The sequence below is a fragment of the Mycoplasma sp. 527 genome (genome assembly GCF_053851595.1).
Window position 1 is genome coordinate 57672 of the sequence record NZ_JBSQAY010000002.1, and the last position, 57671, is coordinate 115342.

Here is a 57671-nt window from a genome sequence, read left to right on the forward strand (position 1 = left end):
ACTCATTATTTCCTTGCTATCTTTTGAAGTTCAACCTAATAAAGATAAAAAGTTAAAAATTGCATGGCTGTTATATCCCTCATTCTTATAATCTTCAATAAATTGCTTCAAAGTTTTATCTCTTTTTGATAGTTTTTTGCCTTCCATATTAGTAATAATGGTTAAATGTCCGAATACAGGAGGAGTTCAATTTAAAGACTCATATATTGCTAATTGCTTAGGCGTATTTGTTATATGTTCTTCGCCTCTTAGAACATGGCTAATTTCCATTTGGTGATCATCGACGACAACGGCAAAGTTGTATGTCGGATAACCATCGCTCTTGATAATAACAAAATCACCAATATCATCGCTATTAACTTCTATTCAACCCCTAACTAAATCGTTTCATCCATAAATAGTATTTTTTTTCAATCTTAGCCTTATTGAATATTCATTATTCTCATCCCTGCGTTTCTTTTCTTCATCAGAAATTTTCAATCAATTAGGGTCATATCTAAATGAAGCAATTTTAGCTTCCTCTTGTTCTTTATGCTGTTGCTCTAATTCCTGTGAATTATCATATGCCTTATACGCGAAACCTTTGGCAATTAACTTATTAGCAATGTCTCTATAAATTGCTAATTTTTCAGATTGTCGATAGTTGCCGTATTTTTTATTAGGTTTTAGCGGGCTTTCATCTGGTATTATACCCAGTCAAGCAAGGTTTTCAAGCTGACTCTCTTCCCCACCCTCGACATTTCTAGCAACATCAGTATCTTCTAATCTAAAAATAAAAGTTCCATTAAAATGTTTTGCAAATAAATAATTAAATAGAGCGGTTCTAGCACCGCCAATATGTAAATAACCTGTTGGACTTGGGGCATATCTTGTTCTTATTGTTTTCATAATTATTCCTCTTCAAAAAGTAAAACTAATGGTTCAGTAACATCTTGTCAAAAACCTTTTAACGAAGGTGAAGTATTTCTAACGAAAGCTCATGGTGCTTCTTCGATTTCAGGGCGAGATTCTGGAAATCGAGATTTTGATGGACTAATAACATCATTAATAAAATTAGGTGCTGCTTCAACATTTTTTCTAATTCAATATAACATAATAAAAACTGCCTTAGGGTTATGTTTATATTGAGAATATTTGGGAATAGCAGCGCCAGGAATGTTTGCGACTAATTCATCATATCTAAATGAAAAAAGGCGATAATCATATTGACCGGATAAATTACCAAATTTTAAAAACTGAAAATCAGGTTTAATCTTATAAACATGAGATGTATCATGTGTATTATTTAATTTCCTATCATTTGTGAATAGCCTATATTTATCATCAAACTGGCTAATTGGATTGAATAAACGTTTTGAATTTAATTCATAAAATGAACTAGCACTACGTTTTTTAATTATTTTTTCTCCTTTTTCATTTATGCTAACAAAATTTGGATCATCAACAATTGATATGACCGGTAAATCAAACGTGCAAGCTGCTGATAAAACAGAGGGAGCTAAGATCGCGCCCAATGATCCTAATAAAGAAAAAATTAACATTTTTCTTTTAATTTTAGATTTTTTCATAATTATTAATTTTACTAAAATTTAAAATTTTAATGTTGTTAAGTAATTAGAATTTCTCTTTTTTTTCTTTATTTAGACATAGTTAAAATTAAATAATGAAACAATTGAATATATGAAAATTCGGTTCCAAGAAGATATTAAAGATTGTGGACTTTATGTATTACAATCATTACACAAATTTTATTGAAAAAAATGAGTTGATATAAATTTTTTAAAATATGAATCAACCTATTCTGAGGATGGGATTAATATTACCAATCTTTGTTTGTTGGCTAGTAAAATTGGCCTCCATACAGAAGCATTTAAAATTGAATGAGAAGAAATACTAAAACTCAAAACTTCTTTTCCATTAATTGCTATTTCAAAGATAGACAATTTTCTACATTATGTAATTATTGAAAACATAAGTGATAATTTTGTATTTACTTTAGATTCAACAAAAGGAAAAAGAAAAATAGAGATTAAGCAATTTAAAAAACAATTTACTGGTCTAATTATAATAGTTAAAAAACAGCAAGAATGTAATCAAAAAAATATTTATGAAAAGTTTTTTTCTTTTAAATTTAAACTTAATTTAAAGTCATTAGTCATTGGCATCCTATTTAGTTTCATTACTATCTTTTTAAATTTTTTACTTTCATTTATTAATAAAAATATATTTGCAAGTATTCAACAAATAAAAATATCAGAAGGACAAAAAACAATAATGTTTTTCTTTTGAATTTCAATGGTTTTGCTTGTTGTTTCCTTATTAAATAATTTTTTATTAACAAAATTAAAAAATTTAATATCAGCAACAATAAAAGAACAATTTATAAATAGCATTGAGGGAGCGGAATACAAACAAATTTTAAAAATTAGCAAGAATGAAATTCTCTTAAGATATCTATCGATTGAATCAATAGCCGGTTTTTTATCGTTTATGATTTCTTTTATCTCTTCCTTTTTATTTTCTATTATCTTAGTTATACCTTTATTATTTTTTGTAAAAATAAAATTCATATTAATAGTAATACTTGTTAATATAATCAAGACCTTGGTTAGCTATTTTATAAACAATAAAATTAGCCTTTTATCAAAAAAGCTAACACAGAAAAGCGTTGAAGAAATAAATAAACTTTCGTTTATAGTAAAAAATGAAGATTCTTATGGACTAATGCTGTGAGAAAATCTTGAAAAACAAAGTTTTTTAAACAATATAAAAAGTTATAGAAATGATGATCTTAATATCAATAAATTAAGTTCAATAAAAAATTTAATTTTAAGGTTTTTAAATTTGATGGCAACAATAATAATTTATTGCTTTTTTTTATTACAAAAAACATCTAACCTAGGCCAATTATTTTTCATATTGCAAATACAAACAATTATTTCTGAACCAAGCAATAATCTTCAAGAATTTTTTATAGGATGAAAAATTTTTAAGAACGGTTCAACTAGATTAAATTTTATAATCAATATTCCACAATCAAGATTAAGAAATTCTATTAATAATATAATAGATTTAAAAACAATTAAATTCAAAGGGCTTTGCTTTGGATTTGAACGTCGCAATATAATTAATGATTTAAATTTTATTATTGATAAAGGTGCGAAATTGCAAGGCCCAAACGGTTCAGGAAAAAGTACTTTGTTTAAATTATTAAGTGGTTTTTATTTAAATTACAAAGGGTCAATTATTTTTAATAATATTGAAATCAAAGAGATAAATAAGTCTTGATTTAAGAAAAAAATTTATTTTTCAGGTAATGAATTTAATATGCCAAACATAGATTTATATACATATTTATTTTCAGATGTTAATAATAAGGAAAAAGAAAAAATATTAAAAGATACAGATTTCATCAGTGTTATAAATTCGCTAAATATAAATATATTTTCTAATCTACTTTTAAACTCAAATAAGTTTTCTATGGGACAAAAACAAATTATAAAATTATTGCCTCTATTAATAAAAAAATATCAATTGGTTTTGCTTGATGAAAGTTTTGAATTTTTATCACAGCAAATGTTTGAACTTATATCTAGATTAATATGTAAAAAACAAGAAAATTCTATTATTATTGAAACAAGCCATAATAAAAGATTTTTACTAAAAAATTCCCCAACTATTTTTCTAAAAAAATAAAATTCAATTTTTTTCATTTTTTTTGTGTTAATTTATAATTATTTTTATGAATAAATTAACCATTAAAAATAACAGTTTTAGCACGTTTAAATTTGAGAAAGATTTTTGCAATATACTCAATGAAGCAAAGGTAGAGTTTAATAGTACAAAAGATTTGTCTGTTGACCTTCTTTTTGTTAATAGATTCAAAATGAAAAAACTTAATAATTTGCATAGAAACAAAAACTATACAACTGATATTTTAAGCTTCCCACTAGAAGCAGCTAATGAGTTAGATTTTCTTGAAAATTTAGAGCTTGGTCAAATAATTATTTCGCCATGAAAAATTAAAAAACAAGCAAAAAAATTTAATCATAGTTTAAAAAGAGAATATTGCTATATTTTTGCCCATGGAGTTGCACACCTTTTTGGTTTTGACCACCAAACAGAAGCAGAAACTTTAGTTATGAATACACATGTAGAAAACATTATGAAACGTTTAAACATCACTAGATATTAATAAAATTTTTATGAGGTTTATAAATGAAAAAAATTTGTTATGTTGGTTTAGTAGGAAGACCAAATGTAGGAAAAAGTACGCTAATAAATAACATTTTAGATTTTGAGTTAGCAATAGTTTCAAATGTTGCCCAAACAACAAGAGATAATATTAAAGGTATATACAATGATGATGAAGTCCAAATAATTTTTATTGATACCCCTGGAGTCCATAAGGCAGAATTCTTATTATCAGAAAAGCTAAATCAAAAAAGTTATGAGACAATGAAGGCTGTTGATATTGTCTTATTTTTAACGCCAGCTAATGAAGAAATAGGAAAAGGCGATAAATTTATTATTAACAAAATTAAGGAAACAACAGATAGCGAAATAATAGCAATAATAACTAAAATTGATTTAATTGATAACAAAATAAAATTAGATGAAAAAGCTCATGAATTAAAAAGTTTGGGAATTAATACCGTTTTGGGTATTGGCAAAGATTATAAACAATCCTATATTGATTTAATTGATGAAATTAAAAAATATTCTTATGAAGATGATTTGCCTTTTGAGGAAGATCAATTAAGCGATGTCTCTCTTAGATTTATAGCTAAAGAAATTATTAGAGAATATGCAATTAAAAATTTATATCATGAAGTGCCGCATTCAATCGCTGTGCTAATTGATGAATTTAAAGAAAATGATAGCGAAACAATTCCGTATACAATTTCAGCTACTATTTATGTAAAAAGCGAATCACAAAAAGGTATTGTAATTGGTAAAGGGGCACAAAAAATAAAAACAATTTCAATGTCTTCAAGAGAAAAAATCGCCAGTGTTTTAAAACATCCTATTAATTTGTTTTTAAGAGTTAAAGTTGACGAGGATTGAGTGGATAAAGAGGAAAAAATTAAGAAAGCTGGATATTAAAATGAAAATTCAAATAACTCATAAATTAAAGCTTTCACTCCTCTTTATTTTAATCAGCATTATTTTTGTAGTTTTTATTATTATACTTTTTTTAAAAATAAGCAACCCTTATAAAATAAGTATTTATAACTATGAATCATACCTTAATAAAAATACTATTAACAAGATCAAAAAAAACTATTCATATCATACATTTAAGAATCTTGATGAATTTACAAGAGCAATAAAAAATAAAAAAGCTGTAGCAGGGGTAAATTCTGATTATCAAATAGCTCAACTTATCGTTGAAAACAAATTAAAAAAGATTAATTTTAAAAAAGTTTTTGATGTTAATTATGATGCAAAAAATAAAAAAGAGATCATATTAAATCTTTATACTAATGACGTAAAAAAACAATTTGATTTTTTTGATAGTTGAATAATAAAGGAAATAAAGAGAATTAATCCAAATAATAAAATTGACAAGTTAAACTTTAAACCTTTTCTTTATTATAAAGATAAGGAGGTTATTGGCTTTGAAGCAGATAATAAAGAAGGTATGGACCATTTTTATGAATTTTTAATTCCTTATTTTACTCTTGACAAAGGTATAGCCTATAATCCTGAAAATTCAGAAATTTCAAAATCTACAAGAAATAATATTAAGGAAAATGCCGATTTCAGTGATATTAAAGACGGAAAAAATTGATTTGATCTAATAAATTCATTATCAAAAAAATATAAAAATCCAAAATTTTACTGAACTGATTGATTTCTTGACAATGCCATGATTGGTCAATTTTATAAAAATCTAATTGACAATGGAAGCCAAAAAAACTCATTCGGAAAATGAAAAGATTTAAACAAAGAGAACTACAAAAATATTATTGATCACTTTGCAAAATTTGTCAATGTTTCAACTGGCAACAATATAAAAGACACAAAAAGAAATAAACTTATAACTGATGGACAGGAAATTGTATCGGGCATAATTGAGCCAGCACGTGGAAAAGCTGATGTTGCAATAATGTATAATGGCGATGCACTTGATGCTTATTATGGAAAGGATAACTTTGCAAATTTAAATCAAAGTAATAATATATCGTTTGTTCGGCCTAAAAATACATATAAAAATATTGATGCATGAATCATTTCACAAGACACAGATGATAAAGAATCAGACGCTCTTCTAGAAACACTAAAAAACCTTGTTTTTGGGGATGTTAGTTTAAGCTACCAACAAATATATAATAAATACATAAATAATGTTTATAAAGAAATTAAAAATAGTGGGATTTCAGAAGAAGAAATAGAAAAAAATCTTTTTAACAAAAAAGATAAAAATAAAATTGCCAAATCATTAAAAGACATTGATTTATCATTTTATAAAAAATACTATAGATTTTTTAGAAATGCCTTTTCAAACGAAAATTTACAAAATGTTGCAAACTTTGATGTAATAAATTACACACCTAGTTTTAAGACTATAAAGTTATTTTTATTAAAAACTTATTTCATTGATAGCAATAAAATTCAAGATCAAAAAGCAATTTCTATTTTTGATATAAAAGAAAACAAAGACATAAATTTTAGACCGTATCAGCCGCTCAATCCTGAATTGAGAACAAAAATGATTGATTACTATTATCAAATAACCAAATCATAATGGTGAAAGGAATAATTATGGAAAAAAAGAAAGTTAAAAAGACAAACTCAGCAATCATTGAACTTGTTGATGTTGTTAAAGAGTTTGAAGACAAACTAGTTTTAGACAATGTCAATCTTAGTATCGAAAAAGGTGAATTTATTACTCTTTTGGGACCTTCTGGATCTGGCAAAACTACTATTTTAAGAATTATTGGTGGTTTTGAATGGGTTACTCGTGGAGAAGTTAAACTTCATGGCAAAGATATTAAGGATCTTTCCCCACATAAAAGGGATGTTTCTACTATATTCCAAGACTATGCCCTATTTCCGCACTTAAATGTTGAAAACAATATTAAATATGGTCTAAGACTTAAGAGAATTAACAAAGAAAATCTTCCAAAATCATTTCATAATAAATTAACACTACAAAGAAGAAAATGAAGAAAATTTGCCGATCAAAAAATGAAAAATCTCGACAAAGAATTCGAATTATATGAAAGAGAATTAAATAATAATTCATCGCTTTCAAAAAGAAAGAAACAAAAATACCAGCAATGAATTGATGATATGGATTTTAAATATTCATATTGGGAAAACTATGTTGACTTAAAAACTGAGGCATTTGAAAAAAGATACCTAACTAGAAAAATTACTAATGAAGAAATGGATAAAGAAGTTAAACAAATTATGGATCTCGTTGGCTTAAGCGGCAACGAAAAGAAAAACGTTAACTTTTTATCAGGTGGTATGAAACAAAGAGTAGCACTCGCAAGATCACTAGTTATTGAACCTGAAATTCTCTTATTAGACGAACCATTAAGTGCTCTTGATGCTAAAATAAGAGAAAAAATGCAAACTCTTTTAAGGGACATTCAACAAAAGCTGAAACTTACTTTTATTTTTGTAACTCATGACCGAAATGAAGCACTGCAACTGAGCGATAGAATTGCTGTTATTCGCGATGGAAAAGTAGAACAATTTACCACTCCGAAGGAACTTTATGATTTTCCAGTTAATAAATGAGTAGCAAACTTTATTGGAGATTCAAACTTTTTTAACGCTACTTTCATAAAAGCAAACAAGGTAAAATTTATGTCAAAGACTTTTGACACTATTCATGATGAATTTGAGCCCGGAGAAAGTTTGGATGCCCTTATAAGACCAGAAGATATTATTATAACAAGAGTAAAATCAAAAGCTAAACTAACGGGAGAAATTATAAAATCAACCTATGGAGGCAGCTACTATAATTATGAGGTTCAATGTAAGGATAAAATTATTTATGTAGAAACTTCTTCAAAATACGCTGTCGGCAAAGAGGTATTTTTAGATTGGGATATTGATGCTATCCACCTAATGAAGAAAGATAAAAAACTTGAATTATTAGAAAATGAATTAGGTCAAACAAATGAAGTCTAGTACAAGAAATGTAAAAAAAATCAAAAAACTTTCTTCACCGATGTCAAAATTGCAATTTACATTTATAGTTCCATATGTTATTTTTGCGGTTTTATTTATTATCCTACCTATGGTGTTTGTATGCATTTATGCATTTAAACCGTTAGAAGGGCAAACAAAACTAGAAAATTGAGAAATTGCTCTAAAACCTTCAACATGGGTAATAATAGGAAGGTCTCTGCTGACTGGATTATTTGCTGCAACTGTATCGCTAATAATCGGTTTCCCGTATGCATATATTGTTTCAAGATCTAAATATAAGATTATTAAAATATTGGGTTTAACTCTAATTCTTAGTCCCTTAGCTATTTTTACAATATCAAAAGCTTTAGCAGTTAGAGGTTTATTCTCGGCAATTTTCGATGAAAATCAGTTAAATAACAATTTCTTTATTGTTTTTGGTATGGTTTATCTTTATCTACCATTCATGGTTCTACCATTGTACCAGGTTATTAAAGATATGCCAAATAACATTTTGGAAGCCTCGGAGGATTTAGGGTATTCAAAATTTAAAACAGTTTTTAAAGTTATAATTCCTTACACATCCAAAGCAATATTAAGTGGTTTCGGAATTGTTTTAATGATATCTGCAACCTCTATTATTATTTCAGACAAACTCTTACCAAATGGCAGTCAAAAACAACTAATTGGTAACCTAATAAACCAGTTTGCCAACACAGCCAACCCGTTTGATTTAGCAAATTCTTCAACATTAGTTATTATCACTCTTGCAGTCCTATTATCAATATATGCAATCATTTATGGAATACCATTCTTAATTAGAAAAAAAAGACAAGGAGGAAATTATGACTAAATTTAAAAACTTTTTAAAATATTCATATGTTTTTGTGATTCTTGCTTTTCTTTATATACCAATAATTTTTGGAACGATTTACAGTTTTAATTCACCTTCAGATAAAGGAATTTTTTCAGTAACAACTTGAAATAGAACTTCTTTTGATGCATACAAGGAACTGTTTTCTAAATCACATAGTCTAGCATTTGTTAACTCATTTCTTCTTGGGATCGCAACTTCTGTCCTTGTTATTAGTATCTCCTTACTAACTGTTTTTGCTCTATGAAGACACAAGAATAAAGGGGCAAGATCTTTTGTGCAAGCAACCTCAAATGTGCCTATGATAAATCCTGATGTTATTACCGGATTGACACTTGCTATTGTTCTAAACTTCTTATTTTTTGGAACCCTAAAAGCAACGAGTGAAGGTTTTTTTAGATCTATTATTGGACATACTGTTATGTGTCTTCCATACGGAATTTTAATAATGCTACCTAAAAGCGATAAATTTTCCAAAAATATTTTTGAAGCAAGTCAGGATTTAGGATATTCAAAATTTAGAACATGATTTAAAACATATTTTATTTATATGCTAGGATCTATAATTTTTACATTTGTTATGACTATGACTTTGTCATTTGATGATTTTATTATTACAAGAATTGTTTCTAATACGGAAACGTTAGGAACACAATTGTATGAAGGTCAATTTCAGGCATGATCGCTGGCTATTGGTGCAATATCGCTTCTAATAGTAATATTTATAAATACACTATATATTATTTTTAAAGGAACACAAAATAAATTAGCTAAAAAATCCCTAGTTTTAAGTAAAAAACAAGCACAAAAGGATTTTTATAAGGAGGTCTTATAAATTGAACAAAAGAATTTTTAAGGTCTTAATATTTATACTTTCCTTTTTTGTTATAACCATAATTTTTATTTTTGCAATCTCAATTAAACTTTCAAATAAGTACCGGCCAAGTATTTATAATTACGAATCTTATTTAGCGCCTTCTATAAAAGAAAAACTAAAAAAAGACTACAACTATAAAGAATTCAAGGAAATCAACGAATTTACCCAAGCATTAACCCAAGACAAAGCGATTGCTGGTGTTGGAAGTGATTTTCAAACAGCACAACTCATTATAGAAAAAAAAGTCAGAAAAGTTGATTTTGCTAGATTATACGGAAAAAGTGATGCCAATGACTGAAATGTTAGAAAGTTTTTTTACACAGAAAATGTTAGAAAACACCTTGAAAACTTTGATAATCTAATATACAATAAGCTAGTAAACCTACCTAAACGCGAATTAGATTCAAAAGGTTTTATTTTAGACAAAAATAAAAAACTTTGAAAAAGTAATACTAGCACCCAATGAGAACATTTTTATGACTTCTTTATACCGTATTATGCGCAAGACAAAGGAGTTGCATATAATGTTAATAAAAATAGTAGACCTAATTTAACACTAAACAATTCCTCAATTCAAGAATTAGAAAACAAATCAATGCAACTCGATTGAAATCAAATTTTTGATACCCTAAAAGAAAATAAATATCAACACATTGGTTGAACTAATGCGTTTGTTGATAACTTAATGATTGGGGCCATTAATTATAAATCGCGAGACAACAAAAATTGAAAACAATTATTCACCTTCAATGGAGAAGGAAAACTCTTTGACTTTAACGAGAATAATTACAAGCTAGCAATTGATTCTTTCGTAGAATTTGTCAAAAATTCTTCTGGTTATGATATTAAAAACACAGCATATAATCACCTAAGTGGCGATGGATTAGAATTGCTTAACTACCTTATTGAACCAAAACAAGGACGCTCAGATTCATCAGTTATTTATAATGGCGATGCCTTAGACGCTTATTATTCAGAAGATAATTTTGCTTCAGTTGAAGAAGGAACAATTAGATTTGTGCGCCCTAAAAACAATTATTACCTTGTCGATGGTTGAATTATATCCCATAAGCTAAGCGATGAAGACACTTCCAAATTTTTAGATAGCATTAGCTCTTTGATATATAATAACAACAACGTTATTATCAGATCGGCCGAGAGCATTGAAAAAAGATTGAAATTACTAGAAAAGCGTTTCTTTGAAACATTAAAAAAATTCCTGACCAATGAAGACCTAAATAGTTCCATCGATACTTTAACGTTAATTTTCAACAGTGATAGCAGACAAGAAATTATCAAACTTCTTTCAAAATCACAAAAATTAAAAAGCATTGATTGAAACAATCTGGAAAATTGAAAAAAATTCTTAAGAAGTTTTAAAAGTGAAATTACTGAGGATAATATTGAATTTTTACGAATTATAAGAAATAATTCTGATAAGGGAACAGATATTTTTTCAGATAGTTTTGAAGAAGTTTTTACTAAAAGCGACTTAGGTGAACTAATAAACTTTGAATATATTTCATATACACCAACAGATCTTTTAACATATAAATTTTTAGATGAATGGTATTTTGGAAATGATGAAATTGCCAAATCTATTTTCAAGCAACCCTCGACAAATGAAAATTACCATTTATTCACATATCCAATTATCGAAAACAACCTGCGAACAAAGATTGCAGCCTACTATTTCGAAGCAACAAAATCATAAATAGGTTAATCCTATTTTTTCTTTTAAATTTAAGAATAAAAACATTTAAACATTTAATAATGTTATCAAAAATTAAATAGTAACAAAATTTAAGTATAATTATAAATTATAAATTAGATTAAAAGAATTGGTTAGGAGCAATGTTATGACAATTAAAAAGTTATTACAAAACATTGAAACAATAAGAGAAAATGAAAAGTTTGAGGTTAAAGGTTGATTAGTTTCTAATAGAGGAAATGAAAAAATTAGATTCTTAACTGTTAATGATGGGAGTACTGTTGCAACATTACAAATAGTAGTTAAAGGGGAAATGATTCAAAAACTCAATGTCGCGCAAATTTCACTAGGAACCTCATTAATTGCTAGAGGAATTATTCACCTCACACCAGATGCCCAACAACCGCTTGAACTTATTTTAGAAACATTAATTGTTATCAATCAAGTTGACAACGATTTTCCTATACAAAAAAAAGAAACTTCACTTGATTTTTTAAGAGAAATTCCTCACTTAAGAAATAGAACAAGCTTATTCAAAAGTATAATGTTAATAAGAAATACTCTTTCTTTTGAAATCCACAAATATTTTCAAGAACACGAATTTCTTTACATGGCATCACCAATTATCACTTCAAATGATGGTGAAGGAGCTGGCGAAACTTTGTTGGTTGATGATGAAACAAAAGAGTACTTTTTCAAGCAAAAAGCATTCCTAGGAGTTACGGGGCAACTTCATGCTGAAGCATATGCGGCTAGTTTTAAGAAGGTTTATACCTTTGGGCCTACATTTCGAGCCGAAAATTCGCACACATCACGCCATTTAGCTGAGTTTTGAATGATTGAACCTGAGGTTGCTTTTTATGAATTAAAGGATATTATTAACCTTGCAGATGATTTATTAAAAACTGTCATTAAAAACACTATAAGCAAACATTTAGATGAAATGAAGGTATTGCAATCTTACAATCCTGATCTACTGGAAACATTAAATAGATTTCTTGATAACAAACTAACAGTTATTGATTATAAAGATGTGGTTGAAAAACTTAAACCTTTTAGCGACCAATTTGAAGAAAAAAACATTTTTTTTGGTATGGATCTAGCTTCAGAACATGAAAAATTCCTTTCTGAAAAAATTGTAAATGGGCCAGTCGCTGTTACAAATTATCCAAAAGATATTAAAGCTTTTTATATGTACCAAAATGATGACAACAAAACTGTTGCAGCTTTTGATTTATTAGTTCCAGGGATAGGGGAATTAATTGGCGGTAGTCAAAGAGAATCAAGATATAGCAAACTTGTTCAAAGAATGCATGACTTAAAAATTTCACAAGAACCCTTACAATGATACATAGACTTGCGTAGATTTGGATATGCACCATCAAGTGGTTTTGGCATTGGTTTTGAAAGACTAGTGATGTATGTGACAGGTATTGCTAACATTAAGGATGTCATCCCCTTCCCAAGAGTTGCTGGACAAATTAAAATGTAACAAGGATATTAATGAAAAAAAATCTAACTATAATTATTCCTATTTACAACGTAAAAATACCTCTAAATGAAATTTTTTACAATATCTATAAACAAAAATCACAAAATTTTAATATCATTTTGACCTTTGATAGACCGAAAGAAAAGGATTATATAGAAATTGATAAACTACAATCAAAGCTAGGCGAAAGATTAAAAATTATCTTTAATTCGGGGCATCAACATTTCGATGTTGTAATAAAACAAGCTTTAGATCTTATTGAAACCCCTTATACGTTCATTCTTTACTCATATGCCAATTTAAAAAATGAGTTTATTCAAAGATTTGATAATTTTATTAAATCTTCGCCCAAAAAAGCAGATTTCATACAAGTTCCCGGATATAACCAAGTAATAAACAAATTATTATTCAAGTCAGCCCACTTATCAATGTTAAGTTTAGTCAATTTAGAAACCAATAAACTACCTTTTATATTAACTAGCCCTTTTATGTTCAATTCAATTGTTAAGACAAATATTTTAAAGAAAGTTTTTTTCTTACCTAAAACAAAGGATCTCAATCTAGAATATTCACCCAATCCTGTTTTTCAAAGCCTTCTTTATTCAAAAACATATGCTTTTTTCGAAGACACATGAATCATTAATAATAATGATAATCCATTAATTTTTAACCCTAAATCCTTGACTCGCAATTGAAATAATATATTCAATTCCTTTAATACAATAGATATTGAAACTAAAAATGCTCTCGAATTGGCTAAATGTCTAAATTATTGCTATTATATTGCTGCAATTGTCGGCTCATTAAAACATAATAAGAATCCATTGGATGAAAAAACACTAATTAGCATCAAAAACTCTCTTATTCAAGAAATTTCAATACTAAGACCTTTTTGAGTAGAGCAACTCCAAGCAAATCATTTTTTTAAAGAATTTAATATTCAAAAACTTTATGATTTAACGTCTGGTTTTAGTAAAAAATGAGACCACATTATTAAAAAATTTATATGACCATAAAGCAAAATGTTAAGGCTAATTTTTGAATAAGATTATTAGCTACATTAATTGATCTTCTTATTTTCATAGTTTTAATTGTAGCGACTTCTTTTATAATATTCAATTACAAAAAAGCTGAATTTCGCACACAAAGTACCACACTAAAAGAAATATACTTTCGCCTTTGGTTATTATTGATGATTTTTTTATGTATATTTGAATACATTGTTATTCCAACAATACTAAAAGGCCAAACAATTGGAATGTTAATATGTAAAATCAAAATTCTTTCCGATGAAGAAAAAAGAAGAACTTCTAAATTTATTTTTGATCGGCAAAGACTATTTGCATTCTTATGAATTTTTGTTTTTATGAGTTTCATGTTAATGTCTACTGATGCATTTTTAAAAGCTGCTCGCGGCGGAAAATTAAACAATGTTGAAAAGCTTGTTGTTATATTACCAACAGCACTAGCTACGATTTCTATAAATCTTCAAATACTGCTAATTATTTCTGGTATTTCATCAACAAGACTGAGTTGAAATGATAAATTATCGCGAACAAAAACCGTTTGAAAAAATAGATATGAAGATATTATTGAAGATGAAAATTTAATGTTTAAAATTAAACCAAAAAAACGTGAACTTCCTAAAATCAATATCACAAAATAGCCAAAAATTAAGGCTATTTTTTATTACTAAATATTAATAGGTTTAATTAGGTTATAATTATAAAGTATATTTAATTATAAGGGGTGAAGATGATAGAACTAGAAAAACTAAATAAACAACAACGAGAAGCAGTAGAATACAATGACGGACCACTTCGTATAATTGCTGGTGCTGGTTCAGGAAAAACAAGAGTTTTAACATATAAAATATCTTATTTAATTGATGAATTGGGAATAAAACCTTCACGCGTTTTAGCTCTAACTTTTTCAAACAAAGCAGCTAATGAAATGAAACAGCGCGTTATCACAATGGTGAATAATCCTGAACAACTTCCTGTCATAAGTACTTTCCATGCTATTTGTGCAAAAATATTAAGATATGAAATTCATTTGCTAGGTTATGAAAACGATTTCCAAATTATTGATGAAATAGACCAAAAAGCAATCCTTAAATCAGTCTATAATGAATTGGAAATATCTAATAATGAATTCAGTTATAGTTCAATCATTTCATTCATTCAAAACAAAAAGAATTCATTATTTGAATTTTTAAATATTGAAAACGAAAATATTGATACATCTTTATCTCTACAAGAAAGAAAAGCTATCGAAACAAAGGAATTGATTTACAAGCATTATCAAGAAAGATTGCAACGATCAAAAGCGCTTGATTTTGATGACTTACTAGTTTTTGTTTACAAACTTTTTTATGACCCAAAATATGAGCATATAGCCAACAAATGGGCTAAACGATATGACTATTTATTAATTGATGAATTTCAAGACACAAGCATTATTCAATACAAAATACTACAAAAACTTTGTTCAACAAATAAATTAACAATTGTAGGAGATCCCGACCAAACAATCTATAGTTGAAGAAATGCTGATATCAATATAATTATTAATTTTCACAAGGATTATCCAGATGCTATCACAATTAAACTTGAAGAAAATTATCGATCAACTAAAAAAATTCTTTATTACGCAAATAAATTAATCATTAAAAATAAATTAAGACTAGAAAAAAACCTATATACAGAAAATGAAGAAGGAGAAGATGTTGAATTTTACTGTGGCCATAGCGAAGAAGCTGAAGCCCGGTGAATAGCACGAAAAATTTCAGAATTAAAACGTTCGAGAGTGCAATTAAAAAATATTGCTATTTTATTTAGAACCAATAGCTACTCAAGAGCAATTGAAGAAGCTTTGATTAGAGAAAGTACAATATATAAGCTTTTTGGCTCAATCAAATTTTATCAACGTGAAGAAATTAAAGATGCTTTAGCATACTTAAGAGTTATTCATGATGGTAGTGAAATTATGCTTCTACGTATCATAAATAAACCTTCAAGAAAAATTGGAGAGGTAACCGTTGATAAGTTAATTGAATTTGCAAGAAATAAAGGTACAACATTATTCAATGCAATTGAAACGCATATTGATGAGCTGCAAGAAACTTTAAGTATTTCAACAACTACACTTCAAAAATTAGCTTCACTAATTAATGATATTCGGTGAGCAAGAGCAGCCTTAAAAACTAATTCAATAAGCAGCACGCTCAAAGAGTTTATGTATAAAAAAATAAACTATTTTGATACATTTAAAATTTCCGAAGAAGATTATGAATCAAAACAAGAAAATTTTCAAAGTTTAATAAATGCTATTGAGTTATGGGAAAAAAACAATTCCCATGGTACTATAGATGAATATCTACAAGAAATTACACTAATAACAGATAGAGACGTCGAAAACGATGCAACAAGTTTTGTTTCATTGATGACAGTGCACAATGCTAAGGGATTAGAATTTGATTATGTTTTTATTTGTGGGCTTGCTGAAGGTTTATTCCCTCTAAAAAGAGCAATTTCTATTTCACCAAGTAAAGATTTTACATTTTTAACTAATTCAAATACACATAAAGAAAATATTGAAGGTCTTGAAGAAGAAAGACGGCTTGCATATGTTGCAATTACAAGAGCTAAGAAAAAGCTTTTCCTTTCATTTGCAATTAATAGATCTGGTTTTACTAAACGTAGCAGATTTTTAGGAGAGGCAGGTATAAAAGAACAAAATGGTTCTGTAACACTTGCAAATGATTTTTCTATTGCTGAAGAAAATCACCAAAACAATAGCCATTTAGTTGTCGGAGATTATATAATGCATAAAATCTATGGACGCGGCGAAATTATTGATATGGTTGACTCAATAATTACTGTAACCTTTCCACAACAAAAAACCACAAAACAATTTGAAAAATCGCATCACTCAATTAAAAAATGAGATGGTGACCTTAATGACTAAGGAGTTAATTTAATTTGCTAATCTGAATTATTGCATTCTCTTCCATAATATTCATTTTTTCTTTTTGATTTATTTTATTTTTAATAAGAACACAAAATAATATTAAAAACGAAAGTGGTTTCCTCTGTTTAGAAATTGATTTGAAACAAAATAGAATTAAACATCTGAATGGTATTCCCAACATTTCAAATGAACCCACATTTATAAAAAAATTAAACCTTCTAAATAATAAATGAAGAAAATTAGATGACTTATGTGAGATTTTAGAAAAAAAATATAAACTTCTTTTTTTAAGTGCTTTAAAAAATAAAGAAAATACGATTATTAGTTTCGAAACAACACATAACAAGCATTCAACATTCAAAACAAAGGTTAGTTTTGAAATAAATTTCATAAATGATCAAAAAGCTTTTATGACAGTTAATTGAAACAGAAATGATACTATTAAAAATGAAGTTTTCGAAGCTTTAAACACCAACATTTCTTACCTTTTTTCGCCAAACAGCAAATATATAGCATGTGGTTTTATTTTAAACATAAAAAATATTAATAGTATTAATAACTTTATAAAACTTTTCCAAGATAGTTGCGTTTATAATCAAATAAAAGGCGTCAAAGTTTTTCTTGATTGAAATAAGATCTTTTTCGTCTTTCCCTCTGATAGATTTCAAAGTGGCCATTCTTACTATGCAACTAAAATCTTTGCAAACACTGCTACTCTTTACAAAAATCTTTACTCTACCTTTTTTTCATTTAACAATGAGCTTTTAACCAACAAAAATCAATTGTATTATGAAACGGTCTTTGACTTTGTCAAAACACTTACACCTATGGTTGATTATTGAATTCCGAATAACATAGAAGATAACAAAGATTTTAAAATTTTTAAAGAAAAATATGAATATACACTTGATGAAATAAAACAAAGTAATAATATTGATTTTAAAACTGTGTCTATAAATAATTTTGGCGATGAAAACACTAAACTCAATTTATTATTAATTAAAAGAAAATTTGAAATTTTAAATATAAAAGATGAGAATATCATAGCTTCCTTAGACATTTATAAAAATTTTTTTATGCAAATATATGAAAACATCAAATCACAAGATATTCATGGAAAAGTTTTAAATATACAAGATTTTATTTTTAATTATATTGATAATAAAAGTATTGAAAATTCTATTAAAATTGATCGTTCCTTTGTTCAATTAGTTTCACTTAATTCAAAAAAAAGTATGTTAAGAGTTAAGAAAAAAATAGAACAAATTAAAGAAAACTATCCAAAAGCGGCTATAGGAATAAAATTAACCGAAATCAATAATGATATTATTTCACTAATTGGTAAATGAGTGGGAATTATATGATTTGATAAGTCGCTTACCAAAATGCTTAATAACCCAGAAACAATGTTATATATTGGTCTTATACTCAAAAAGGCAGAGCATTTAAAAATCTCAATTGTTTTTGAGAATTTAGATTTCAAAAACTATAAAAAAGTTTTATTTAACAAAAAAATTAAAATGTTTTACTCAAGCGAAAGAAAAAAATAACATTAAATTTGAAAGGTAAATTATGAATAAAGCTAAGATTAAAGAAAATTTTTTTGAGGCAATTAATGGAGAATGATTAAATAAGCATAAAATTGCTGATAACAAAACTTCAGTCGGCACGTTTGAAAGATTAGATGAAAGTTTAACAAGATTAAAAACTAAACTTATAACAAAATGATCAATTGACTCATCCGAAATAACTGAAAATAAAATTCTTCTAGAAATGGTTAAATTTTATAATTTAGTTAATAATTGAAACGATAGAAAAAAACACTCAATAAAGCCTATTATTCCAATACTAAAAGAAATAGAGTCATATCAATCATGAAATGATATTGAAAATAACTACACTAGCTTATGCTTAAGAAATTTTGAAGTTCCTATTCCTTTTTTTATACACACAGATTTTAAAAACCACGAAAAACAAACCCTTTTTGTTTCGACCCCTTCTGTTATCCTTCCAGAAAAAAGTTATTATAATGATGAAGAAAAAAAGAACTCATTTTATAGAATTTGAGTTAATATGGTTAAAAAAATGCTGTTAAAAGTAAATAATGATGAAAAATGAGCAAATGATTTAGTTAACAAAGCTCTCCTATGAGATAACGAGGCATCAAAATATATTCTTTCAGCACAAGAATGAGCAATTATAACTAACATTTATCACCCTAGAAAAGTTGATGATTTCAATAAAAAAATAAAAGAAATAAATTTATCTAATATTTTGAATTCATTAATCAATGATAGCATTAGTGAAGTTATTTGCGTTTCGAAAGATTTAGTTGACAATTATTCGAAATTATTAACAAAAGAAAATTTTGAACTTTATAAAGCTTTTCTATACATTTCATTATTAATTGAATTATCTCGCTTATTAGATTATGAAAGCTTAGTAATTTCCGGGGAATTTTCAAGAGCTTTAAGTGGTCAAAGAAAACCTTTTAGCAAGAAAAAAATAGCCGTAAAATTTGTTGTTGATAACGTTTTTTCTATGCCTTTTGGTAAATATTACGGTGAAACATATTTTGGTCCTCAAAACAAAAAGAATGTCGAGCAAATGATTCATAAAATGGTCAAAATATACGAGGACCGCCTAAAAGAAAACACCTGACTATCAAAACAAACAAAAGACAAAGCTATATTAAAACTTTCTAAAATCGGCGTTTATGTAGGCTACCCAGAAATTATTGAAGATTTTTATAAGGAATTTATTGTTCAAAAGTATAATGGCTATGATGATCTAATAACAAATGCCCTTAATTTCACAATGGCTGTTCAAAAAGCCAAATTTGCTGAATATGGTAAAAAGAAAGATATTAATCTTTGGTCAATGTCTCCGGCTATAATTAATGCTTATTATAACCCTTCAAGTAATAAAATAGTTTTCCCAGCAGGCATTTTACAATCTCCATTTTATAGTTCAAAACAATCCTCTTCTTCAAACTACGGTGGTATAGGGGCAGTTATTGCTCATGAAATATCACATGCCTTTGATAATAATGGGGCTAACTTTGATGAAGTAGGTAATATGGTAAATTGGTGAACCGAAGATGATAAAAAAGAATTTAACAAAAGAGCTGAAAAAATGGTTAAATTATTTGATAATAAAAAAACAGAAGTTGGTAAATGTGACGGAAGACTAACAGTATCCGAAAACATCGCAGATGCAGGTGGGTTATCATGTGCCCTTGAAGCAGCAAAAAGCGAAAAAGATTACAACCCAAAACATTTTTACATAAACTATGCTATCACCTGAAGATCTAAACAAAGACCTGAACTTCAAAAATTACTATTAGCTTCTGATGTTCATGCTCCTGCTATATTGAGAACAAACATTCAGGTACAAAACTCTGACGATTTTTATAAGACTTTTAAAATATCAGAGTCTGACCAAATGTTCCTAAGCCCGAAAAAAAGAGTAAAAATTTGATAATCAAAACCTCCTTCTTGTATTTTAAAAAAGAAGGAGGTTTTTTTAATGTAACAAAACAGATTGTTTTCTCTTTCGTTTTAAAAATAAAATTAATTGTAAAAAAATAAAAAGAGAAATTCAAAAAATAATTACTGATGCTATAAAAATAGCACTGTTCTTAAAAAAAGTAGAAGGTAAAATTTTAATAATTTCATCTTTTGAAGGTTCAAATATTCAATTTGTTTTACCAGCAAAAAATAATTCATGAAACTTACGGAAAGCAACATCATAATTACTAATTACCAACCCTATAACAATAATCAGCACCCCTAGTAAAATTGTCGAAGCAATAAAACAAGATTTAATAATTTTTATTCTTATTTTTGTAAATTTTGATATTAAAAAAACTAAAAGAATTGTAAATAAAGAAAAACCCAAAATAATAAAATCTATTAAAATCAGTCTTTTCACATCTGCGAAATGCGCCATCCCTAAAGATGAATAATCTAATTTCCCAGTTCCAAATTTCTTAAATAAAACTAAATAATCAAAAAGTTCGTTATATGCTAATTTAAGTTGATCATAATTTAGTTCGCCATTATTAAATTTGATATTTTTGTAATCCAGATTAGATAAATGATAATAGTAAAAAGGTTTAATAACTATTGGCAACATAATCGAAAAACTTAAGATAAATAGCATAATACTTATTATTAAAAAAACATACAAAAAATATTTACATTTTTTTCACATTGCTTATATTAGTATAGCATTAATTAACAAAATGCTTTTTAAAAAAATAATTCTGTTTTTTGTAAAAAAGTACCAAAGAATAAAAATGTTATTAAATAGTAAATAAAAAACAAAACAATTGACACTAAAAAAACTTTTTTTCTTTTAAAATTAAGGTTTTTTTATTTTTTTCGACTTATCGACATTTATTATTTTTATTATTAATTAAACAAAAGAATAAACATATATTTTTTTATTTTAAATTATTTTCTGATAATTTTAATATAATTAAAATTCTATGAATATTAATTATTATAATGATACTATAGCGGCTATTTCTTCTGGCAATATTAATCAAGCCATATCAATTATAAGAATATCAGGACCTGAAGCAATAAATATAATTAAAAAAATTTATACAGGAAAAATCGGGAAAGATAAAACAATAACTTATGGATTTATAATAGATCCAATAACTAACAAAAAAATAGATGAAGTATTAGTTAGTTTTTTTATCGGTAATAAAAACTATGTAGGAGAAGATACAATAGAAATAAATGCTCATGGTGGGATAATTGTTACGAATAAAATTTTAAATTTAATAATTTCAAATGGAGCAAGATTAGCAACTCGTGGTGAGTTTACAAGACGAGCATTCATAAATGGGAAAATTAGTCTTGAAAAAGCAGAAGCTATAAATTCTCTTATACATGCAAAAACTAATATACAAGCAGAAATTGCTATTAATCAATTTGAAGATAAAGATAATGAATTAATTAATAAATTAGAAGAGCAACTAATTAATATTATTTCAATTATAGAAATAAACATTGACTACTCAGAATATAATGATATTGAGCAAATGGATAAAACAAAACTTTTAAAGTTAATAACAAATTTAAAACAATATATTGAAATAATAATAAAAAAATCAGAATTTGCAACTGATGTATATAATGGAATAAAAGTGGCTATCGTCGGAAGACCTAATACCGGAAAATCTTCAATTTTAAATTTATTATTAAATAAAGAAAAAGCAATTGTTACAGATATCGAAGGAACAACAAGAGATATTATTGAAGGCGATTATGAAATAAATGGAATTCCTTTTAAAATAATAGATACTGCAGGAATTAGAAAAACTCAAGATAAAATAGAATCAATCGGAATAGATCGTTCATTAAATGCAATTAAAGAAGCAAAAATTATTGTCCATTTATTTAACCCGGGTCAAAAAGAAAACAAAGAAGATGAATTAATAAAAGAAATGTCAAAAGGAAAAATATATATTCCAGTATTGAATAAAAGTGATTTATTAAATGATAAAGTTTCATCTGATTATATATTAACATCAGCAAAAAATAAAAATATTTGAGAATTAAAGAATAGTTTGGTAAAAAACTATTTAAATCTTGATTATAATGACAGGGAATTAATTTATAATACTAGAAGATTAGGTTTGTTAAAGCAGTGTTATATTGAATTAAATAATGCGATTTTAAGCATGAATAAAGGTTTTGGCCCTGAGATTGTAATACTCGATATTAATAAAGCATGGTCACTACTTAGAGAAATTTTAAACAAAGAGCATGATAACGAATCTCTATTGGATAATATGTTTAATAAATTTTGTTTAGGAAAGTAAAAAAGGTGAAAAATGGGTTATAGTAGAAAAGTCGAACTAAAAGAAGGCCAAATATTGAAATGGGTTAAAAATGAATCAAAACCCTTTTATTTAGACCTTTCGTATGAAGGTTTAGGAATAATAAGAGATTTTAAAGTTCCTATATTTGTTTATAATTTACTGCCTGATGAAGAAGTCGATATCGAAATAACATATTGCTCTAAAAAATGTTGTTTTGCAAAAGTAAAAAAATATAGAACTTGTTCATTATTGAGAGAAAAAATGGAACCTTCAAGAGTTTTATTGTATGAAACAGGTTCTACTCCACTAGCTGGGATTAATTATGAAAACCAGTTAAAATTTAAGCAATATATTATTAAGAATTTATTTGAAAGAAATTTAAATTACACAAAAGTTTTACCTATACTTGAATCAAATTGCCAATGGTTTTACCGCAATAAAATTTCGTTGCAAATAAAATATGATGAAAAAGGTCCAAAAATAGGTTTTTTTAAAAAATATAGTCATGATCTAGTTGAGCAAACAGAAATGGAACTTGCGGTTGTTGCAATTAGGGAATTTTATAAAAAAGTGCTAATTAGTCCAAAAACAGATTTTGAAAAAGATTTTAAAAATCTTATATTTCAGGTTAAACCATTTAAAATTACTTTAAGATCGCCAAAAAGCTCATTTTGTTGTATTGAAATAATTCTTCATATTAAGGAAGATTTAAGTCCTGAAAATATAAAATTATTTGAAGCCTTATTAAAGGACAATCTAAGCTATAAAGTAACTTTCTTTAATACAACTTCTAATAAGTGGATTAATTTGCTAAATCATAATGGTATAAAATATGAACTTGGAAAATTAGTGTTTAATGTTGTTAATGATACTTTTTATCAAATAAACGAAACGGTTATGAATAATATATATAAAAAGATAAGTGATTGAATACCTAGTAATGAATTGAACGTTTTGGATGCGTTTGGTGGAGTTGGTACAATCGCTTGCTTTATTGCGCATAAATGTCGTAAGGTTTATTCGGTTGAGATAAACAAAAAATCATCATTAATGGCTATTGAAAATATTAAAGAAAATAAAATTTCTAATATCGAAGTAATAAATGATGATGCAAATAAGTGGCTTATTTTAAATAAAGAAAAAATTGATCTAGTGATTTTCGATCCGCCTCGAGAAGGTTTAGATTCAGAAACTATTAAATCAATTAAGGATTCTGATATTAAGAAAATAATATATTTAAGCTGTGAGCCTAAAACATTAGTTCGGGATCTACAGAATATAACAAGTTTCGGATATGAATTAATAGAAGTACAGCCTTACGATATGTTTCCACAAACCCAACATATTGAAACTCTAGTTTTACTAGAAAAGAAATCTTAATAAAATTTAAATTTAAAAAAGTAAGTCAAAAACTTACTTTTCATCAATTATATATTCAGTAAAGTTTGATAAGTCTTCCATTTTAAAAACATGAAGCGAAACTAGTGATTTTTTAAATCAAGGAATAGTTTTTATATGTTGTAAGGCTTTTGTAATTTGTAATAAATTATTTATTGAACGCGAGAAATAAAAGCTGTTTGACAATCAGTGAAAACCATAGTGTCTTAAAATATCCCTTATTTCTTCATATGCTTGTTTATAATTTTCTTCGCCGACTCCATATTCTCTAATTAATAATTCTTTTTTTAGATAAAAAACAAGACCGTACATATATACCTCTATAATGTAAAAAATATATATTTAATTATACCACCATTACCCTTAAAAATATACCCTTAAAAAAGTAGTTACTTCTTATTAAATTTAAAAATTAATAAGAAAATTAAAAACCCTGAAGAAACAAAAGGCTTGAAAGTTTTATTGAAATTCAAGTCTTTTTTATTTTTATTAATTTTTAAAAAAATATTAACTCAAAGTAAATCATAGAAATAGCTTCAATAAATATTGGTTTTTGTTACAAAAATATAGATAAGAATATATTTTTAATAATTGATTATTGACTTTAAAATCTTTTTAAAAAATGAATTGTTTTTATTTGTTATGTCTTACGTATCAAAATTGCATAAAAATGCAACATATATATATATATATATATATGTATAATATTACAATAAATATTTTTTATATTAAGGAGTAATAAGATGACAAAAAAATCTAAACTTTTTCTTTTAGGAACTTCATCTGCATTATTAGTTCCTATTATGACAATATCTTGCGCTACAAAAAAAGAACCAAATAAACCAAATAACCCATCAAATCCAGTTAATCCGCAAGATTCTCAAAAACCAAAAAAAGACACCCAAACACCTTCATCAATTGAACTGTTAGGTTTTGGTAAAGAAGAATTAAATAAGCCTTCTATCGATAAATCGATTACAGAAGAAGATTTTAATAGACAAATAGGAAAACAAAATTCACAAAAACAAACGAATCCTTCAACAGATGATAAAAAACCTCATAAACCATCTATAAAGTTAGACGAGAATGCTTTCAAAAACATTGCTCCAGATATTATTTTTGATTATAATGAGCCTTCAAATGAACAAATTCAAAAGATAGTTAATAATTATTATAATCAATATCTATATCAAAAATACGACCCCTCAAAAGAGGGAAAAGGAATTAGATTTTCTTTTTCATTAGAAGAAGAAAATAAAAATCCATTAAATACTGATAAGATTATTTTTAATAAAGACATCATTATCGATGGTAAAAAACAAAAGCAAAAACAACAAGAATATTTAAAACAATTATCCAAAATCATTGTTTCCGATTTAAAAAATAACACACAAGCCTCTTTAAATGGTAACAATAACAATATAACATTATCTTTATTCGAAAAAGAACAACAAGAAGAAATTTTAAATACCTTTGAAGAACATATTACAAGTAAATGAAATGATATAACAAAATCTTTTGTTTATGATGAATCATTGTTTACTTCTAACAATCTTAGTGTTGAAAGTTTTAAAAACAGTATAAGTGAATATTACAAAGCAGCTGATCCTACAACGAGAACCATTAAACAACTATTGCAAGACAAAGCAGTTGTTGATAGATATTTTAATATGCTAAAACCTTTGTTGGGCGGGTTTGTAGATTTAAAGGAATTTGGGGATAAGTTTGTATTATTTAACCAAAATAAATTTATTACCCAAGAAGAAATAAAACGCAAAAAAATTACCCACGGAGATTTTAATAAATTAATTCAATATCGTAAAGATGCAATTCGAGAATTAAGTGAAAAAATTACCTATAAAACTTGATTAAAAAATAAAAATGATGAATATTACACTTTATTAAGAAACCCAAAAATTCATAAAATGCACAATTACAATATTGCACTAACACAATTGTGAACGCTTATCGCAGAATTAAATAGAGGTTCAAATTTAATAAAAATAGATAAAGAAAAATTAGACCCTGCCTTGCATACTCAAGCCGAAGTTATTGCAATGTTAAAAAATCCTGAAACTAAAAAGAAAACAGAAAATGCATTTTATGCACAATATATGGATAAAATTTTTACAAACATTTTTAACGCAGGTGAAAAAGAAACAAGATGAGACAAAAATCAAAATTACGTTTTAGAATATAAAACACAGACACATCATTATAAAAAAGAGGAAAAATCTGAGAAAATATATCTTTTGACTAGATTGGTTTTTGATAATAAAGAAACAGATGAATTTTTGATTAAATATACATTCCGTTGAAGAAAAAATGCAGATCACCTTCATTTTAAAGAATCAAAGCCAGCACTTAAAGCAAACCGGTAGTGTAGTAAATTTTGTGTAAATTTATCTCTTGCTTACTTTTTGAGTAAGAGATTTGAGAATAGAAATTACACAAATCTAAATTTATTTTAATTATTTATAGTGCCTAAAAAAAGTAGACACCTCATAGGAGGAATGTCTACTTTTTTATCTTGCTATTTTTGTACATAACAAACCTATATTGCATCTTTTTTAATTGCTTAATTTAATTCTTTTCAATTAATCTTGATGCTTCGGCTAGGTTTACGCTAAAGAAAGTTGTAACACCTCTTTTCTGCATTGTTGCACCATAAAGTTTATCAACCCTTTCCATTGTGCCTTGACGATGGGTGATAACGATAAATTGTGTTTTTTCTTTAAGATTTTGTAAGAATTCTGCAAAACGGATTACATTTGCTTCATCAAGTGCAGCTTCTACTTCATCTAATATACATAATGGCAATGGCTTTGCTTTTAATAGGGAGAATAATAGTGAAATTGCAATAAGTGCTTTCTCACCCCCAGAAAAAAGTTTTAAATTTTTGATAGATTTGCCAGGTGGCTGTGCCACAACATCAATTCCACTATCTAGAAGATTCTCTGGATCTGTGTATCTAATTTCTGCCATTCCACCACCGAACATTTTTGAGAAAACAAACTTTATTTCCTTATTTGCAAGATCAACGGTGTTAGTTATTCTTTCGATTATTATCTTATCCATTTCACTAATAACTTCTTCAATTGTTGTTTTTGCTTCAACAATATCTTTTTCTTGCTTTTTGACTTCATCGTATCTATCCTCTGTTTCTTTAAGTTGTTCGATTGAGTCTAAACTTACATGGCCAAGATCTTTTATATCATTTTTTAAATCAGAAACAATTTTTCTTGCTATTTCAAAATCTAAATCTGCTATATAAAACTCTTTTGCTGTCTCAAAAAGCATATTATATTGTTCTGAAAGTCTTTGTTTTGCATAATTAATAGCTGCTTCTGATTTTGCTTTTTCTGCTATTTGCATAGCATTTTCACTAATGAGTTTATTTAAATCATTATTAGCCGCGCTTTGTTTTGCGTTTGCTTCTGCAAACTCTTTTTTAGCAACTTGTAATAATTCATTTTGAGAAGTTTTGTTTGTTAAAAGATGGCTTCTTTCAAGTACTAGTTTTTGAATTTCATATGCAATGTTAACAGTCTCTAGCTCTTCTATTTTTTCTTTTGATATATTTTCATATTGAATTCTTAATTCATCAAATTTTGCCAAATCATCGTTTTGTATAAGCTCTTGTTTTGACAAATTAAGGCTTAAGTTTGAGAATAAACTAAGTAATTTTTGAATTTCTTGTTCTAGATCATTTAATTTTGTTTGTCGTTCAGAAATTATTTTTAACAGTTCTGGTTTCAGTGATTCAATCTTTTTTATTTGCTCATCAAGGCCAAATGCTGATATGTTGTCGCTTTTTTGCCCCCCACTTAAAACACCACCAACTCTAATTATGTCTCCTTCGAGAGTGACAACCATATAGCGTTTTTCAAGCAGCTGTGATAATCTATTAGCATTTTCAATATTATCCGCAATCAAGATATTGCCTAATAAAAATTTTCTTAAAATATCAAACTCACGTTCAGTATAAACCAACTCTGATGCAATACCTAAAAATCCTTTTTGAGTTTGGGCTACAACAATATGGTGTTCCGAAACGTATTTAGGATTTATGGATGCTAATGGAATAAAAGTTGCTCTACCACCATTATTTTCTTTTAGGAATTCAATAGCCTTAACGGCTGTTTCAGAATTATCAACAACTATATGTTGTAAGGCTCCTGCTAGAATTGTTTCAATAGCAAGGCCAAATTTAGCATCAACGCTTATAATTTCTGAAACTAGAGCCTTATATCCTTTAAATAAATGCGAGTTTTCAACAATATTTTTTGTCCCTTTTTGTAAATTACTTTTGCTTTGCTTTACTTCATGAATATAATCTAATTTTGAATTTATTTTTTGTAGCTTTTCTTTGTCGTTATCCAGTTCTCTTTTAAGGTCATTTTTTTGAGCTGAAATATTTAAGATAGATTGATTAATGGTGTTGATTTTTTCTTTTTGTTGTTTAATAAAATTTTTAGAAAGTGAAATTTTTGTGTTTAGGCTACTTAATTCGTCTTTTAGGGCTTCTCTTTTTTGCTCTACGTTTGCTTCAATACTTCCACTAATAAGCATTTCACGTTGTTTTGATTCCCTAGCAGATCTTATTTCTAAATCATTAATTTCTCTACTTATTTCATCAATGCGAGAAGTTAGATTAATAATCGCAGCATCGAGTTCGACCATGAGATCGTTTTTTTGCTTTGTTATATCATTGTAAAGTTTGATTTTTATTTCAAGATCCTCTTTTTTTTGACTATAAATCATTGAATTAGCGTTTAGTTCATCTAACTTTTCTGAATGAGCCATAAAATCGTGAACTAACAATGAGACTTCAACTTCTTTAAGTTGTTCGCTCATTATTTTATATTTCTTTGCTTTCTCAGCCTGTTTTTGCAAAGGTTTTATTTGTTTTTCTAATTCCTGTACAACAATTGCTATTTGATCTAAGGCTTCTTGCGTTCTTTCTAATTTGCGCAATGCTTCTTGTTTTTTTGAGCGATACATCGATGTTCCAGATGCTTCCTCAAAAATTTCTCTTCTTCTTTCAGGTGTTGCCTCAGCAATATCAGAAATAGTTCCTTGCCCTATAATTGCTAATGATGATTTTGAAATGCCACTTTGCATGGCAATTTCTTTAATGTCCTTTTGTCTTGCTACTTCACCATTTATATAGTACTCATTGGCGCCCTTTCCTCTATTTAAGACACGAGAAATTGTAAAAAAATCATGGGGAATATTAGCGGCACGATCACGATTATCAAAAGTAAGTATGACTTCTGCGCGATTCATTTCCTTTTCTGTTTTTGACCCCGCAAAAATTACGTCCTCCATATTGTCACCACGTAAAACTTTTGAACTAGTTTCACCTAAAACTCATCTGATAGCATCATTAATGTTTGATTTACCTGAGCCATTTGGTCCAATAATTGCAACAACACCGCCGTCGAATTTTAATGTAACCTTATCAGCAAAGGATTTAAAACCATGTGATTCAACTTGAATTAATTTCATTATTTTCCTTTCCGTTTTTCAATGAAGACTTAAAAATAATAATATAAATTATTATAATAACTATTTTTAAAAAGGCTTAGCAAAAAACATTTTTTTCAATGTTGTTGTTATAAAAGCCATTTTTTATAATAAATTTATAATGAATTAATAAATTGTTTTCATTTTATTTTAAGCAAGATTATTCATTTTACAATACAAGTATTTGTTAGTGATTTTTATTAAAATCTTAAGAGTAAAAATAAGAATAAAAATTAATTCTTAAAACATATAAAATAACTTTTTAAAAGAAGTGTAAGTTTATTGTAAAAAGCCTTATAGTTAAATATTTTTTTAATTTTGATAAAATTAATAAAAATAAAGCTTTATTAGTATTGAGGTACCAATATGTCCAATAATAAAAAATGAAAAAATAAAAAAATTAACATTAATAACTATAGAACACTTGAGGTTCAAAAGCAAAGAAAAGCATTATCTAGCTCTTGAAAGATAGCTTTAACTGGTTTATTCCTAGTAGCAATTCCTTCATTTATTTTATTTATTTTGCTCGGCCGAGACGGATGGGCATTTGAAATAACAAAAAAAATGGAAAGATGGTCTATGCTCTTGCCTATTGCTATTGGTATTGTTATTATTCAAACTGCAGTTGTTTCTTTAATAGTTTTTAAATTTAAGGTTTATAGCAGTAGTTCATTTGTTTTTTTAGTTCCATTCGCAATTGCTATGGCTTCGTTCTTAGTTTCATCAGGCGTTGAAGAGTGGCCTTACAGAGTCATGCCAGCTGTTGGTCTTGCGTTTTTATCGTTACCAATATTGCTTGTGTTTAAACATATTGAAAAAAAGAAAAAAGAAAAACAAAAATTACAGTTTGAACAAGAAGAAAGAGCAAAAAGAACATTACTAGACTAAATAAGTTTAGTTTTTTATTTTATATCTAAATTAGTTTTAAATTAAGCCAAAATAAAATATTTACTTTCCAAGGAGATTATATGTATAAAAAAATTTCGCTAATTGATAAAGAAGTTGCAGAAATAATCAATAATGAGTCAAAGAGACAAACTGACCATATTGAATTAATCGCCTCAGAAAATTACGTTTCTGAGCAAGTACTAAATGCTGTTGGATCGTGTTTGACAAATAAATATGGTGAAGGATACCCTAATAAAAGATACTATGGAGGCTGTGAATTTATTGACCAAATTGAAACATTAGCACAGGAAAGGGCAAAAAAACTCTTTGGTACTAAATTTGCAAATGTTCAACCATATTCAGGATCAGTTGCTAACGCTGCTGTTTATATGGCCTTGTTAAAACCAGGCGATAGAGTATTAGGTCTTTCTCTTGATTCAGGAGGTCATTTGACTCATGGTTACAAAATCTCTTTTAGCGGAATTTTTTATGAATCATATACTTATTCAGTTGACGAAAACGGAGTAATAGACTTTAATGAAGTCTTAAAAATAGCTAAAAAGGTTAAACCTAAGATGATTATATGCGGATACTCAGCCTATTCGCAAATTGTAGAATTTGATAGATTTCGAGATATTGCAGATGAAGTAGGTGCATATTTATTTGCAGACATATCGCATATCTCGGGGTTAGTGATAGCAAAATTGCATCCATCACCAGTAGGTTATGCCGATGTGATTATGACAACAACTCATAAAACACTAAGAGGGACAAGAGGTGCAATTATTCTAACAAATGATGAAGAATTGGCTAAAAAGATTGATAAGGCAGTTTTTCCTGGTTGCCAAGGGGGAGCCTTGTTTCATCAAATTGCTGGTAAGGCTGTTTCTTTTTATGAAGCGCTTCAACCTGAATTTATTGATTATCAAAAACAGTTATTGATTAATTCAAAAGTTTTTTGTCAAACTTTTATGAATAAAGGAGCGAAAGTTATTTCTGGTTTAACAGCAAATCATCTTTTTATGATTGATGTTAAAAGTACATATGGTTTAACTGGTAAAGAAGCATCAAGAGTATTACAAGAATGCAATATCACCGTTAATAAGAATTCAATACCGAACGATACAGAAACACCATTAGTATCTAGTGGCATTAGATTAGGATCAGCCGCCATGACTTCTCGTGGTTTTGGCGAAGATGAATTTATCATTTTAGCTAACCTAATGGATAAGTTGTTAAGAGATCCAAATAATGAGAATTTAAAAACAGTTATTAAAAAAGAAGTAGCTAAACTAACTAATATGTTTCCAATAAAAAGAAGTTACATCAAAAATTAATGTTAGAGGTTTCAATGTTAGAAAAATTAGAAACAGATATTAAGAACTGAATCGGTTCAATTGCTGGCGTAGTTGATTTTAAGGCTTTGGATGAAACAAATATGGTTAATTTTGCTAATACGGGAATAGTTGTGGAAAAGATGCCGAAACAAAAAAACGGAATTTCTGTAACTATTGGATTAATAATTTTGATAAACTTAAATGCAAAAAACCTAGTGGAAGAAATATACCAAATCTTAACCTACAAACTAAAAAGCGAAAATATAAAATTATCAAAACTTTGTGTTTTTATAAAAGGAATAAGTAATGAAAAAAATTAACGGAAAACAATGGCTGGGCGCTATTTTGTCTGGTGCTTATAATTTAAGTAACAAACAAAATCTTATTAATGCATTGAATGTTTTCCCTGTGCCTGATGGTGATACAGGGTCGAATATGACGTCAACAATTATTGCAGTTGAAAATATTAAGGCAGATGAATTTAGCAATATTTCTGATATTTCCAGTCAAATAGGTCAATCATTATTATTTTCCGCCAGAGGTAACTCTGGGGTAATTTTAAGCCAAATTTTTAAAGGTTTCGCAGTTGCTTTCAAGGATAAAAAAGAGATAAATTCTTATGATTTGGTAAAAGGGTTTGAGGAAGCTTATAAATACGCTTACAAAGCTGTTTTAAAACCTGTTGAGGGGACAATATTAACTGTTATTAGACAAACATCAGAAGGGTTGAAAGAAAAAATTCTTATTGATAGTGATATTACTGACGTTTCACGTGTTGCCGTGGAACTTGCTAGAATAAGTTGCGATCATACACCTGATCTATTACCGGTTTTAAAAGAAGTTGAGGTTACTGATTCAGGCGGTGAAGGTTTGTATGCTATTCTTGAGGGAATGCATTTATACTTTCAAGGTCAACCTATTACGCTTTTGGAAAAACAAACTGAGGTAAATAAATTTATATCTGATAATGAAGTTTTTGATGGTGAGTTTGGTTATTGCACCGAGTTTATTGTCGAATTAAAAAATAAGAAAAAATTCAAAAAGGATTTATTAATTTCGAAATTAGAGAAACATGGTAGTTCAATGGTTCTTGTGCAGGATGACTCATTTTTAAAGGTTCATATTCATGTCACTAGACCTGGTGATGTTTTAAATATTGCCAACAGCTTGGGACAATTTATAAAAATTAAGATTGAAAATATGACCTTACAGGCTAATGATAGTAAAAGAAATAAAAATGATAATAATAGTAATGATCAATGTTGTGACGATAATCAACATGATTGCGGTTCAATAAAAAAGACTGCTGTAATCTCATGCAATTCTGGAACTGGCATTATTGATCTTTTGAAAGAAAATGGTGTTTCGTATATTGTTGAAGGTGGGCAAACTAATAACCCATCAATAAATGACATTGTATCCGCTATTAACGCCGTAAGAGCTGAAACTATTTTTATTCTTCCAAATAATAAAAATATTATCCTCTCAGCCCAACAAGCCTCAACTATCGTGCAAGATAAAGAAATTATAGTAATTCCAACAAAATCACAGGCCCAAACGCTAAGTATTTTATTTAACTATAGTGAGGAAAATAGTGTTTCTGATAATCAACAACTAATGAATGATGCTCTTTTAAATATTCATTATGGCGAGGTTTCTCCTTCAATTAAAACCACTAAACTCAACGGTATTAAGGTTAAAGCCGGTGATTTTATGGCTATAAAGGAAGGGAGATTGAAAGATACAGATCCAACATTTAATGGTGCAGCAATAAAATTACTTCATGAATTAATTACTCCCGAAACGCAATTAGTTAACATTTTTTATGGCCAAGATGTTACTGAGTCAGATATAGATGAATTACAAAATTATATTGAAATAAATTTTGATGTAGATATCGAAATACACAATGGCGGTCAAAGTATTTATCCTTATTTAATTTCAGCGGAATAGGAGAATTGAAATGAAAAAAATAGTTTTCGATGTAATGAATAATGATAATGGCTATAAAGAAGCAATCCAAGGCGCATTGGCCTTTATGAGTAAAAATAAGGATTATCAAATTGCCTTAGTTGGCGATAAAAAACTTATTGAAAAAGAAATTAAAAACAATACTTATTTAATAAAAAAAGAAGATTTTATAATTATTGATTCACCCAATTTAGCAACCATCAATTCTTCGATAAGAGACGTTTTAAAAAAGCCATCATCAATGTTGGATGCTTTTAATTATTTAAATGAGAATGATTTTGATGCAATCTTGAGCAGTGGTGATAGCGGGTCTTTTATTTCATTAGCAACCCTAAAAACAAAAAGATTACCAAACGTTTTTAGACCTGCTTTTATGCCCATATTGCCTACAATGTCTGACCATTTTTCCCTGTTATTAGATGCCGGCGCAAATATTGATACACCAGCTCAATATATTAACAACTGAGCTATTGTAGCTAGTAAATATTTTGAATTAATTTTTAAAAAATTTAACCCAAGTATTGGATTGTTAAATGTTGGCACCGAGGAATATAAGGGTAGCCAAAATATCAAAAACGCTTACACGCTATTAAAGGAAAATAAGAAAATTAATTTTTATGGATTTATTGAGCCTAACGATGCTATTGCCGGAAAGGTTGATATTATTTTAGCTGAAGGACAACAAGGAAATATATTTCTAAAAACTCTTGAATCTTCATTTATTAATTTTGGGAAACTTCTCAAGAAAATAATTTATAAAAATATAAAAACAAAGATAGCGGGTCTTTTTTTGAAAAATGATTTGAAAAAATTTAAAGAAAAATTTGACTACCGAAATATTGGCGGTGCATATATAATTGGTTTAGAAAAAATTGTTGTTAAAGCTCACGGCGGTTCTGATGAATTAGCATTTGAAAACGCATTAAACCAAATTAAGCTTTTGCTAGAAAAGGAAGATTTTATAAAGAACCTTTCAAAGCAATTGGGGGATATTGAAAATAATGAAATTTAATGGTAGTGATTTAAAAATCCTAGATAATGTCTTGCCCTTTTTAAAACAATTGGGAGTAAAAACAAAAGAATTAAGTGATGAACATTTGTTTATTTTAATAACTGCATTTACACATAAATCTTTTACGAATGAACATAAGACAAGACCTCATAATGAATATCTTGAATTCATTGGAGATGGTGTATTACAATTTGTTGTAACAAGTTGAATTGCCAATAAATTTCCGCAATATGAGGCAGGTTTAGCAAGTAAATTAAGAAGTAGTATAGTAGATAAAAATAACCTTGCCAAAATTGTTGAAAAGTACTCATTATTTAAATGATTAAGATATGGTAATTCTGCATTTTCTAATGGAACTAATATCAAAACGAAATCTAATCTTTATGAAGCATTTATAGGTGCTATATATTTGGTTTATGGTATTGAGGGGGTAAAGAAAATTACTGACCTAACATTATGAGAATCATTTAATTTGCAATGTAACAAAACCCATGTGCATCCTAAAAGCGAGTTGCAAGAATTATTACAACAATTTAGTCATTCTAGAATTGAGTATGTTACTGAAATGCTTCCTAACAATGAATTCGGTTCTATTGTATTGCATGAATCTCAAAGATATGGCGAGGGTTATGGTAAATCTAAAAAAGAAGCCGAAACTAATGCTGCAATTAATGCGCTGAAAAAATTAAGAAGAAAATAAATAAAAACGTCTTTTATGTTGAATACATACAAGACGTTTTTTAATTATAATTAAGGTTATTTTGTTAAAATAATTCAACTTGATTTGTATCATTTAAATTATCTAATATACCTAGTTTTTTTAGTTCGGAACAAATCTTAGAATTTACTTTTCCTCTCTGGCAAAGATCTTCGATAGATAAAAATTCTTGCTGATTTCGAGCATTAACTATTTGTTCTGCAACGGTATCACCTAGTCCATCAACAACAATAAATGGCGGTATTAAGGATTTGGTTTTTTCATCAACAATTCAATCTTTGGAATGAGATATTGATAAAGAAACGTTTTGAATTTTAAACCCTCGAGCATACATTTCCTTTGTTATTTCAAATGTGGTAATTAATGCTGACTCTTTTGTTGAAAGCGCATTACTTATATCGTTCTTTCTCTTTTTTAAATTCATTAGTTTTATATCAACGCTAGTATACCCTTTTGACATTGTTTCAATATCAATTGCATCTGGTCTTATTGAAAAATATGAAGCGTAAAATTGTAGAGGATAATAAAGTTTATACCAAGCAATTCTTCAGGCCATAATAACATAAGCCGTTGCATGAGCCTTAGGAAACATATATTCAATTTTTTTTAGTGAATTAATGTATCAGTCTGGAACATTATTTTTTATTAATAGTTCCTCTTGCTCTGCGGATAAGCCTTTACCCTTACGGACTTTTTCCATTATTTCAAAGGCTTTTAATGGCTCGATATTTTTTCTTATTAATTCTTGCATAATATCATCACGACAACATACACAATCTTTTAATTTAAACCCTTTTTTGACTAACTCTTCAGCATTTCCGGCCCACACATTCGTTCCGTGACTTAGACCACTTAATAAGATTAAATCATTAAATGTGCGTGGTTGCGCTTCTCTTAACATGTTTCTAACAAAACCCGTTCCAAACTCTGGCAAACCATAAGCACCTGTAGTTTCACCATCAATCATTTTTGGATCGATTTTTAGCGATTCAGTTGTATAGAATAACTTCATAACTTCTGGATCAGATTTTGGTATGTCTTTGGCATTTGTTTTTGTTAAATCTTCAAGCATTTTTATTGTTGTTGGATCATCATGACCTAGTAAATCAAGTTTTAAAACATTATCATGAATGGATTCAAAATTAAGGTGTGTAGTTTTTCATGAACTATTAACATCATTTGCGGGATAATTAACAGGTGTAAAGTCCTCAACATCAAATTCCTTGGGAATAATAATAATTCCTCCCGGGTGTTGCCCTGTTGTTCTTTTAACCCCGGCCGATTTATTTGCTAAGAAATCAAGAAAAGTTCTTGATCACGGTGTTTCACTTAATCGCACTTCTTCCATATATTTTCGGCAAAAACCATATGCGGTTTTTAAGGCAATTTTAGATATAGTTCCGGCCCTGAATGAATGATTTTCACCAAATAATTCCTTAACTAAATTGTGAATTTTTGGTTGATAATCACCACTGAAATTTAAATCAATGTCCGGAACTTTGTTAGCTTCAAAACCTAAAAAGGTTTCGAAAGGTATATTATGCCCATCTTTTGAGAGTTTTTTATTGCAATTTGGACAATTCTTATTAGGGAGATCCCACCCTGAATATATATTGGGATCATTATTTCATTCAAAATATTTGCATTCCAAACATAAATAATGTGGTTCAAGTGGATTAACTTCTGATATTTCTGATAGGTTAGCTACTATCGAGGAACCTACTGAGCCACGACTGCCCACTTGATAACCATCTTCATTTGAACGTTTAACTAATTTATGGCTAATTCAATAAATTACTGAGTAACCATACTTAATAATAGGGTTTAACTCTTTTTCTATTCTTTCAATGATTATTGGATCAGGACTTTTTCCATATTTTTTATAAAGATTTTCATATACTAAATTACGCAATTTAGTTGGTGAATCATCAAAGGTCGGAACATACAATTTATCTTTAATAACTTGTATGTTCTCAATTTGATTAGCAATTTTTTTGGGGTTATAAATAACAATATCTTTAATTAATTTTTCATCGCCTAAAAAAGCGAACTCATCTAACATTTGTCTAGTTGTTAGATATTGCAACTTTGGTTGTGTTTTTCTTTTTAATCAATGCACCCCACCACCAAGCGAAGGAGCGTTAATGTAAATGGCATGAATAGTTTTTTGAAAATCATAAACATATCTTGAATCAGATGTTGCAACACACATTTTGTTAAGCTTTTTGCATTTTTCGATTAAGTCATGATATGCGAATTTAAGATTTTCTCATGAGATAAGTTCCTCACCCTCTACTAAATACACAAAAGATGAAATCGGTGGCAATTCAATATAATCAAAGTTAATGATTTCTTTTTCTATTGATTCATTTGTACCCAGGATTATTTTGTCCCATAATTTTGAGCGATGTGTCCCTGAACCAAACAAAATATTATTGTATTTTATTTTATCCTCAATGTAAAACTTTGGACCGTCATTATAATTTTTTGTTAGTGATGAAGATAGAATATTGAATAACTCTTTAAGGCCTCTTTGGTTTTTTGCTAATACTCTTATTTCGGAAGACATTATTCTGTTTGATCATTGTGTAGCATCAACATTTAACAGCTCGGATGCACTAAAGATGTTTTTTTCAATGGCTAATCTTGTGATCATTTTTAATCATACTTGAGCCAAAGCATGAGCATCATAATCAGCCCTATGAGCGTCGCTAAATGTATAAATAACATTATGTCTCTTACATACATAATTCATTTTATGCCTTGCTTCACTTTTATCTAAAAAATATGAAACCCACAAGGAGTCAACACAAATTAGATTGCTTGTATCAAGACCTAATTGTCTAAATTTTTCCATACACATATTTATATCAAACGCAGCATTGTGCGCTACACCAATGCGCCCGTTTAAAATAGAATGGATTTTTTTAATTCCCTCTTCAGGGGATAGCCCCCCTTCTAAAAGTTGTTCATTTATTTTGGTTAGTTCTTTGATTTTTTGGCTTAGTGTCTTTTTTGTTTTGATAAAAAACTGAATTTTTTCTACTATTATGCCATTTTTAATTATTGTAGCTCCAAACTCAATAATATCGTCAAAGCGGCATGATAGTCCTGTAGTTTCGAGGTCAAAAACAACGTACTCAGCTTCTTTTAAATCAAAATCCTTAAATTTTTCATATCCTTTAAAAATTAAATTTTTCTTTGAAATTGTAGATAGTGTTGCTCCGTATATAGGTTTAATTCTTTTTTCTTTTTTTAAGGCATTATAGAAAGATGGGAAACTTTGCACATTATCTAAATCCGTAATTGCGATAAATTCATGGCCATATTTTATGGCAGCTTTTATATATTCATTAGGGGAAGAAATTCCGTCTTGAACACTCATGTGTGTTCTTGTGGCTAAATCTATTCTTTTTTCAACCTCATTATCTTCGGCTAATGAAGTTATTGGCTCTGTTTTGGTAAACGCTTGCGCACCGTATGCCATTATAACCTTAGCTTGTGTAAATTTGTCATCAGTTAGCATACCTGTTACATAAATAGTATCACCTTCATTGATAGAAGGTTTTTCTTCTGATTCGTTTTGAATAAAATTGACAGAAATAGCTTCGTTATAATCTGAAATTTTTAATGTTAAAAGGCGTTTGTTATTTTTTAACGATTTTCATTCTAAAAAATAAATTTCCCCCTTTACAATAACTCTTAGTTCTTCAAATGTTGTTAAGGCGGTAGCAATATCCATTTCAACTAATTTAGCCTTAGGTTTTGCGTAATATTTTTGACCGCTACTATTTGTTGTATTTTTATCTGGATTTTTTTGCGAAAAACTTAATTCCTCTTTTTGCTGAATTGAGTAGGAGTTTATTAAATTGTTTATGGTTTTTTTCTTACTATTATTTGAATTATCAGCTAATTTATAAATAGGTTTAAGAAATTCAAATCCTATTTTTTCTAGTCCTTGAACAATTAGGTTATTATTTTGTTTGAATTTTTCATATGCAGTTTTTAATGGAATAAGAAAATTTATTTCATTGTCAGTCACTTCTATATGAGCCGAATTTATAAAACCAGAAATGTCATTCAATGAAGGAAAACTTTTATCAATAACATATTTTAGATAGTCAGCAATGTTTTTTTTATCTAAAATAACATTTTGAATAATTAAATTAATGCGGCATTTTGGAAATCGAGACTCGACAGCTTTATGAAATTTCTTATATTCATTGATGTTAATATGTTGATCAAATTGTACATCAAAAACTCAGTTTTCAAATCCCTCTTTAATAGCGGGATGTACTAATAAAAGTTTAGCACCATCAAATTCATTAGATGGCTCAAATTTTACCTCTTTACATAGTTGTTTAAAATATTCATCCATCATATGAATTACCTCCAAATCTAATTAATAAATAATATTATTGAAGTCATGATTACAACAAATGAAGTTGAATCAAAACGATCCATAAAACCACCATGCCCTGGTATTAAATTTGAAAAATCTTTTATTCTATATAATCTTTTGACTAGCGAAAAAACAAGATCGCCTAGAATAGATATAAATGGTAAAAGGAATATGCCAGCTATTAATTGTTTTCAATTAGTAAAAATAGAAAATGTTTTGTTTTGTGTTATATGGCCTAAATACATTGTTATAAATACAAAAATCGATCCAAATATAAAACCTACAAAAGCACCCTCTCATGACTTCTTTGGACTTATTTTAGGAGCCATCCCTCGCTTAATTAATTTTTTTCCAAATAAAGAACCGCCGACATAGGCCATCGTATCAGTGATAACTGGTATTATAATAATGGCGAAGACAAAATATAAATTTGCAGCGTTATATATAAACAAGCTTTTAAAAGCAAGTGGAATAAATCATGTTGAAAAAATAGCAATAAAATAAGAAAAAATAAAGTCTCTTTTTATGGTTTTAGTAATAAAAAGATTTACTAGAAATATGCAAGTTATAAAGAGAATTATTAGCAATAGCTGTAATGCTCTAAATTTAGATAGACTATCATATCCAAAAAAAAATGATTTTTTTATTTGTTTTGTTACTATCAATATATTTGAACCAGTTGTTTTTGCGAGACCTATAAAATTACTATGTTCTGGTTGCGCTGAGAACCAATCCAGCGGAAAAGCCCAAACTAATACTGTTAAAATAGCTATAAGAATATTTTCCCATCTTTTTAAAATGTTATGAGAAAGAACCTCATAAGTTGCTCATGCAGAAATGATAGCAAAGAAGGAGAAGCCAATAACTTTTCCTGGTATTTTTCCAAAATATGTTATAAATAAAAAAGGCAATAAAATTAATGCTAAAATCATTGCTGACTTTATTCTTAGCTTAATATTTTTCATATTTAATAATTATAGACACTAACAGTTTATTAATGATGTAAAAAAAGTTTTATATTTATATTTTTTTATAGTAAATTTTGTAATAGATGACATTAAAGTTATAAATATATTTAATTACAAAATTAAAACACACCTTTTTAGTCCGAGAGATGAAATACAAAAAATCTATAGCAAAATTTAAATAGACTTTATCTTTAAATACTTTAAGAATTTGGACTATAGTTTTTAAGAAAGATAATTTTTTATAAATTATTTTGTAAATATCATAATTTTATTCCAATGTAGCTTATCAATAAAAATTTCAATAATTATATGTTAATTATTAAACCCCTTCTTTAAAAAATATATCGCTACACCGGACGATTATTTGAATTTTTATATGATATAATTTTTCTATGCGACAAAAAACTATCAATAAATTATTTTGTGTAGATAATATATATATATATATATATTATAGTTAAGAAGTTTCCATTTTTAAAGTATTCTCCTATTATTAATAGCAAGCCTTGACATTCTTAAAGAAATTTAAGAATTTTTTTGTATTTTTGATGAGTAAAACAATAAACGTTTTGGAAACTTTTTCAGGTATAGGAGCACAAAATAAAGCAATTACAAACATAAACAAATTAAGAAATAAGGATGTATTTAAGATAGTGGCCACCGCTGATTGAGATGCACGTGCCAACATATCATATGCCACAATGCATCATAATTTACATGATAATTATCTAAAAATATTGGCAAATAATAATTTAACCACTGAGTTACAAGTGAACGAATTTTTGAAGCAGTTTTGTTTATCTCTTAACTCAAAAACACCTGCAAAGATTAAATCTAAAAGCCTTAAATTCAAAAAATATCTTGCTGCATCAATACTATTAAGTAATAATCAAGTAGATATTCGTAAGTTAGATCCAAATATATTAAAAAAACATAATATTGATTTAGTTACTTATTCCTTTCCTTGTCAAGGACTTTCGGTTGCAAATATGGGTAGAGCAAAAGGAATCAACGATGATGAATCTACTTCATCACTTGTTTGGCAAATCTATCGAATTTTGTCCAATTCCTATCATAAACCAAAGTACTTAATAATGGAAAATGTTAAGAATTTATTGTCTCAAAAATTTATGCCTGAGTATCAAAAATGAGTTGCGTTTCTTGATGAATTGGGTTATAAAACATTCACAACAGTAATTAATAGTTTAGATGCAGGTTCGATACAAAAAAGAGAACGTGTGTTTGCATTAAGTGTGTTAAAAAACATATATACTCCATTTAGTAATGATTTTGAGTTTCGTGATTTTATTAACAAAATAAATCAAGCAAAAAAATTAAGTCTCGAACAACGAAAAGAACGTTTTAAGAATATCTTTGATTTTAGAAGCAACACAAAAGAAAATATCGATATGTTGATTAATAACACACCTTCTCGACTAAGAATGGTTAATACACAAAAAATAATTAATGATTCTAAAAACTACATCATTAATACATTGACTACTAAACAAGATAGGATACCATGCACTGGAATTATTAAGTGCAAAAACAATAATAAAGCAAAACTTCAATATAGGTTTATAAGTCCACGTGAAGCATTTATGTTAATGGGCTTTGGAAAAGAAGATTATGACAAAATAAAACTTTTTTATGATGAAGGAATATTAACAAAAGAGTCATTACTTAAACAAGCAGGAAACTCTATTGTTGTTGAAGCAATTACGTCAGTGTTTAACGCTGTTGAAGAAATAGAAAAAATAAATGGAGATTTAAATGAGTAAAATAAGTAAGAAAGAGTGAAAAAAATTTTTTAGTAATAATGGATATATAAATTGAAAAATTGACACAAGTATTACAACATATATTGATAATTCTGTTGGTAATTGAATTCCAAATATCAATGATACAAATAAAAAAATATATATTTTTAATAGAAACAACAAAAAATACCAAGCTTTTTTAGGTGAGGAAAGACAAGGCATTTTATTCTATAGATCTAAAGATAATTTATACGCTCATTCAGTATATAGACAAATTATTGATGTTCTTTATAGTACAAGAATAGTTTCCAAAAAGAGTGATGATTATTACGTGAGCGATCAATTTATTACATTTTTAAATAGCAAAACTAGTAAAGATAATTCTTGATTAATATATCAATTCATAAGAGAAAATCTTGGTTCACTTTTAGAAGAATATATAATTAAACCTTTAGAATCTTTTGAGAACTATCAGTCCGATAATGATGCAGATTACAAAAAAAATGAGGATTTACAAGTAACTAAATATTGGTTTAACGTTTTGCTAAGAGTTGATAAAAAGTATTTAAGCCGCTATTTTATTAAATGTTGAGACATTGAACCTAAAGGGGCTGATTTTGATAAGTTCGTATCTAATATTGTGGGTGAAGACGGTTCACAAGAAAGCAATCAAGTATTAGAAATGTTTAGAAACATCATTGATAAAATAGCAAATATTACAAATGTTGCAAATATTATGTGGGAGCTTCAAGAGATAAATGATTTAGTTGATTTTAAGATACCAAACCTTAACAGTGAATATAGTAATCCATTTTTAGATAAACTGGACAATGCAACAACAACCATTAAGGAACTTTCGGAAATATTATCTTTTAAAGATATTATTCAATCGCAAACAGAATTAAGATACCAAATACCTATATTTCAAAGATCATACTCATGAGATGAATATATCATTAATGGACTTTTTCAAAATATTTTAATTGATTCCAAAAACGCACGTCAAGGACACGATCAGACAACATTTTTGAATACTATAATTTTAATGAGTATTAATTATAAATACAATATTATTGATGGACAACAAAGAATAGTTTCGCTATTACTAATTTATTTAATGTTATTGAGAAAAGCTATGTCTCTCAATCAGGAAGAAGCTAAGAAAATTTTATTGTCTGATAACGGGCATAACAACATTAAAATTATTAAGAAAATGCTAGAAGATTTTAAGTCTCAATGTCCTGAACACTACACTCAACTATACAATCTATTTTTTAACGCTAAAGAAGTCGACCGTTCAACAAGATTTTATGAAAATTACAATGAAATAGTGCGCAATTTCGATAAAGAAATAACAAAGGATAACATCAAATCAATATGTAAATACTTTTTGAATAATGTAAAAATTAATATTGTTTCTATACAAGAGTACAATAGAGGAGACCTAACTAAAATATTTCAAAATATAAATCAATATAGCAAGCGTCTTGGAGTTTTAGACTTATTAAGAAATTTAATTTTTCAGCACACAACAAACCGCGTAAATATTAATGAGTTTAATAAGACAGTTAATATTTATTTTAGAAAATCAAATAAATTAGATAATGATGAAGACATTAAAAAAATAGTGACATTTATTGATGCTTGACTTGTTAAGGAAGGTAAAGCAGATAAAATAGAAGAAATAAATTCAAACTACTACGATATTACAACTAGAACATTTGAAAAATTTAAAATTTTCACCTCTCATAATTCAAATGCGCGAAACATAATTTATGAATTATGAAAAGAGTTTGTATATTACGAATACGCATTTACTGGGTGCGTTGAAAAAATAGATAATATTATAGATTCTAATTTAACCGTGTTTAAACATGAATGTGTAGAGTTTAAAAATTTTGTTGATGACTTTAATAAAAAAATTAAATATATTAATTTTATTAATTTGCAAATCAATAATATAACATCGGGTGGTTCTAAATCTATTTATGTTCCCTTAATCATATCAATCCTAAACAAATTAAACTTTTTTCCAAATGTTGATTTAAATGAAGAAAATCTTATTATTTTGTCTAAAGTACTATACAAAATTGAAAAGTTTGACACATTATGGGAACTTGATTTTAAAGGACAATCTCTAGGTACATCAATAATTAATAAAACAAATAAATTGTTATTCAAAGATAATAAACCCGTAGATGTTGAATTTGCTAATCAAATTTATAAAGAACTTATTAAGATGCTATCGTTAAATGATGAAGACGATAAAAATATTAAATTATTGCGCGAACATCTTAATAATAAATTTAATTATGAAATAACTGATGAGAATTCATCATTTAAACCAGTGTCAAATAAACTGTATAAATTAATTATTGCACGTGTATTTAGTGGTTTCAAAAATATGCGCGAACAGCCATTTTGATATGAAAAGTTTAGAAGTGAAGATGAACGTCAAAATGATTTAAGCTATTTAAATTTAAGTTATGAACACATATTGCCGCAAAAACCTTCACCAGAAGATCGCAAAGATTTAAAAAATATGAATATTGATTTTAATACAGACTATATGACACTAGTTTACAAGATTGGTAATGGTGATTTAATGTTTAAGCCGGATAACTCAAGATTAAGTAATGAAATGGTTAAAGATCCAAGTAAATATAATATGGTATCAAAAACAAATTTTGCATTAAACACACCAATAATGTCCTTGCTACCTGATAAAGAAGGCAATTTTACTAAAATATCTTTTAGCCCAATAGTTGGAGAACCTATTAAATGTCTTGAGGATTTTAAAAATCGAAAAAAATCTATTGATGAACGTACAAATCAAATTATTGAAGCTTATATTTATATTATGTTTAGCGATAAAGCAAATAAATTAAAGTAATATTAATAGAAAATGCACTATATAAAACATTAATTGTAAACAAAACAAAAATATCTATAGTCCCTAAGATGAAGTATCTAGATTCCTAGATATTTTCAAAGAAAAATGAGATTCTAAATATCACTATGCGCTTAAAAGTTGACAAAAAAACATCGATGAACTAATTACTTTCTTTAACTTTCTGGCCGAAATTAGAAAGCTATTTTATATAACAAATATCATCGAAAATTTAAATAGAAATATTAGAAAAATATCAAGAAACAAAACTTCATTTCCTACTGATGACTCTTTAATAAAGATAGTTTATTTTGCAATCCAAAATCAGTTAGAAAAATGAAATAAAGTTGTTCCTAACTGAGGACCTGTTTTTTGTGTATATAAATTTACATTTGTGTAATTGCTATTCTCAAATCACTTACTAAAAAGTAAGTCAGGGATTAACTTACACATTTTTTTACACTACCTTTAGAATTTTGCGCAATGTTTTTTATTAAAAGAGACAATTTGTTAAAATCCCGTTTGTGAATTTATTAATAATTTAAGTTTAATTATTTCTTTTTTTATTTTTTATAATTAAAAGACCCTTCCTAATAAAATTTCTTAAGAAAGGTCTAATAGATTTACACAAAACTTTTTTAGTTTTAATGAGATACATTAATCTTTTATTATAGTTTTGCCTTTTTGCACAAGTATACTTCTTATAAATTTACTTATTTTTTTATTCTCAGTAATTCCGATGAACTATTTTGATTTTATTAAATTGTCATTAAATCTTTTTCTTTTATTTTAGTTAGTGAATTTATATTTTCAATTGATTTGTCTATCTCTTTTTGGATTTGGTCCAAATAATTCTTTTGTAGATCTTCTGACAGTTCTTTATCTGCTTTGATGTGTTTATTAATATCCTGGCGGATTTGTCTTATCCCCACCTTTGCTTGTTCAGCGATTTGATTTAATAACTTAGTCATTTCCATACGTTTTTCTGTTGTCATTTGCGGATAAATTAATCTTAATTGATGTCCCATATTAATAATAGTAATATTTAGTTTTTGGTCTATAAGAGTTTTTTCAACTATTTTTAGAATTGCCATATCATAAGGTTTAACTAATAATTCTAATGGTCCATTTGAACTTATTGAAGCTAATTCATCTAAATTCATTCACGATTCATAGTAATTAATTTTAATTTTATTAATCAAAGCGGGGTTTGCTTTTCCGACAGCAACTTTTAATGATTGCACTTCAAAATTGTCGATTGTTTTTTTAATATTCTTTTTTAAATCTTCTATATAAAAACTTAACTCCATAATTCCTCTATTTTTTATTAGCAATGATTGTATTTGGTATCTTATTTTCAATAGCTCTTAATAATGCTTCATTTTCATTAATATCAAAAACTATTATATCAATATTATTTTCTTTTGCCATTGATGCAGCGGTTTGATCAATAACCTTAAGGTCTTTTTCAAGCAATTCATCATAAGTTAATGTATTGAATTTAATTGCATTTTTATTGAATTTAGGGTCACTATCATACACACCATCAATATTGTTTTTACCCATTAATATTGCATCAGCTTCTATTTCGGAAGCATATAATGTTGAAGCGGTGTCTGTTGTAAAAAAAGGTCTACCAGTTCCGCCAGCAAAAATTACTACCTCGCCACTTTTTAGGTATTTTTTAGCCTTTTCATTTATATAAACCTCGCAAACCTTGGGATCTAGTGTTAATGAAGATAATACTCTAGTTTGTAATCCGTTATGTTCGAAACCTGATTGTAAGGCAAGTGCATTCATAGTCGTTGCTAGCATACCAATGTAATCAGCTCTAACTCTTTGAATACCATTTTTCGCAGCGCTTGTTCCTCTTCAAAAATTACCGCCGCCAACAACAATTGCAACCTCGACATTATTGGCAATAATAACTTTAAGTTGTTTAGCAAATTTTTCAACTAGTTCATAGTCAATAGCTAAATGTTTTTCTTTATTTGCTAATCCTTCTCCTGAAAGTTTTATTAAAACCCTTTTATATTTATAAGACATTAAATAACTCCTCTAAAAAGTTTTACTATTTTTAAAATTATATATTTTTTAAAATTAATATAACTATTTTAACTCATCAAAATAAGTACTTTTAACCCAGTTTCTTATCAAGCAATATAAGTTTTTGCCTTGCTTTTTTAACAGCATCAAATGCGCCCGGTCTTGACATTGCCAACTCATCAGCAATTTCAGCAAAAGATAAATCTTCAATTAAATGGAGATATAGGGCTTGCTTTTGTGATTGTGGTAATAATTGCCCATATTTATCAAACAATTTAATAATTTTTTCTCTTTCTTCAATATCTTCCATTATTCATTTATACCTTTCATTAAACCATAAATATATGAATCAAGATCGAATTCGGCTAAATCGTCTATCCCTTCCCCTAAACCAATGAATTTTACGGCTAGATTAATTTCATCTTTAATTGTTAACACAATCCCCCCTTTTGAGGTTCCGTCCATTTTTGTCAAAATAATTCCAGTTAGATTTGTCGCTTCGCCAAAGGCTTTTGCTTGTGAAATACCGTTTTGGCCGGTTGTAGCATCTAAAACTAATAAACTTTCATGAGGAGCGCCTGGTATTTTTGATTGCAGTACTTTATTAATTTTAGCTAATTCATGCATAAGGTTAATTTTGTTTTGCAATCTTCCTGCAGTATCAATTATTAGAACATCATAATTATCGTTTTTAACTTTATCAATTGCGCGATAAACAACTGCCGCAGGATCTGTTTCATTGTTAAGCGGTTTTACTATATCTGCGCCAACTTTATTAGCCCATATCTCCAACTGTTCAACGGCTGCAGCTCTAAATGTATCCGCAGCAGCAATTAAAACTTTTTTTTGTTCTTGAATTAACTTGTGAGCGATTTTAGATATTGAAGTAGTTTTACCAGAGCCATTAACACCGACAACCAAAATTACATTAATTCGGTTGTCTTGAACATTAAGACTTGTATCAATAATTGAATTAGAGGCATAGAAAGTAAATAATTTGTCTGCAATAATTTCATTAATCAATTTAGGGTCTTGAATGTTTTCGTTTTTAACTTCTTTTTTACATTCATTAATTATTATTTGAACTAATTTTATTGAAATGTCTGACATAATAAGTAATTCTTCGAGTTCATCAAAGAAATTATCATCAATTTTATTATGCCTATTTTGTATTTGTTTAATGCTTTCAATGAATGAGGAATTTGATTTAGATAAACCTGCTATGTAATTTTCTAATTTATTTTTTTTGTTTAATTCTTTTGCAAGATTTTTCTTTTCCTTAGTTTCTATTTTAGCTTGTTTTTTTGCAATCCTTTCCTCTTTTGTTCCAAAAAGTTTATCTTTTAGTTTTGACCAGAAACCCATAATTTCTCCTATATGTTTTGATATGATTTTATCTATATATTTTATTATAAAAATTATAATTATGTTTTTAGTAAAATTAATAGATAAACTATGAATATTAAAGCAATTGAAAACGACAAGTATTTTAAACAAAAATATAACTTCAAATATCTTTTAAGGTTATCTTTTCCCATTTTTATTCAGACATTATTTTTCGCCACAGTTACCATTGCGGGATCATTAGCTGTCAGCTTTTATAATCGTGTTTATCATGCTGATGGGTCTTACAATGGCTATTATTTTTATACTTTTGCAAAGATATTTGTTGTATATAAAATAATAACTTTCTTACCATTATTATTCCAACTTGGTGTTTTAGTTGTAGCATCCAATCTTTATGGTCAAGGAAAGCAAAAAGAAATTGCAAAACTTCTTTGATCAGCTTTTTATTTATCACTAATTTTGAATGGCGTAATATATTTAATTGTATTTTTTAGTGCTCCTAAACTTTTATCACTTTCAGGCGCTAAAAATACTTTTATTATTGGTTGAAAAAAGGAAGTTGACTATAACAATTTTATAAGTAATTTAAAGAAATCTAACTTAAAATTAGAGCAGGTTTATCAACTTGATTTAAATCATAAAATATTTGTTGGTGGATTTGCTGATGGGATCAATTATATTCCAACTAATGTTGAAGTAGAAGTTAAAAATGAACATAGTTTTGCTATAAAATTTTTAAGAATTGGTACTATTGATATTTTTATAACTTCCATTGCTTTTATAATGAATTCTTCATTGCAAGCAATAAAGAAAAATAAACTTGCTATAATTGGAGTAATTGTTGGAACAATTGTTAGAACAATTTGAATTTTTATGATTCTTTTTGTAATAAAAAATGCATTCTTAGCCTCACTTGAAATTATCATAGGTTCATTAATTAATATTGTGATATCTAGTATCTTAGTGAAAAAATATGTTGTCAAGAATCATAAAATTAAGTTTAAAGAAACATGGAATAATAAATATATTAAGGAAATTCTTAAAATCGGTTTCCCGATCTCACTAGAAACAGGGATTTGATTTGTTTCGCAATATTTATTATCCAAGGCTATTCCGGACGCTAAATTAAATGATAGGTTTATTGGTCTTTGAAGGGCTCTGAATAATATCTATGATTTATTCGCTGCTTATTTGCTAGCGTTAAGTTATGTTACCTCATCTGTTGTGGCAACACAAATCGGAAAAAATAAACTTGATAAGGCTAAAAAAATTGGTAATTTGGCTTATAAAACTGGTTTTATAGTTCAGCTATTATTCGGCATTTTGGGAATTATTTTAACTTACCCCTTGTTTAAAATATATTCAATAGAGACAAAATTAATAAACCAATATTGTTACATTTTAATGAGCGTTTTTGCAATTAAATCATTGATGGATGTAGGGCCATTAACAACATTAAGATCTTTGTGGGGAGCCAATGATGTTTGAATGCCTAATTTAATTTCTATATTCACAATGATTGGATTACAAACTAGTTTTGTATATATTCTAATTCTTTTTGGAAGCAATAATATAAGTCAAGAAATATTTTTAATAAGTTTAAGTTCTATTGCAATAATTGATCCACTATTTAGGACTTTATTATATTTGTTACGCTGAAATACAGATGCCTGGAAGAAATTTGCAAAAAAACTTTAAAGCAGCAAATATCTAAAATTAAATTATTGATTTTTTAAAAAAAGAATTATTATGTTATGTTCATAGTATAAAATAAGCGTTAATATAATGGCGATGCACTATTTTTTTAAAAATATATAATGTGCAAATGTTATTTTTCGTGGATATTTCCTCACCTTTTTGGGGAACAGCATAATATATGTGCCTTCTTTGTTATGCGATAGATAATAGAGATTAATGAATAATTTTTAAGAATTAATAGGCAAATAAAGCAAGGATATTTTTATATTGTTTCTTAATGTTTAATTACGAAATCATATCGTTTAATAAAACAATCTTTAAGATTAAAAATTTTAATGCTTATGATCAAATAAATCAAATATTTAATAAAGTTATTCCTAATTAATTTTGGATAATTAGGTTTTAGCTTAAAATCAGAATAATTAAATAGTTTTTAATCCAAAAAAACAAAAAAATAAATAAAAAAATCAGCCATTTAGCTGATCAAAAATTATTTGATTGAATAGTGAAGATCATTGTTTTCTTTAAGCGCGTTAGTTAGTTGTTTTTTAACAGTATCATTTTCAATGGTTAATTCTACGCTATGAGCATCACTTTTTTTTCCAAAGAAGAAAAACATTTTTTCTGAAACACGAGTAACATTTTTTGGTAAGTTAAGCATTGTAAATTCATTTAGCGCCAATGCCGAGTCTTCAATAGTGTTGATGTTCTTTAAATTTATTTGAGTTAATTTATTTTTAGCGAGAACACCAAAACTTAGTTTTTTTAGTCTTGTCGCGGCTTCGATATTGATTGAAGTTATTTGATTGTTATAGAATGCTTTTTCATTTATTTCTGCAATTGATGATGGTAGTTCTACTTTAGTTAATCTGTTGTTTGCAAAAGCTTCCTCTTCAATTTTTGTTAGGTTATTTGAAGAAATATCAAATTGAATTTCTTTTAATCCTAAATTGGCAAAAGCACCTTTTTCAATAATTTCTAAACTGCTAGGAAGAATAATTTTTTCTATATTAATCTCATTTTTTTTAATATCAAAGATTCCTGGTGCAGCAAGAAATTCAGGAGCTGCATGCGATTGTTCATTAGTGTTTAAAAACAAACCATGTAATGAATTTCCTGAGAAGGCTCCAGCTGGAATAACCTTTAGATTAGTTTTGCTTAAATCTAGTGTTTTAGTATCTTTTTTATAGTTTTCTCTACCAGCCGTTCCTAAAACGAAGGCTTTCGCAAAATCATTCAATGATTCGCCTCTCGAACACGAAACAACAAGAGCAGTAGAGATGCAAGGAACAGAAATACTTGTTAATGTTAATAATATTTTTTTTGCTATCTTCATAATTAACTAATTGTATCATAATTTTATATAGAAGGGATGTTTCTGATAGATAAATATGCTTAGTATATAATTTAAATTATGAAGAATTTTAAACTTATTTCTGACTATAAGCCATCTGGCGACCAACCCCAAGCAATTGATAAATTAATTCAGGGGTTAAAAGAGGGCAAAAAACATCAAGTTTTATTAGGCGTTACAGGGTCTGGTAAAACATTCACCTTGGCCAATGTTATTCAAAATAGCAATAGACCCGCTTTAGTGATTAGTCATAATAAAACTTTAGCTAGCCAATTATATAACGAACTTAAAGAACTATTTCCCGAAAATAAAGTTGAGTACTTTGTTTCATATTTTGATTATTATCGTCCTGAATCTTATTTGCCTAAAGATAATTTATTTATTGAAAAGTCATCTACAATTAATAAGGAAATTGAATCAATGAGGATTTCAGCTTTTAATTCATTACTCAATAGAAGGGACACTATTGTTGTCGCATCTGTTGCAGCAATTTATGGCGCTTTTAATCCACATGAGTACAAGAAATATTTATTAAATATTTATGTCGGAATGGGCATAAGCATCAAGGAAATAAAATATTCATTAGTACAAATGGGTTATCAAAATAAAAAGATCTATCCTGATATTGAATTTGGTGAATTTTCTGCATATGGTTCTGTCTTAACAATATGCCCTGGTTATAAGCATAATGGCCAAATAAGAATAGAAGTTAATGAAAATAATATAATTGAGAGCATTAAAATAATTAATTCTATAACTAAGGATGTTATTGAAATTATTAGCAGTACTACCATTTTTCCATGTACCACTTATATCATGAATAAAGATTGAATTCAAATGATATCTGCGGAGATTAAAGATGAATTATCTAGCCAGCTAGATTTTTTCAAATCGAATAACAAACTCCTTGAGTATGAAAGGCTAAATGAGCGTATTAATGCTGACATTGCTTCTATTGAGGATTTTGGTTATACAAAAGGCATGGAAAATTATTCAAGATATCTTGATCGTAGACTGCCGGGTCAAAAACCTTATACAATGTTTGATTATTTACCAAAGGATGCTGTGATTTACATCGATGAAAGTCACTTATTATTACCGCAATTGGAAGGAATGTATCTCGGTGATAAATCGAGAAAAGATACTCTTGTTGAATATGGTTACCGTTTACCATCTGCTCTTGATAATAGGCCATTAAAATATGAAGAATTTTTTGAGTATGATTTTCCTCGCATTTATATGTCTGCAACACCAAGCAAAAAAAGAGAAATTGAATATGCTAATGGTGAGGTTATTACACAGATTATTAGGCCAACTGGGCTGTTGGATCCAGAAATCGAGATTATGCTTAAAGAGAATCAACAAGCCAAAATATATGATTTACTAAAATCGCAGATTCAAAGAAACGAAAGAACATTAATATTAACCTTGACAAAAGAAAGCGCAGAAGAATTTTCGGATTTTTTAAAAGAAAAAAAATTTAAATCAGCTTACATTCATCATGAATTAGAAATTTTTGAAAGAAATGCTATTCTAGCGGGTCTTCGCATGGGAAAGTTCGACGTTGTAATAGGAATTAATTTATTGAAAGAGGGCATTGATTTACCTGAAGTTAGTTTAATTATTGTTTTGGATGCTGATTTAAATGGATTTTCAAGAGATACATCTTCGCTTATTCAAATTGTTGGTCGAGCCGCAAGAAATGACCATGGAAAAGTAGTTTTCTTTGCTGATAAAGTTTCTGAAGCAATGAAAGAAACTATAGATGATAATTTAAAAAAGAGAGAAATTCAAATAAAGTTTAACAAAGAACACAATATTATTCCAAAAACGGTTATTAAACCGATTCCCAAAATTAATGTTGATCTTATTTTGAATTCTAAATTTGGTAATGATTATAAATTAAAGGCTAAAAAGTCATACATTAATGAATTAATTAGAGAGATGCAGCTAGCTTCAAAGAAATGAGATTTTGCAAAAGCTCAGGAAATAAAGGATTTGTTATTTGAATTAGGTTATGATTTTGATAAAAAATAGCTTAAATTAAAAACAAAAATTTATAATTTTATTTTTTTAAAATTTTATAGTAAATATTGCAAATTTAAAAGAGGGCAAACCTAAACTATATATCTCCTAGATGATATTTTTTATAAAGTAGTAAAATTTATATTATGAAAAATAAAAGCAAAAAGATGAAAATATTATTATCACTATGTGCATCACCACTTGTGTTGTTGCCATTGATTGCTGCAAGTTGCGGTAATAAAAATAATAATGATGTTGATCATAGCAAAAAGCCAGAAGAAAAGGAAAGCCAAGAAAAAGATAATGGAAATAATGACCAGGGTTTAAAACAAAATCCTGAAAAAGAAAAAAAAGAAGAAGGAAATAAGGATACAAAGGATCCTGGCCAAGATAAGGGCGACGATAATAAAGAACAAAATAATGGATCAAGTGATTCTTCATCTACTCCACTACCAAAGAATCCTGGTGAAACTGAGCATAATAAAGATGATGAAAAGAAAGACAAAGAACCTTTGCAACCTGATCCAAGTGGCGACAATAAGGTTAAATATGGACATTGAAATATTTTAAATTTCACAGGTGATTTAACAAAACAAGAAAAGAAAACCAAAAGAATTGCTTATCTAGCAAAACAAGAAAATTTTGATGTTTTGGGCCTAACTGAGGTTGATAATGCCGATGGTGTCAAAAATATTGTTGATGAAATGAATAAATTATCAAGTTCAAATATGTATGCATACATAGCTTCAAAAAAATTGAAAGGCGATAAATTTGGACCTAATGTTGCAGAGCATGTAGCAGTTATATATAACACAAAGGAAATGGAACCAGAAGCATTCTCAAATGGCGAAATTGGTTATAGTTATACACAAGAATTCACTATTAATTCTAATAGTGAAAAGGCCCAATATGCAAGACCTCCCTATGGTATAAAATTTAAATATAAATTAAAACCAGATGTTAAACTAACTTTTGTATTCGATCATTTTGACGCTCCAGGGGTTTCTAAATCAAATAGGGCAATCGGTGAAAAAACAAAAAAAGGGGTTGGAACATTCGAATATAGAGAGGGCCAACAACTAGTTAATGTATTAGATTATTTTGATTCAATAGACGGACCTCAAAGCAATATTTTTTTTGGCGGAGACACTAATATAAAACACGGAAAACAATCATTTGTTTTTAGCACACTCAAAGAAAAATATAAGTCTGTGTTTGGTGACACTGAAAAATTCAGCACATCACTTGGTACAACCAAAAGATTCTCAGAACCATATGATAAACTTTTTTATAAAACCGATTATAAACTTGAAGAATCTGGCATCTTTGATATTTATAAAACAAAAGAGGATAGCAAACTTGTTGAAGAATTAACAAAATTGGGAATTGAAATTGGTCAAGATGAAAAAATTCGAAACGGTTCTGTGCTTTCGGATCATACTTATGTGTGGGCTGAGTTCCTAATTAAATAAAGCGTAGACCGCTTTATTTTTTTTAATTTCTTATAGAAATAAAAAAAGTTGCTAAAATTATTTTAATTAAATTCTTATAAGATTTCAATGAATAATTTTGATATGGGGGAATATGAACAAAATAAATTTTTTTGCACTAGGTGGATTGGATGAAAATGGTAAAAACTCTTATGTTTTGGAGATTAATGAAAAACTTTTTATTATTAATTCAGGAACTAAGGTGCCAATAAATTCGCATAATGGGATTGATACTTTAATTTGTAATTATGATTTCCTTGTAAAGAGAGAGAAAGATATTGTTGGAGTGTTTATAACCGACGTTAAAAATGAATCATTTTCTGCTATTCCTTGATTATTAATGAGAATTCCCAACCTAAAAATTTATACAAGTCCATTTAATCGTATTGTTATTATGGATAGAATTTCAAAATACAATATCAATAATCATAGTTATGATGTAAAAACAATTAGCATGCCTATTGAATTTAATGATGTAGTTGTTACTCCTTTTGATCTAGCCGGTGGATTGATTGGACAAATAGGTTTTAACTTTGAATATAAGGATGGAAATATTCTCTTTATGGCAAATTTTGTTGATGGAGACTTGGGTCCTTATGGAAAAACTGATGTTCCTAAAATTAGACAAATTATCAATAATGGAAAGAAATTGCAGTTATTAATCTTAGATTCCGGGCATTCGAATTACCCTGGAAGAAGTATAGATAAACTTTGAATTTCAAAAAAAATTGAATATAAATTCAAGGAAACCCCTAATAACAAGAGAATAATAGTTGGTTTGTATGATGAAGATATGATAACAGCACACGAAGTTTTAGTTCTAGCCAAAAGATATAATCGTCCTGTTGTTACATATGGAAGAAATTATTCGCAATTTATTAATTTAGTATCAAAAATTAACCCAGATCTTCAATTACCAGAATTCATTGATTATCGTGTTGCTAATGAAACAAAGAATGCAGTAATTCTTGTTACTGGTGCTATTGAAAGGCTATATTTAAGATTCATTAGAATCGCATCAAATAATGACGTTTATTTAAAACTTAGATCTGATGATGCAGTAATAATAATTGCGCCTCCTGTAAATGGCCTTGAAGTTAATTACGCATTGACATTAGATGAAATAGCAAGAAACACACCAAATTTAATTGAATTAAGCTCAGATCAGTATTATTCATGTAATCCTGCTAAAGAAGATATATACAATATAATCAAAACATTAAAACCAAAATATTTTATTCCTATACAAGGACTTTATCGTTATTTAGTGGTTGCATCTCATGTAGCGCGTGATGCGGGAATGAATTTTGGCAATTGTATAATTTTGCAAAATGGTAAAGTGGCAGAATTTTTAAACAATGAGCTTATATCCCAAAAACATTCTATTAAATCTGTTGGGGATACAATTATCGACGGTTTTGGCGTTGGCGATATTTCTCAGGAAGTAATTAATGAACGCGAAAATCTTTCGAGAGATGGAGTTATTGCAATAAGCACTTTAGTTGATTATAAAACCAAACAACCAATTGGCCAACTTCATATTTCTTCTTATGGGATAATCACTAAAGACAATAAAGAAACTATTACCTTAATTGTTAATGACATGGTTTCCAAAGAATTTAAGGATAAAAAGGCTAATGATATTGATTTAAAAGAAATACAGGAAAAATTACGGAAAAGTATAAAAAGAAAAATATTTAAGGTGCTATCAAAAGAACCAATGATTGTTATAACTTTATATGAAATTTAGAGGATAATATGGCATCAGAAGCAAATATTGAAAATGATACAAAACAAGAGCAAATTCCTAAAAAAATAAAAAGAAAAAAGACATATTTTTGATCCAAAGACAAACCTTTTATTTGGACTATGATATGTTTTATAGTTGTGTTTTTTACTGTTGTATCTTTTTTAAATGTTAA

At 27.6% G+C, this 57671-nt stretch carries 42 protein-coding genes (1 of these 42 only partly in view); 30 read left to right on the forward strand and 12 right to left on the reverse strand.

The window, feature by feature from the left end:
- Together gltX and ACWXVQ_RS01310 are read right to left on the reverse strand one after the other, a co-directional pair.
- Positions 1-888, reverse strand: the 5' portion of a protein-coding gene (gltX, locus tag ACWXVQ_RS01305; protein ID WP_456013298.1) for a glutamate--tRNA ligase. The gene continues 504 nt to the left of window position 1, outside the view; only the first 888 of its 1392 coding nucleotides appear in the window; it begins with the start codon at positions 886-888; its stop codon lies beyond the left edge, outside the window.
- A gap of 2 nt (positions 889-890) precedes the next feature.
- Complete coding sequence (locus ACWXVQ_RS01310; protein WP_456013299.1) at positions 891-1568, reverse strand: hypothetical protein; 678 nt, start codon at positions 1566-1568, stop codon at positions 891-893.
- Positions 1569-1680: 112 nt separating this feature from the next.
- On the opposite strand from ACWXVQ_RS01310, the gene ACWXVQ_RS01315 reads away from it, so the two are divergent.
- The 14 genes from ACWXVQ_RS01315 to ACWXVQ_RS01380 all read left to right on the forward strand — a co-directional run bounded on the left by ACWXVQ_RS01315 (position 1681) and on the right by ACWXVQ_RS01380 (position 20560).
- A complete protein-coding gene (locus tag ACWXVQ_RS01315) occupies positions 1681-3696 on the forward strand; it encodes an Mbov_0121 family peptidase domain-containing ABC transporter (protein ID WP_456013300.1) in 2016 nt (671 codons plus the stop codon).
- Between the two features lie 46 nt (positions 3697-3742).
- Complete coding sequence (gene ybeY / locus ACWXVQ_RS01320) at positions 3743-4195, forward strand: rRNA maturation RNase YbeY (RefSeq protein ID WP_438340481.1); 453 nt, start codon at positions 3743-3745, stop codon at positions 4193-4195.
- Between the two features lie 23 nt (positions 4196-4218).
- Complete coding sequence (era, locus tag ACWXVQ_RS01325; protein ID WP_444704880.1) at positions 4219-5106, forward strand: GTPase Era; 888 nt, start codon at positions 4219-4221, stop codon at positions 5104-5106.
- Position 5107: 1 nt separating this feature from the next.
- Positions 5108-6751 carry a hypothetical protein gene (locus ACWXVQ_RS01330; protein ID WP_456013301.1) on the forward strand — a complete coding sequence of 548 codons (1644 nt, stop codon included), beginning with the start codon at positions 5108-5110 and terminating at the stop codon, positions 6749-6751.
- 17 nt (positions 6752-6768) lie between these two features.
- The gene (locus ACWXVQ_RS01335) at positions 6769-8151 is read left to right on the forward strand and encodes an ABC transporter ATP-binding protein (RefSeq protein ID WP_456012532.1); all 1383 of its coding nucleotides are present in this window, start codon (positions 6769-6771) and stop codon (positions 8149-8151) included.
- On the forward strand, positions 8141-9004 hold the full coding sequence (locus ACWXVQ_RS01340) for an ABC transporter permease (RefSeq protein ID WP_456013303.1): 864 nt from the start codon (positions 8141-8143) through the stop codon (positions 9002-9004). The genes ACWXVQ_RS01335 and ACWXVQ_RS01340 overlap by 11 nt, the downstream gene beginning before the upstream one ends.
- On the forward strand, positions 8997-9860 hold the full coding sequence (locus ACWXVQ_RS01345) for an ABC transporter permease subunit (RefSeq protein ID WP_438340486.1): 864 nt from the start codon (positions 8997-8999) through the stop codon (positions 9858-9860). Before ACWXVQ_RS01340 ends, ACWXVQ_RS01345 begins: the two co-directional genes overlap by 8 nt.
- A gap of 1 nt (position 9861) precedes the next feature.
- Positions 9862-11616 (forward strand): hypothetical protein, encoded by a 1755-nt coding sequence (locus ACWXVQ_RS01350; RefSeq protein ID WP_456013305.1) that lies wholly within the window; start codon positions 9862-9864, stop codon positions 11614-11616.
- A 145-nt stretch (positions 11617-11761) separates the two neighbouring features.
- A complete protein-coding gene (gene asnS, locus ACWXVQ_RS01355; RefSeq protein WP_438340488.1) occupies positions 11762-13105 on the forward strand; it encodes an asparagine--tRNA ligase in 1344 nt (447 codons plus the stop codon).
- A gap of 11 nt (positions 13106-13116) precedes the next feature.
- A complete protein-coding gene (locus ACWXVQ_RS01360) occupies positions 13117-14121 on the forward strand; it encodes a hypothetical protein (RefSeq protein WP_456013307.1) in 1005 nt (334 codons plus the stop codon).
- Complete coding sequence (locus ACWXVQ_RS01365; RefSeq protein WP_444704887.1) at positions 14112-14771, forward strand: RDD family protein; 660 nt, start codon at positions 14112-14114, stop codon at positions 14769-14771. The genes ACWXVQ_RS01360 and ACWXVQ_RS01365 overlap by 10 nt, the downstream gene beginning before the upstream one ends.
- Positions 14772-14860: 89 nt before the next feature.
- Positions 14861-17074 carry an ATP-dependent helicase gene (locus tag ACWXVQ_RS01370; RefSeq protein WP_456013309.1) on the forward strand — a complete coding sequence of 738 codons (2214 nt, stop codon included), beginning with the start codon at positions 14861-14863 and terminating at the stop codon, positions 17072-17074.
- Between the two features lie 14 nt (positions 17075-17088).
- The gene (locus tag ACWXVQ_RS01375) at positions 17089-18627 is read left to right on the forward strand and encodes an MHO_4530 family protein (RefSeq protein WP_456013311.1); all 1539 of its coding nucleotides are present in this window, start codon (positions 17089-17091) and stop codon (positions 18625-18627) included.
- A 22-nt stretch (positions 18628-18649) separates the two neighbouring features.
- On the forward strand, positions 18650-20560 hold the full coding sequence (locus tag ACWXVQ_RS01380) for a M13 family metallopeptidase (protein WP_456013313.1): 1911 nt from the start codon (positions 18650-18652) through the stop codon (positions 20558-20560).
- Between the two features lie 42 nt (positions 20561-20602).
- Here ACWXVQ_RS01380 and ACWXVQ_RS01385 read toward each other — a convergent pair whose 3' ends face one another.
- Positions 20603-21292 (reverse strand): TIGR01906 family membrane protein, encoded by a 690-nt coding sequence (locus ACWXVQ_RS01385; RefSeq protein WP_456013315.1) that lies wholly within the window; start codon positions 21290-21292, stop codon positions 20603-20605.
- Positions 21293-21569: 277 nt separating this feature from the next.
- Here ACWXVQ_RS01385 and mnmE point away from each other — a divergent pair, with 277 nt between their 5' ends.
- Both mnmE and rlmD read left to right on the forward strand, forming a co-directional pair.
- The gene (mnmE, locus tag ACWXVQ_RS01390) at positions 21570-22916 is read left to right on the forward strand and encodes a tRNA uridine-5-carboxymethylaminomethyl(34) synthesis GTPase MnmE (protein ID WP_456013317.1); all 1347 of its coding nucleotides are present in this window, start codon (positions 21570-21572) and stop codon (positions 22914-22916) included.
- 12 nt (positions 22917-22928) lie between these two features.
- Positions 22929-24296 carry a 23S rRNA (uracil(1939)-C(5))-methyltransferase RlmD gene (rlmD, locus tag ACWXVQ_RS01395; protein WP_456013319.1) on the forward strand — a complete coding sequence of 456 codons (1368 nt, stop codon included), beginning with the start codon at positions 22929-22931 and terminating at the stop codon, positions 24294-24296.
- A gap of 33 nt (positions 24297-24329) precedes the next feature.
- Here the strand turns inward: rlmD and ACWXVQ_RS01400 are convergent, their stop codons facing one another.
- Complete coding sequence (locus tag ACWXVQ_RS01400; RefSeq protein ID WP_438340497.1) at positions 24330-24626, reverse strand: hypothetical protein; 297 nt, start codon at positions 24624-24626, stop codon at positions 24330-24332.
- Positions 24627-25057: 431 nt separating this feature from the next.
- Between ACWXVQ_RS01400 and ACWXVQ_RS01405 the strand changes: the two genes are divergently transcribed.
- Positions 25058-26695 carry a hypothetical protein gene (locus ACWXVQ_RS01405; protein ID WP_456013321.1) on the forward strand — a complete coding sequence of 546 codons (1638 nt, stop codon included), beginning with the start codon at positions 25058-25060 and terminating at the stop codon, positions 26693-26695.
- A 202-nt stretch (positions 26696-26897) separates the two neighbouring features.
- Here ACWXVQ_RS01405 and ACWXVQ_RS01410 read toward each other — a convergent pair whose 3' ends face one another.
- Entirely contained in the window at positions 26898-29825 is a 2928-nt protein-coding gene (locus tag ACWXVQ_RS01410) for an AAA family ATPase (RefSeq protein ID WP_456013323.1), read from the reverse strand.
- Between the two features lie 384 nt (positions 29826-30209).
- Here ACWXVQ_RS01410 and ACWXVQ_RS01415 point away from each other — a divergent pair, with 384 nt between their 5' ends.
- The 6 genes from ACWXVQ_RS01415 to rnc all read left to right on the forward strand — a co-directional run bounded on the left by ACWXVQ_RS01415 (position 30210) and on the right by rnc (position 35751).
- Positions 30210-30731 (forward strand): hypothetical protein, encoded by a 522-nt coding sequence (locus tag ACWXVQ_RS01415; RefSeq protein ID WP_438340500.1) that lies wholly within the window; start codon positions 30210-30212, stop codon positions 30729-30731.
- Positions 30732-30811: 80 nt separating this feature from the next.
- Entirely contained in the window at positions 30812-32068 is a 1257-nt protein-coding gene (gene glyA, locus ACWXVQ_RS01420) for a serine hydroxymethyltransferase (RefSeq protein ID WP_456011871.1), read from the forward strand.
- A gap of 14 nt (positions 32069-32082) precedes the next feature.
- The gene (locus ACWXVQ_RS01425; protein ID WP_438340502.1) at positions 32083-32388 is read left to right on the forward strand and encodes a hypothetical protein; all 306 of its coding nucleotides are present in this window, start codon (positions 32083-32085) and stop codon (positions 32386-32388) included.
- Complete coding sequence (locus ACWXVQ_RS01430; RefSeq protein ID WP_456013325.1) at positions 32375-34021, forward strand: DAK2 domain-containing protein; 1647 nt, start codon at positions 32375-32377, stop codon at positions 34019-34021. Before ACWXVQ_RS01425 ends, ACWXVQ_RS01430 begins: the two co-directional genes overlap by 14 nt.
- A 10-nt stretch (positions 34022-34031) precedes the next feature.
- A complete protein-coding gene (gene plsX, locus ACWXVQ_RS01435; protein WP_444704900.1) occupies positions 34032-35051 on the forward strand; it encodes a phosphate acyltransferase PlsX in 1020 nt (339 codons plus the stop codon).
- Entirely contained in the window at positions 35041-35751 is a 711-nt protein-coding gene (gene rnc, locus ACWXVQ_RS01440; protein WP_438340505.1) for a ribonuclease III, read from the forward strand. Before plsX ends, rnc begins: the two co-directional genes overlap by 11 nt.
- A gap of 64 nt (positions 35752-35815) precedes the next feature.
- On the opposite strand, the gene ACWXVQ_RS01445 is transcribed toward rnc, so the two are convergent.
- Positions 35816-40150, reverse strand: a complete 4335-nt coding sequence (locus ACWXVQ_RS01445; RefSeq protein WP_456013327.1) for a PolC-type DNA polymerase III — start codon at positions 40148-40150, stop codon at positions 35816-35818.
- A 17-nt stretch (positions 40151-40167) separates the two neighbouring features.
- Entirely contained in the window at positions 40168-41136 is a 969-nt protein-coding gene (locus tag ACWXVQ_RS01450) for a phosphatidate cytidylyltransferase (RefSeq protein ID WP_456013329.1), read from the reverse strand.
- Between the two features lie 551 nt (positions 41137-41687).
- Here ACWXVQ_RS01450 and ACWXVQ_RS01455 point away from each other — a divergent pair.
- The 3 genes from ACWXVQ_RS01455 to ACWXVQ_RS01465 all read left to right on the forward strand — a co-directional run bounded on the left by ACWXVQ_RS01455 (position 41688) and on the right by ACWXVQ_RS01465 (position 46189).
- Positions 41688-42920 carry a DNA cytosine methyltransferase gene (locus ACWXVQ_RS01455; RefSeq protein ID WP_456013331.1) on the forward strand — a complete coding sequence of 411 codons (1233 nt, stop codon included), beginning with the start codon at positions 41688-41690 and terminating at the stop codon, positions 42918-42920.
- Positions 42913-45792: a DUF262 domain-containing protein gene (locus ACWXVQ_RS01460; protein WP_456013333.1), complete on the forward strand. Its 2880-nt coding sequence runs from the start codon at positions 42913-42915 to the stop codon at positions 45790-45792. The genes ACWXVQ_RS01455 and ACWXVQ_RS01460 overlap by 8 nt, the downstream gene beginning before the upstream one ends.
- 151 nt (positions 45793-45943) lie before the next feature.
- Positions 45944-46189 (forward strand): transposase, encoded by a 246-nt coding sequence (locus ACWXVQ_RS01465; RefSeq protein ID WP_456013403.1) that lies wholly within the window; start codon positions 45944-45946, stop codon positions 46187-46189.
- 358 nt (positions 46190-46547) lie between these two features.
- Here the strand turns inward: ACWXVQ_RS01465 and ACWXVQ_RS01470 are convergent, their stop codons facing one another.
- From ACWXVQ_RS01470 to ftsY, 4 genes are all read right to left on the reverse strand, one after another.
- On the reverse strand, positions 46548-47099 hold the full coding sequence (locus tag ACWXVQ_RS01470; RefSeq protein WP_438340511.1) for a ribosome recycling factor: 552 nt from the start codon (positions 47097-47099) through the stop codon (positions 46548-46550).
- A gap of 7 nt (positions 47100-47106) precedes the next feature.
- On the reverse strand, positions 47107-47835 hold the full coding sequence (pyrH, locus tag ACWXVQ_RS01475) for a UMP kinase (protein WP_438340512.1): 729 nt from the start codon (positions 47833-47835) through the stop codon (positions 47107-47109).
- Positions 47836-47926: 91 nt separating this feature from the next.
- Positions 47927-48145, reverse strand: a complete 219-nt coding sequence (locus ACWXVQ_RS01480) for a sigma factor-like helix-turn-helix DNA-binding protein (RefSeq protein ID WP_438340513.1) — start codon at positions 48143-48145, stop codon at positions 47927-47929.
- Positions 48145-49200: a signal recognition particle-docking protein FtsY gene (gene ftsY / locus ACWXVQ_RS01485; protein ID WP_456001756.1), complete on the reverse strand. Its 1056-nt coding sequence runs from the start codon at positions 49198-49200 to the stop codon at positions 48145-48147. Before ftsY ends, ACWXVQ_RS01480 begins: the two co-directional genes overlap by 1 nt.
- A gap of 90 nt (positions 49201-49290) precedes the next feature.
- Here ftsY and ACWXVQ_RS01490 point away from each other — a divergent pair, with 90 nt between their 5' ends.
- Positions 49291-50880 (forward strand): MATE family efflux transporter, encoded by a 1590-nt coding sequence (locus ACWXVQ_RS01490; protein ID WP_455994434.1) that lies wholly within the window; start codon positions 49291-49293, stop codon positions 50878-50880.
- 490 nt (positions 50881-51370) lie between these two features.
- Here the strand turns inward: ACWXVQ_RS01490 and ACWXVQ_RS01495 are convergent, their stop codons facing one another.
- The gene (locus ACWXVQ_RS01495; RefSeq protein ID WP_456013335.1) at positions 51371-52216 is read right to left on the reverse strand and encodes a leucine-rich repeat protein; all 846 of its coding nucleotides are present in this window, start codon (positions 52214-52216) and stop codon (positions 51371-51373) included.
- 78 nt (positions 52217-52294) lie between these two features.
- Here ACWXVQ_RS01495 and uvrB point away from each other — a divergent pair, with 78 nt between their 5' ends.
- From uvrB to ACWXVQ_RS01510, 3 genes are all read left to right on the forward strand, one after another.
- Positions 52295-54271, forward strand: coding sequence for an excinuclease ABC subunit UvrB (gene uvrB / locus ACWXVQ_RS01500; protein WP_456013337.1), 1977 nt, complete (start codon positions 52295-52297; stop codon positions 54269-54271).
- Positions 54272-54405: 134 nt separating this feature from the next.
- Entirely contained in the window at positions 54406-55731 is a 1326-nt protein-coding gene (locus tag ACWXVQ_RS01505) for an MnuA family membrane nuclease (RefSeq protein ID WP_455994050.1), read from the forward strand.
- A 112-nt stretch (positions 55732-55843) separates the two neighbouring features.
- A complete protein-coding gene (locus ACWXVQ_RS01510; RefSeq protein ID WP_456013339.1) occupies positions 55844-57499 on the forward strand; it encodes a ribonuclease J in 1656 nt (551 codons plus the stop codon).
- Positions 57500-57671: the final 172 nt, after the last annotated feature.